The organism is Arsukibacterium ikkense, assembly GCF_000987775.1.
In the GTDB taxonomy this organism is placed as follows: Bacteria; Pseudomonadota; Gammaproteobacteria; order Enterobacterales; family Alteromonadaceae; genus Alishewanella; species Alishewanella ikkense.
Map to the genome: position 1 here is coordinate 288,358 of NZ_LAHO01000003.1, position 57,671 is coordinate 346,028.

The following is a 57,671-nucleotide window of genomic DNA, read 5'->3' on the forward strand; positions in this document are numbered from 1 at the left end:
CGTGACAGCCAGGTGCTAAGGCGGGTAAATAGCTACCCACCGCATAATTGCCACCCCAGTAATATTCGCTGTCGGTATTAACAATAACCTCATATTCTCCGGCTTGCTCTACTCCAAGCATAAAATTATCACGCGGTACGGGGGTAAAATTAGCGACCACATAAATCGCATTACCCTTGCTGTCGCGTCGTACAAAACTCAGGGTACTGTGTTCAGAATCGTTGTGATCCAGCCAGCTAAAGCCCTCATGCTGGTAGTCCAGCTCGTGCAATGGTTTGCAGCGCTGATAGCTGTGGTTTAAATCGCGATACAACTGCTGAATTCCCTGATGCTTCGGATAAGCCAGTAGATGCCAGTCCAAGCTTTGAGTATGGCTCCACTCGCGGCTTTGCCCTAACTCGTTACCCATAAAATTCAGTTTTTTGCCTGGGTGGCCAAACATAAAGGCAATATAGGCGCGTAAATTAGCTGCCTGTTGCCATTCATCTCCCGGCATTTTATTAATTAAGCTGCCTTTACCATGCACCACTTCATCGTGCGATAACGGCAAAATAAAGTTTTCGTTGTAGGCATACACCATGGAAAAGGTTAAATCGCTATGGTGATACTTGCGATAAGACGGGTCTTTACTCATATAACGCAGGCTGTCATTCATCCAGCCCATATTCCATTTAAAGCCAAAGCCCAGGCCACCACTGTCGACCGGACGGGACACCTGCGAAAATGAGGTAGACTCTTCGGCAATGGTCATTGCCTGCGGAAATTTGCCATACACTTCACGGTTCAGCCATTTAAACAGGCTGATCGCTTCATAATTATGGTTGCCGCCATCAATATTTGGCACCCACTCGCCTTCGTTGCGCGAGTAATCCCAGTACAGCATCGAGGCCACAGCATCTACCCGGATACCATCAATATGAAAATGCTCCAGCCAATACAAGGCACTGGCCACCAAAAACTGCCGCACATAGTCTTTACCGTAATCGTAAATGCAGGAATTCCAGTCAGGGTGCCAGCCGCGGCGCGGATCGGCATATTCATATAAATGGCTACCGTCAAACTTCGCTAAACCATGGCCGTCTTCTGGAAAATGCGCCGGCACCCAATCCAGGATCACTGCAATGCCGGCCTGATGGCAGGCATCAACAAAGGCTTTAAACTGATCCGGTGAGCCAAACCGTGAGGTGGGTGCAAATAAGCCCAGCGGCTGATAACCCCAGGAACCATCAAACGGGTGCTCCATCACCGGCAGTAGTTCCAGATGGCTGTAGCCCATCTCGGTTAAATAGGGAATAAGCTGCTCAGCCAGTTCCGCATAATTTAACGGCTGGTTATCGTCTTTGCGCCGCCAGCTGCCGATATGCAGCTCGTAAATACTCATTGCACTCTGATAGGGGTTAACTGCCGGCCGCTCGCGCCAGCTTTTATCCTGCCACTGATAACGGTTATGGTCATAAACCACAGAAGCATGCGACGGATACTGCTCAGCGTAAAACGCTATAGGGTCGGCTTTATGCGGCAGTACCTGGCCAACACTATCTTTAATTTCAAATTTATAGCGTACGCCACTGCCCACTTCTGGCAGCACCAATACCCAATGGCCGCAGTCAGTGCGTTCCATCGGGTGACAACGGCCATCCCAGCCATTCATATCGCCCACTAAACTGACGCTGCTGGCATTTGGGGCATACACTGCAAAGCGGGTAGCGGTTAACGGCTTACCCTCAGGCTCAAGACTAATCAGCTGAGCGCCTAACTGCCGGTATAAGTTCTCCGGCTGGCTATGCACATGGTGTACCGCATAAAACGCTTGTTCCCGAAACTGATAGGGGTCTATGCAGCGGTAGGTGCTGTGCGCATCGCTCACCTGCAAATAATAAGCACTGGCCGGGCGTTTGCGGGCCAGTACCAGTTCAAACACGCCGCTAAATTCCGGGTGCGGCGCTAACTTACCCAGGCTTTTATCCGTTTTTAACTCAAAGGCTTCCACCGTTAGCGCATGCGGCAAATAGGTTCGCAGCAGCATACCTGTGCCTTTGGCACTATAGCGGTTTGCTTGCCAGCCCAACACCTTAAAGGGATGGGCGCAGTTTGCCTGCTGTAATAGCGCTAATGTCATAGTGTTGTCCTTATAATAATTAAATGTCTCAGGAGTAAGCGGCAGTTAGGGTTAGCCGGCCCGCGCTGCATTCAGCTCAGCCAGCAGCTGCTGGATATGTGGCTCAGCGGTCCACTGCTCCAGCTCACGGCTTAATTTGCGCCGCCAGTTCGGGTATTCATCGCTGGTACCCGGCACATTAACCGGCTGAGTCATTTCCAGCCAGTCTTCCAGTTGCAGGCATAACAACTGGCTGCTGCCAGCGGCCAGATGGCGCTGCATGGCATAATTCAGGGTGCGATCCATACCCAGGCTGTCTACACTGCGTGGATAATCAGCCGGCAACACACCATGGCCGTGCAACGAGTCCAGAATTTGCTGCTTATTGGCATGGCGCTGCTGATACAAGCCCTGCAGCTGTTGCTCGTCTTTATATAAGCCCAGCTGCTGGCCCAGTTTCAAATCTTCACAATGCCAGAAACCAATTAAGGTCGGTAAGTCGTGAGTACTTAGCGTCGCCATCGCCTGCTCTGGATAATGCGCTGGCGAAATATAGCCGCCATCCGCTGCGGTTTCAAAAAAGAATACCCGGTATGAATAAATACCATACTCAGCTAACAGCTCGCGAATACCCTCTGGCACCGTGCCTAAGTCTTCGCCAATAATGACCGCCTGCTGGCGCTGACTTTCCAACGCCAGAATGCCCAGTAAATCCATGATCGGATAATAAACATAAGCACCGCCACCGGCATTATCAGCAGTCTTCGGTACCCACCATAACCGCAGCAAAGCCATCACATGGTCAATTCTCAGCGCGCCGGCGTCCTGCATATTACTGCGAAATAAGTCAGTCATCGGCTGGTAAGCCTGGCTGAATAACTGATATGGCTGCATTGGCGGCAAGCCCCAGTTTTGTCCGGCCGGGCCTAATGGATCTGGCGGCGCGCCAACACTGGCCTGGCGACAATATAAATCGCTGTTGCCCCAAATCTCCGTTGAAGCGTCACTTACCCCTACGGCTAAATCACGGTACAGGCCTAATAACATACCGGCCGTTTTGGCTTGCTGCTGCGCAGCTTTTAATTGTTGCTGGGCAATAAATTGCAGGTAGCAGTAAAAATCCAGTTGTTGCTGATGATCCTTGGCAAACTGCTGCACGGCCTCACTTTGTGGGTCGCGGTATTGTTCCGGCCAGTTTGGCCAGCCCCAGTGCTGGCTGTCTTGCTTAATTAAAACGGCATGCAGCGCGTCGTATAACGCCAGTTGCTGCAGGCTATCGCCGCCCTGTGCTTTAAATTCGGCAAACTCAGCCGCTAAATGCGCTTCTTTGCCGCAGTGCTGCACAAACCACTGATACAGGCTGTGCATTACCGGCAGCTTCAACTGCAACACACCGCTGTAATCGACCCAATCACGCGCCCGCTGCGCTGCCAGCGTCGCATTAAAATCAGGCGCTGTGACCAGACTTTGGGTTTTGCTGCACTCCCCAAAGCCCGGCATGGCCGTAACATCGATGTAAATAATATTCAGCCAGCGGCGCGACGACGGGCTGTACGGACTGGCATTTTCCGGCATGGCCGGATACAGCGCATGAATGGGGTTTAACCCTACAAAGTCAGCGCCTTGCGCCGCCAAATAAGCCACCAGAGTGCTTAAGTCACTGAAATCACCAATACCCCAGTTACGTGCTGAGCGCAGGCCATATAACTGCACCGACACGCCCCACTGTTTTTGCTGGTTAAACTGCGGCGGCTGATAACACTTACCCGGGCTGATAATTAAACGCTGTGCGAAACTAAAGCCGGTGTCGCTGCAGGTTAATGTCAGGGTGTGATAGCCCGGCTCAAACTGAAAATCAAGCACATGCTGATACTGCTGATATTCTTCATCACCAAGCATTGCAACCTGCACCAATTCGCCGGCAACCGGCTCGGTGCTGAACTGATGGCTGTCGCCCTGCTCAGTTTGTAGCGTGAAATCAAAGCGATTATTGGCCAGAACCAATGGCACCTGCAGTTCAAAGCTAACTGGCTCGCCCAGTAATTGCACCGATACTGGCGAGAGAATTTGCTGCCAGAAATCCAGTTGTCGCTCAGTCAGTTCAGCCCGGGCGGCAGCATCATCTGCTATATTAAAGCCTTGGGCAGCCAGCAGCGCTAATTGATCAGCAACAGCCACCTCAGTGGGGTTACCCCAGGCATCATTAAATTCGGTTTCAATCCCGGAAAAAGCAACCAGTTCGGCCAGAAGCGCGGCGTCCATTTTTATTCCTTATTAAAAACAGTTAGTTGACATTGCTTTACCGTTGATGGCAACAACAACGCCCAATCAATTTACGTTATTAAATTACAAAAAACCAATTTAATGCTGTTTTAAACTTGAAAAATGCCAGCATTAATGTAATTTTACTACACAATATTGGATGAATACGATTGGCTGCATACGTTTTCACCCTGAACACTTTCAACTTTAACTCTGGAGTCACTATGTCTATTCGGGTTGCAATTAATGGCTTTGGCCGCATTGGCCGCAACGTGTTACGTGCTTTATATGAAAGCAGCAAAAATTACGATATTAAAATTGTTGCCATTAACGATTTAGGCGACGCTGCCATAAATGCTCATTTGCTGAAGTATGACACAGCGCATGGTATTTTCGCTGCCAGCGTATCACATGACGACAGCGCTATTTATGTCAACGATGACCAGATTAAAACCTTAAGCGTGCGTAACCCGGCTGACTTACCCTGGGCCGAGCTGCAGGTCGATGTTGTATTAGAGTGTACCGGCTTATTTACTGATCGCAAAACCGCCGGCGCCCATTTAACCGCAGGCGCTAAAAAAGTGATTATTTCCGCACCCGGTAAAGATGTTGATGCGACGATAGTATACGGCGTTAACCATCAGGTTATTACCCCACAAATGACCATTATCTCCAATGCGTCCTGCACCACTAACTGTCTGGCGCCGATTGCCAAGCCGTTATCAGATGCACTGGGGATTGAGTCAGGCTTAATGACCACTATTCATGCTTATACCAATGACCAGCGTTTAAGTGATGTGTATCACACCGATGTGCGCCGCGCCCGTGCCGCAGCCATGTCGATGATCCCCACCAAAACCGGCGCTGCTGCGGCAGTAGGTTTGGTAGTACCTGAACTTAAAGGCAAGTTTGACGGTTTAGCCGTACGGGTACCAACCCTGAATGTATCGCTGGTTGATTTAACCTTTATCGCCGGACGGAATACCAGCATTGACGAAGTCAACGATATTATCCGCGCGGCGGCAGCGCAAAGCCCGATGAACCAGGTGTTGGCAGTTAACGATTTACCACTGGTGTCGGTTGATTTTAACCACAACCCGATGTCGTCTATCTTTGATGCCACCGAAACCCGGGTTAATGGCCGGCTGGTAAAAGTGATGTCGTGGTATGACAATGAATGGGGTTTTAGTAACCGCATGTTAGATAATGTGGTTGAGCTGATGAAATAGTCTTGCAGGCTTGTTGACAATGCAGACAGAAATTACCACCCAGACTGGTTTTGCCCAGCTTAGCGACTTACCTTGCCTTAAACTGCAATTTGCTGAAGCCAGTGCGGTGGTATCGTTATATGGCGGCCAGGTTCTGTCTTATCAGCCCGTACCTGGTCAGGAGTTGCTTTGGGTATCCAGCAAAGCACAGTGGCATAACGCTACGGCTATTCGCGGCGGGGTGCCGGTTTGCTGGCCCTGGTTTGGCCCGGCCAATAGTACAATTAACCCAGAGCAGCGGTCGCTGCCCAATCACGGCCTGGTGCGCAACCGGCTGTGGCAGTTACAGCACAGCTCTGCCACCAGCGAGGCGACAAGCGTCACCCTGTTTATCACGATTGACGATATACCAGCCACGCTATGGCCATCAGCCACAGCAGAACAACAGGCAGTCAGCCTCACCTTAACGCTTACCCTTAGTGCCTCTGGCATAGACATCCAATTAGACTGCGATACACCATTGTACCAACAGGCCGCACTGCACAGTTATTTGCGGGTGGGTAGCATCACTGATAGCGCGGTTAGCGGCTTAAGCCCGCATTATTTTGATAAAGTCAGTAACACTGAGCAATCCACTGCCAGCGGTGATACCCGCTTTGCAGCTGAAACTGATCGGATTTATTTTCACACTGGCGGCCAATTGCAGCTTACAGACAATAAGCGGCAAATAACTATTGGCCAGCAAGGCCAGGATGCCAGTATTATCTGGAACCCCTGGCAACAAAAAAGCCGCGACCTGCCCGATATGGCAGATCACGGCTTTACCGAGTTTGTTTGTGTTGAGAGCGCCAGCCTGGATGTAACCACCTGGCGCAAATTGCACCTTATGCAAAGCCTGCAGCTTAACTAATTTAGTGTGTTAGCTGCTACGGTTCACGCTACAGCTGACCTTGCAAAAACTGCTTTAAATCCTGCTGCTGGTAACCTAACTGATCCAACAGTTCCGGCAATTCATCCTGCGGCATAAAAACGCTTTCAAAATGCTCTACAATTCCATATAAATCAGCGCCTTGATCTCTAAGCTGCTGGGCGGTTGCTAAATGTATATTGCGGACAAATTCACTGGTCATAACTATTAACCTCTGAGTGGTAAAAGCGTTAGCCGCTGTCTGTTTCGCCTGCTTATACTGAACAAATTTTAGCCAGCTGACAAGCTTTAAAATCACCTTTTTACCAACTTGAACTAAACCTTTCATTTAAGATGAGTTTTGTACCATCTGCGAACTGTAGCGTCACGTTCAGTTGCCATAACATTGCCGGATCGCTGCAGGCGCCCAACAAAAACTCGGCTTGCCATTGCTCTGCCTCATCGCCCTTTTGCGTAGTAAGCTTCTGAAAACGAAGAGGGATCCGGCCCATAAACATATTAACGCCAGCTACGTCGGCGCTAATCGCTTCAATAGCCAAGCCACTGCTGATACGAAGTATTAACGGCGTTTCAACAGGCGCACTGGCCGGCGACAAGCTAAGTAGTATTGTGTCTCGCTGAAATAACAAGTGGCTGCTGTGATCTACCGGCGCTGGCTGACAAGCCGTCAACAACAAAAAACCACAGCAAAGGCTTACCCAATTTGGCATGATGGCTAATATGGTTAAAGAAAAACGCCATTGTAACGGCTTTTCAGCGAAAGCGCTAAATAGCGGCTACAATTGACTATTTATTAAGCAGCGACTTTGTTCTACGTCATAAAATGAGTGAGTTGTCCTATCTTTTAAAAGGCAAAACTCGTATTATTGCGACCGAAATCCTGTGGCTGCAGCGGCAATCTAAATGTATTGTCAGCTGCCCACTTTATAATAAAAGGGCCACCTTAAGGTGGATTTTAGTAACCAGCAAAAGCAGCAACGGAACTCAACATGAGCCAGACAAAACCGTTAAATGTTGAATACAACTATAGCGTGGTCCGCCTCTTTGCCATCACTACCGTTTTTTGGGGTATTATTGGCATGGTGGTGGGTTTATTAATCGCGGCACAGTTATACTGGCCAGCGTTAAACTTTGACACTCCCTGGCTGACTTACAGCCGACTGCGCCCATTGCACACCAATGCGGTTATATTTGCCTTTGCTACCAGCGCATTGTTCGCGACCTGTTATTTTATCGTGCAACGAACTTGTCAGGTCAGGCTGTTTGCTGAAAAGCTGGCAATGTTTACTTTTTGGGGTTGGCAGACCGTTATTGTGCTGGCCGTCATCACGTTACCGCTGGGCATGAGCCAAAGCAAAGAGTATGCCGAGCTGGAATGGCCCATCGATATTCTGATCACCATCGTCTGGGTGTCCTTTGCCATTGTGTTTTTTGGCACTCTGGTAAAACGTAAAACCAGCCACATATATGTGGCTAACTGGTTCTATGGCGGCTTTATTATCACTGTTGCAGCCCTGCATATTGTTAACAGCATGGTGGTGCCGCTGAATCTGTTTAAATCCTATTCAATATACGCCGGTGCTGTAGATGCCATGGTGCAGTGGTGGTATGGCCATAATGCAGTAGGTTTCCTGTTAACGGCCGGTTTCCTGGGTATGATGTACTATTTTGTACCTAAGCAAGCCGGACGGCCGGTGTATTCTTACCGCTTATCTATTGTCCACTTCTGGGCGCTGATTGCGCTGTACATCTGGGCTGGCCCGCATCACTTGCACTACACTGCCCTGCCTGACTGGACGCAATCGTTAGGTATGGTAATGTCAATTATCCTGTTTGTACCAAGCTGGGGCGGCATGATCAACGGTATCATGACCTTATCCGGCGCCTGGCATAAACTGAAAACTGACCCGATATTACGCTTCCTGATTGTGTCGTTGTCGTTCTACGGTATGTCAACCTTTGAAGGGCCAATGATGGCCATCAAATCGGTGAATGCGCTGTCGCACTATACTGACTGGACCGTTGGCCATGTGCATTCTGGTGCTCTGGGCTGGGTAGCGATGATTTCGATTGGTGCCATGTATCACCTGATACCAGTAGTCTATTTCAAGGCAGGTATGTACAGTACTAAGCTGATCAATACTCACTTCTGGTTGCACACTATTGGCGTGGTGTTGTACATCGTCGCCATGTGGATCTCCGGCATTATGCAGGGCATGATGTGGCGCGCAGTGAACACTGACGGCACCCTTACCTACAGTTTTGTGCAAAGCCTTGAAGCGTCTATGCCTTTCTATCTGATGCGCTTTATTGGTGGGGTATTCGTAGTAGCCGGTATGTTGATTATGGCATACAACGTATACAAAACCGTCCGTAGTAAAGATGAAGTGGCACAAGCTGTGCCTGCAGCGGCATAAGGGGGCGTCATGTCGAAGAATCATCACGAAAAAATTGAGAAGAGTGTTGGCTTGTTGGGCATTTTCACCGTAATTGCCATCAGTTTCGGTACTCTGGTACAGATTACGCCACTGATGTTTATGGAAGAAACCAAACAGCCGATAGACGGTTTAACCCCCTACACTGCTTTGCAAATGGAAGGTCGGGATATTTTCATCCGCGAAGGCTGTACCAATTGCCATAGTCAGATGATCCGCCCGTTCCGGGCAGAGGTTGAACGCTATGGCCACTATTCAGTGGCAGGCGAAAGCGTCTGGGAACACCCATTTTTATGGGGTTCAAAACGCACCGGGCCAGATTTAGCCCGGGTGGGAGAGCGTTATAGCGATGATTGGCATTATGCCCATTTAATGGACCCGCGTTCAGTGGTACCGCAGTCGAATATGCCGGGGTATCCCTGGTTAGACCGCAACCTCCTGGATGGCAAATACACAGCCCGCAAACTTGAAATCTTCCGTGGTTTTGGCGTGCCTTATACAGATGAGGACATTGCCGGCGCCGCGGATGCAGTTAAGGGTAAAACTGAAATGGAAGCCCTGATTGCTTACTTGCAATCTCTCGGCACGGCGTTGAAGTAACCATTATGGAATTTGCAACAGTTCATAGCATTTTAACCGTGATTTTGTTTGTCGGCTTTGTGGCTTTCGTTATCTGGGCTTACAGTAAGAAACGTAAGAAAGATTTTGACGAAGCCGCTAACCTGGTATTTGACGACGAACCAAAATCAAAAGAACAAGAAACCAAACGGGAGTCAGATCATGAGTAGCTTTTGGAGTGCTTGGATCATCGTTTTAACTTTACCGGTGCTGATTGGCTGCTTTGTTTTACTGCGCTGGAATTTAACCAACTACGTTGGCGTGCCGGAAGACGAAACTACCGGCCATGAAGTTGATGGCCTGGAAGAGGTCAACAACCCGCTGCCAAAGTGGTGGACTTACATGTTTTATGCCACCCTGATCTGGTCAGTGTTTTATCTGGCGGCCTATCCGGGCCTGGGTAACTGGCCAGGTTTTCTAAACTGGACCAGCTCTAACCAGGGCATTAAAAGTCTGGCCGAATCACGGGCCGCAGTGGAACAGGCGAAAGCAGATGGTCGTTATGTGCAACTGGACGCTGAAAACGCCACGGCAGATGCCGTATATGGGCCGGTATTCCAACAATTTGCTAAACGTGACGTGCTGGACCTGGCCTATGATGCCGACGCCTTGAAAATTGGCCAACGTTTGTTCTTACAAAATTGCGCCTTGTGTCATGGTTCAGATGCCCGCGGTCAGCGCGGCTATCCAAACCTGACAGACAACGACTGGCTGTATGGTGGCTCGCCGGATAAAATTAAAGAAACCCTGCTCTATGGTCGCAGAGCGGCCATGCCAGGTTGGCAAGCCGCCCTGGGTGATCAAGGCATTAAAGAAATGACGGCCTACGTACTTAGCTTATCTGGCCGGGCGGTAAACGATCAGCTAGCCAGTGCCGGTCAAGCCAAATTCGGTTTATGTGCTGCTTGCCACGGTGCTGATGGCAAAGGTAGTGTGGCGCATAACCTGCCATTTGGGGCGCCTAACCTGACCAACAACATCTGGCTGTACGGCGGTTCAGCATCAGCCATTGAAGAAAGCCTGATCCATGGCCGTTTTGGCGTGATGCCTGCGTTTAAAGATACTTTAGGTGAAGATAAAGTTCATATCTTAACCGCTTATGTTTACCGGTTATCCAACCCGGAAGATAAACGGTAACTAGCGCTGGCTGAAAATCAGGCAAAATGACACTAAGCCCCGTAAAGGGGCTTAGTATTATCAAGCAAGAGGTAACTATGCAGCTGGATACAAAACCCTGGTATAAGCAAGTCTGGCCCTGGATCCTGATTGCCATTCCAGTGGTCACCGCATTGCGGGCGATTTACGCCGTTGTGCTGATGCAACAAAATCCGCCGAGTATGGTTGTTGATGATTACTATCAGGCGGGGAAAAATATCAATTTACAGTTATCCAAATACCGTGAAGCGGCGCTGCGCAATCTAAATGCTACTGTACTGATCGCTGGTAACCGGGCGGTTGTGCGTTTTGCCGAAAATGCCGTATTAGACGACAGCATTCATCTGGATTTTTATCACCCAACCCTGGCAGAGCAGGATTTTGCTGTCGACGCCAAGCGCAGTGGCGAGCTGTTGTATGTAGCAACCTTACCGCTTACCCCTACCGGCAGATGGCGGATCAACGTTACTGATGACAGCAAACAATGGAAACTGCGGGTGACAACCACCCTGCCCGCTGAGCAAGAAATTAAGCTCGGCTATTAGCCGGCATTTTAGCAAAGCTAAGCAGAGGCCGCCTTGGCTATATCTCGTTGTTATCATTGCCATGAACCCGTCCTGACCGGCGAGCGCTTTCAGTTGCAAATTGATGCAGAGCAAGCGCTATTCTGTTGTGCCGGTTGCCAGGCGGTGGCCGAAACCATTATTGACAGCGGCCTGGCTGATTACTACAAATTTCGCACCGAGGCGGCGGTTAAGGCCGAACTGGTGCCCGCTGAATTGCAAAACAAGCTGCAACAATATGACAGCGCCGATGTACTGGCTGACATCAGTTACCAACAGCAGGACATGACAGAAATTGAACTGTCGATCAGCGGTATGAGTTGCGCGGCCTGCGCCTGGCTAATTGAAAAACAGTTAAAGAAACAACCCGCCGTAAGCAAAGTCAGTATTAATTCGTCAACTCAGCGAGCTCTGCTCAGCTGGCATCCTGAACAATTGCCGCTAAGTCAGATTATGCTGCTGATTAACCAGTTGGGTTATCAGGCCAGCCCCTTTATTGCTGATGAGCAAGAGCAGCAGTTTAAGCAGGAATTAAACCGCTACCTGAAGCGACTGGCGGTATCCGGCATTATGACTATGCAGGTTATGATGCTGGCCTTTGCCTTGTATTTTGGCGAATACAGCGGTATAGAGCCATCACATGAGGGCTATTTACGCTGGATTAGTATGCTATTAACGTTGCCCGTGGTGTTGTATGCCGCCCTGCCTTTTGTCAGTAGCGCCTGGCGCAGTATTAAAGCACGGCAAATGAATATGGATGTGCCGGTTAGCCTGGCGTTGTATTACACATTTTTTGCGTCGGCCTGGGCCACGGTATTTCAAACGGGTGAGGTCTATTTTGAGTCGGTTTGTATGTTTACCTTTTTACTGCAACTGGGTAAATTTTTTGAGTTCAGGGCCCGCGCCCGCGCCAGGGATTCAACCAGTAATCTATTAAAAATCATGCCGGTGACCGCCACTTTGTTACAGGATGAAACGCTAAGCAGCTGTTCAGCCCGCCGCTTGCAAGCCGGTGATATTATTCTGGTTAAAGCCGGCGAAACCCTGGCAGCGGATGGCAAAGTGCTGACAGGCCACAGTTCGGTAGATGAGTCGATGCTTAGCGGTGAATATTTGCCGGTACCCAAGCAGCCCGGTGACGAGGTGCTGGCGGGCAGCGTGAACCACGATGGCGTATTAACGGTGCAAGTGCAGCAGCCATTGCAACGCTCCAGGCTTGGCCAGATAATTCAGTTGCAGCAACAGGCACTGCATCAAAAACCGAAGCTGGTTGAAAAAACCGATCAGCTGGCGAAGTATTTTGTCGAGCGCCTGCTGCTTATTGCCCTAGCTACCTTTTTGCTGTGGTATTTCTGGCTCGACAGCAGCCGGGCATTCTGGGTAACCCTGTCAGTACTGGTTGCTACCTGCCCCTGCGCCTTAAGCCTGGCAACACCAACAGCCATCACCTGTGCATTAGCCCAGTTAAATAAACGCGGCATTATGATTAAAAATAGTCAGGCACTGGAGATGCTGCCGCAAATCAGCCATATCGTGCTGGATAAAACCGGCACCCTGACTGCCGGCCATTTTTCCGTCACCCACTGTCAGCTGTTAACAACAGCCTATAGCAAGCCAGAAGTACTTAACCTGATTGCAAACCTGGAACAATACTCCGAGCACCCTATTGCTGCAGCCTTTAGCCGCTACTTAACAGAAATCCTGCCACTGTCTGACATTAGCATTCACATCGGCCAGGGCATCAGTGCTAACTGGCAAGGACAGCAACTTAAAGTCGGCAGCGCGGCCTTTTGCCAGCAAACAGCCCTAAACAATGCCATGGTGTATCTCAGTCTGGACAATCAGCCACTGGCCGCCATAAGTCTGGCGGATGAACTACGCGCTGAAGTGGCGACACTGGTAACAAACCTGCAGCAACAAGGTTTAAAGGTTGGCATGCTGACAGGCGACAGCTCAAACCAGCCCGAGCAACTTAGCGCTTTATTACAGCTGGATTTTTGCTACAAAGGCTGTAATCCGGAGCAAAAAGTAGCACATATTCAACATTTGGTGGCGCAATCACATAAGGTGCTGATGCTGGGTGATGGTATCAACGACAGCCCCGCTTTTAACGCCGCACATATTTCCGTCGCCGTGCATTCCGGTAGTGATTTATCAAAAAGTCAGGCAGATGTGTTATTGTTGCAACCGCAGCTGAATTTAGTTCAGCAGTTACTGCAGGGTGGCAGGCAAACCAGCCGGATTATCAAGCAGAACCTCGCCTGGTCGGTTGGCTACAACCTGATTATTATTCCATTGGCAGTAGCAGGTTTTGTGTCGCCCTACATAGCGGTATTAGGCATGTCATTCAGCTCTTTGCTGGTGGTGTCTAACTCGCTCAGGCTTCTGAAAAAATGAGTCGCTGAAAAATGAGTATTATTTACGTCTTAATTCCTATCGCCATTTTATTTGTAATGCTCGGCCTGGCTATTTTTTTCTGGGCAGTGCGCAGTAAACAGTTTGAAGATCTCGACAAGGAAGGCTTTAGTATCTTGTTTGACGAAGACCAGCAGGAAAAGCAGCCCAGGCAGGATAACCGCGATAAATGAGTGCCGATTTGCTTGCTGCATTACTGATTGGTTTACTCGGTAGCAGCCATTGTATCGTGATGTGTGGCGGCATAGTGGCCGCATTACAATTAGCTATTCCCCAGCGTAGCTTTGGCTGGAAACTGAGTATGCAGTTGCTGCTAAGCCTGGGGCGGTTAACCACCTACACCCTGCTGGGTGGCCTGGTAGGCTACTTTGGAGTACAGGCGATGGCGCTGGCCGGTGCCTCTTTGCTGTGGTTACGCTTAGTCGCCGGCATCCTGTTATTGCTAATGGCACTGTACATTGCCAGGCTATGGTTTGGTTTAACCCTGCTGGAACGCGGCGGCCAGCATCTGTGGGCCTGGGTTAAACCGCTGAGTCAGAAGTTGATGCCACTTAACAGCCTGCCGAGGGCCTACGGCTATGGTTTATGTTGGGGCTGGCTACCTTGCGGTCTGGTTTATTCTACCCTGGGCTGGAGCCTGGCCAGTGGCAGTGCCAGCCAGGGAGCACTAATTATGTTGTGTTTTGGTATTGGCACCTTGCCGGCCCTATTGAGTTTTGGCAGCCTGGCCAGCAACCTGAGCAAATTTAAAAACCGGCCAGAAGTTCGTTATACTGCTGCCGGCATATTAGCTATTTATGGTATTTATACGATATACCTTGCTTTAAAAAGGCTGGTTTTTTAAGCTGTGACAATAAATTTCAGGAACAATCAGGGATCGCCATCATGCAACGTTCAGCCATAAATTGTCAGGATTGCGGTTTTAGTCAGTTATGCTTACCGTTTTCGCTGAGCGAACAAGAACTTAACCGACTGGATGACATTATTCAACGCAAAAAGCCGCTGCATAAAGGCGACATGCTGTTTGAAAGTAACACGCCATTAAAAGCCTTATACGCTATTCGCTCTGGCTCCTTTAAGACCTTTACCTTAACTGAGCAGGGTGAGCAACAAATCACCGGTTTTCATTTACCTGGCGATGTCATAGGTTTTGATGCCATTAATACCGAGCAACATAACAGTTACGCAGAAGCACTGGAAACCGGCATGGTATGCGAAATACCCTACCCTAATCTGGAGACTTTATTAGATCAATTACCCAAGTTGCGTCAGCAGTTAATGCGGCTAATGAGTCAGGATATTCAGGCTGATCAGCAAATGCTGTTGCTGTTAAACCGCAAAACAGCCGAACAGAAACTGGCCACCTTTTTAAATCATCTGGCGCAGCGCTTTGGCAGTCGTGGTTTTTCTGACAAAGCCTTCCGTTTATCAATGACCCGCAGTGACATTGGTAACTATCTGGGTTTAACCGTAGAAACCATCAGCCGTTTGCTGAGTAAATTACACAAAGAAACCATAATTAACGTCGATGGCAAGCTAATCACCATTGTTAACCCGACAGCAATGCAACAACTGGCGGGAAATTGTTAGTTTTTTTGATGTAGCACAAACTGAACTTACCCCTAAGACGATTTTATTGACTACACTTGCTGTTAATTATGGCTGACCAAATACAATTAGCAGGGAGTGTGTAATGAGTGTTTTCAGTAATGTGTTAGTGGTGCTTGACCCGACTGACGATCAGCAAAAGGCTCTGAATCGGGCTTTAGAGTTTGCCCGCAAACAACCTTGTAAGCTAACTGCATTCTTGTCGGTATATGACTTTTCCTATGAAATGACCACTATGCTATCAGGAGATGAGCGGGAGTCGATGCGCCAGGCGGTGATCCATGACCGCGAGCTTTGGGTTAGCGAACTGATCAGTGATGCCAGAAATCAGGGCATTGCGATTGAGTTAAAGGTGGTGTGGCATAACCGGCCTTTTGAAGCCATCGTCCATCAGGTGCTGGAGCAACAATTTGATTTGGTTATCAAAGGCACCCACAACCACGATATTTTAAAATCAATGATCTTTACTCCCACCGACTGGCATGTTTTGCGTAAATGCCCTTGCGCCGTACTGCTGGTAAAAGAACATGAATGGCCTGAAAATGGCAATATTATAGCGGCTGTCAATGCCGGCAGTGAGCAAGAGCACCATCAATCACTGAATCAGCGGGTGATCAGCAACGCCAAAGCCATGGCAGAGGTGCTGCAAGGCCAGGTGCATCTGGTCAATGCGTTTCCCGGTACCCCAGTCAATATCGCAATAGAGATCCCTGAGTTTAATCCACAGCAATACAACAGTGCCATGCGCCGCCATCACGAAAATGCTGTCGCTGAGTTGGCAAAACAATATGATATAGCTGAACACTATACCCACGTGCTGGAGGGCATGCCCGAAGATATTATTCCGCAGCAGGCCACTGAACTCGATGCGGAAATGGTGGTGATTGGCACTATTGGCCGCACCGGGCTGTCTGCTGCCATTATCGGCAATACTGCCGAGCATTTAATAGACCAGCTGGATTGTGATGTATTAGCGCTAAAACCAGCAAACTTTGTCAGCCCCCTCGATAAACATTAAAATCCGCTCTATGGTAATGGCGCACTCTTGGTTATAATGTGCGCCATTTTTCTGTAGGGTTTTGGTAGTTATGTCTCATGCAGCGCAAGCAAAAGCACAGTACAATTTAAATAAACTGCACAAGCGGCTGCGCCGTGGCGTTGGTCAGGCCATCAGTGATTTTGGTATGATAAGCGACGGTGACAAAATTATGGTGTGCTTATCGGGGGGCAAAGACTCCTACACCATGCTGGATATTCTGCTGAACATGCAACAATCTGCGCCGATTAACTTCAGCATCATTGCCGTAAATCTCGACCAGAAGCAGCCCGGCTTCCCGGCAGAGGTGTTACCTAATTACCTGCAAGGTATTGGCGTCGATTACCAGATAGTAACAGAAGATACTTATGCCATTGTTAAAGATAAAATACCCGAAGGCAAAACTACCTGTTCTTTATGTTCCAGGCTACGCCGCGGTATTTTGTACCGTACGGCCAAAGAGTTGGGCGCAACGAAAATAGCGCTGGGGCACCATCGGGATGATATGCTGGAAACGCTGTTTTTAAACATGTTTTATGGCGGCAAGATGAAGTCAATGCCACCAAAACTGATCAGTGATAATGGCGAACATATCGTGATCCGGCCGCTGGCCTATTGCAAAGAAAAAGACATTGAAAAATATGCGCAGGCGCGCCAGTTTCCGATCATTCCCTGTAATTTATGTGGCTCGCAGGACGGCCTGCAACGCCAGGTAATAAAAGAAATGCTGCAAGACTGGGATAAACGTTTCCCCGGCCGGATTGAAACCATGTTTCAGGCGATGCAAAATGTGGTGCCATCACATTTAGCCGACAACAGCTTGTTTGATTTTGCCGCGCTAAGTAAAGGCCATACTCTGGCACTGGAAGGTGATACCGCTTTTGATCATATCAGCGTACCTGCCGTGCCAGTGGGCTTAGCTAAAGACGATGAGGACGAGCCCGAACAGCACAGTGTCAGCAGCGGCGTGCAAATCGTGCAGTTAAGCTAACTGCACAGGGTACCGACCAGTTGCTGTAGAAGCCAGCTGGCGGTTATTCTTCCAGAAAACGGCGGTTAAAGCGGATCATACTGCTTATTTCAGCAATATACTCTTCACCGCGCTCTGAATAGCGACCCAGCCCGGCGGCCAGTGCTTCACCGCGGATGGGTTTGCGCTCAGCCCTTAACTGCGCCCGGATGTCTCTAAGCTGTTCATAGGTATGAAAGGTATTTAAATTATAAAAATAACTACGGATACTTTGTTCCGGAGTCGAAAATTTAGCGACTTCATGGCTTTGATCCTCGCCGCGGCTCAGTGGTACCAGGCCACAGCCTTCACGAAAACACCACTGACCGAAAAAATTAAAACCTTCAACGGCAAAGCGGCTGGTACCCCAGGCCGATTCATTTGCTGCCTGCATTAATACTAAACTGGCCGGTAGAATATCCACCCGCTTTAACAATTCGCCCAGCATTTGTGGATCTGACTCAGCGACATTCATCCGGAACTCATCATACAAACTATACAAAAAAGCATATTCCTCAACTGTTAGCCGTTGGTTTTTATGCTTTTTCTCTGCAAGTTCCAGCAGTTGCTGACGTAAGTAACGTAGCCGGTTGTTCTCGCGTTGCACATGCGGTCGCAAATAGTTAAAAAACGCCCTTTTCTTAGCATTGGTATCGTTAATGGCATCAAAGTCCGGCAAGGGCATAAAGGCTATTGCCGGCTCGGTATAAGCTAAACGCTCCAGCACTTTTTTCTGATCTGCCTGGCTTAGCGCGGCAATTCTGCCTGGCTTTTGCCACTCGTCCAGCGAGTCTTGCTGCGGCACAGGTTGCAACCCAACAAAGGGACTTAACGCCGCAAACCCCACCATTAGCCAGCCCACTACTATTACGCTTTTTTTAATCAACACATCACCACTTGATTTTGCAGTTTTAAGCCTGCCTCTACTGGCAAATTCATTAACTGTCTGTCGTTATCCTGGCGTATTTTAGCCTTTGCTTGCGTCAGATTGAACTAAAAAAAACTTTAAGCACTATTTCAGATAATTTTATGCCCTGTCGCATTGCAAATTGGCCGCGGTTATGTGACAACTACACTTTGAATTTTAGCTATCTGGATGGATATAACTTTAGGGGGCAACACTGTTCTTGCTATGAAACCAATAGAGCGCTCAACCAAACTCGATGGAGTCTGTTACGACATTCGTGGCCCTGTGGCACGGGAAGCTAAACGGATGGAAGAAGAAGGCCACCGTATTTTAAAGCTGAATATTGGCAATCCGGCGCCTTTTGGCTTTGAAGCACCGGACGAAATACTCAAGCATGTGATCCATAATCTGCCAACCGCACAAGGCTATTCTGACTCGCAAGGCATTTACCCGGCACGGGTCGCCGTGGCACAGTATTATCAGCAGCGCGGTATTCTGGGTGCTGACGCAGACGATGTCTATATTGGTAATGGTGTGTCAGAGCTTATTCTAATGTCATTACAGGCGCTGTTAAATAACGGCGATGAAGTACTTATCCCCTCCCCCGACTATCCGCTATGGACCGCCGCTGTTAACCTGGCTGGCGGCAAAGCGGTGCATTATCGCTGCGACGAACAACAAGACTGGTATCCGGATCTGGCTGATGTAAAAGCTAACATCAGTAAGAAAACCAAAGCTATTGTGCTGATTAACCCGAATAACCCCACCGGCGCGGTTTATGATAAAGCCTTTTTACTGGAACTATTGAAAATTGCCCGCGAGCACCGGCTGGTAGTACTAAGCGATGAAATTTACGACAAAGTACTGTTTGATGGCACTGAGCATATCAGTACTGCCTCACTGGCCGATGATTTAGTTATGTTAACCTTTGGCGGCTTATCAAAAAACTACCGGATTGCCGGTTTTCGGGTTGGCTGGTTGTTTATATCCGGCGCAAAAAAAATGGCGCAGCATTACATTGAAGGTTTAAATGTACTGGCCTCAATGCGGCTGTGTGCCAATGTCCCCTGCCAGCATGCAGTGCAAACTGCATTAGGTGGCTATCAGAGCATTAATGAGCTGGTGGTGCCAGGTGGCCGCTTATATGAACAAATGGACTTAGCCCATAAGCTGGTGACTGAGATCGACGGTTTAAGCTGCTTCCGGCCCAAAGGCGCCATGTACTTATTTCCCAAAATAGACCGCAAAAAAATCCGGATTAAAGACGATGAGTTATTTGTGCTGGATTTTTTGCGCCAACATAAGGTATTGCTAGTTCATGGCCGGGCTTTTAACTGGCCAGAGCCTGACCATTTCAGGGTAGTCTTTCTACCTCATAAAGAGCAACTGCAAGCTGCACTGGCTAAGCTGGCGCAATTTTTACCTGGCTATAGCCAATAATGGTGGGGTTTTCATTCCAACAGGCGTTTGAAAGCCTGACCTCAAAGCTGGCGGCTGTGGTTTTTTATGCTTTTGAGATTAATGGCGTAGCCATACCCATGGTGTTGCTTTGGCTGATCAGTGGTGCCCTGGTTTTCACCTGCTACCTGGGGTTTATTAATGTCCGGGGTTTTGGCCATGCTGTCGGTTTACTGAAAAATAATAAGCGCAGCAGTGACAGCGGCGAAATTTCACCCTTTCAGGCGTTAACCACCGCGCTGTCGGGTACGGTTGGTACCGGCAATATTGCCGGCGTGGCGATTGCTATCAGCCTGGGCGGGCCCGGCGCCACGTTCTGGATGATAGTGGCGGGCTTGCTCGGCATGTCTACCAAGTTCGTTGAATGTACCCTGGCAGTAAAATACCGGCAAATAAACGCAGATGGCAGCGTGTCCGGTGGCCCGATGTACTACATTAAGGCCGCGCTGGATAAATTTAATTTGCCGCTAACCGGCACTATACTGGCCATGGCGTTTTCGGTATTTGTTATTTTCGGCTCGGCTGGTTTTGTGCATGTTAATCAGGGTTTTGTGCAGGTAAAAACGGTAACCGGTTTTGATAATGCCTGGTTGTTTGGCGCTATTTACGGCCTGTTAGTTGGCGCGGTAATTATTGGTGGCTTAAAAAGTATCGCCCGGGTAACCAGTAAACTGGTACCCCTGATGTGTGGTATTTATCTGGCTGCATCGCTGCTGGTGATGTTTACCCACGCCAGTGCTATTCCCTCAGCGCTGTGGTTAATTGTTCAAGGTGCTTTTACGCCAGAGGCAGGCTATGGCGGTTTTATTGGCGTGCTTATTCAGGGTTTTCGGCGCGCGGCCTACTCCAACGAAGCGGGTATTGGCTCATCGCCGATTGCCCATGCCGCCGCACAAACTAAAGATCCGGTAAGCCAGGGTTTTGTCGGCTTGCTGGAGCCATTTATTGATACCGTGGTAATTTGTACCATTACCGCTTTAGTGATCATTTTAACCGGCGCTTATCAAACCCCGGGCCTGGACGGCGTACAAATTACCTCGGGGGCTTTTGCCTCAGTAGTAAGCTGGTTCCCCTGGGTGTTAATGGTGGCGCTGCTGCTGTTTGGCTTTTCGACGGTGATCAGCTGGTCATATTATGGTTTAACCGGCTGGCGCTATCTGGTGGGCCAGGATAAACGTTTAACTAAGCTATATAAGGTACTATTTTGTTTGATAGTGTCTATCGGCGCGGTACCTAATGTGATGGCGGTATTCGATTTTATTGATTCAATGATTTTCTTAATGGCGGTGCCCAATATTCTGGCGTTGTATCTGCTACTGCCCGAGGTCAAGGCCGATTTAACCGCTTATTGGCAAAAGCTGCCACGTTAGCTTGCTAACGTGGCATGCCGTATGAACAGGCATTTGGCTTCAACAGCACAAATAATACGCAGCTTAAGCAGCTTGCTCAGTGGCCGGCTTTTTCTCAGCCTTTGCCGGCTCAGCTTTTAATTGAGTTTTGCTTTGCCCCACCGCGGGCTGTTCGGTGTTAACGACAGCTTTTGCCGGCTTTTTGGCGCCTAACGCAACCAATAAGGCGTCTTTGTGTTGTGCCAGATACAATGCCAGCGCCTCAGTTTGCGCTTCGTCAGCCAGTAAGGTGCTGGCGCTTAACATACCGGCTAACTCATCTGCGGTATCGAGCATTTTGTCATAGGCATCGGCCTCCGCTTTTGAGGTAAAGGTCATCTTTTCTACTCCGTTGCGCTCTACAATGTATTTAGTTACCACTGCCATTTCATTGCCCCTGATTAATTTTAACTGTTATTTTATACAGTATAAAAAGCAGCTTGTCGAGTGCTCGAAATAAAATCGATTGTCGCGTAGTATAGAGACTGTTAAGTGGACATTTTTTTCATGATTAAGGAAGGTTATGACAGCAAGGTGGTCAGCGCGCTATTCAGAGGGCAGCCATGACAGGCCCAACGATCAACGCTCGCCGTGGCAGCGCGACCGGGCCCGCATATTGCACTCGGCCGCGTTTCGGCGGCTGCAATCGAAAACCCAGATTTTAGGCATTGGCCAGAACGACTTTTACCGGACCCGGCTGACGCATTCGTTAGAGGCCGCGCAAATAGGTACCGGCTTAGTCAGCCAACTTGTTAAAAAATCTGCAGCGCAGATCCAGCCGATATTGCCGGACGCCAGCCTGATGGAAGCACTGTGCCTGGCGCACGATATTGGCCACCCGCCTTTTGGCCATGGTGGTGAAACCGCACTGAATTACAAAATGCTGGCTGCAGGCGGCTTTGAAGGCAATGGCCAGACCTTACGGATAGTGGCCAAGCTTGAGCCTTACACCCAACAGCATGGTATGGATTTGGCCAGACGCACCCTGTTGGGTTTATTAAAATACCCGGTATTGCAACCGCCGTTGCCGATACCTGCCGGCTCAGTAAACCCGTTAAACCTGAATAACTGGAAACCGGCCAAGGCTATTTTTCAGGCTGACGCCGATATTCTGGACTGGGTGCTGCAGCCACTTAGCGCAGCAGATCGTGATGCCTTTCAGCAGGTGGATACTCTGGAGCAGTCGCCTTTTATTAAATCACGGTATAAATCGCTGGATGCGTCCATCATGGAGCTGGCAGATGATATCGCCTATGGCGTGCACGATTTAGAGGATGCTATCGTACTGGGTAATGTCAGCTATGAGCAATGGCTGCACTACACCGGTGATGATATGCAGCAAATTGGCGTCAAACTGTTCAGTAACGAGCACCATATCCGCAAAGATGCCATCGGCTCTCTGGTTAACCGGCTGATTACCTCGGTTGAGGTGTATCAGGCGTTGCCGGAAGCCAGCGAACCACTTATCCGTTTTAATGCCCGGCTGCCCAGTGTGGAAACTGCAGTGTTACATAGCCTGAAACAGCTGGTATTTAATTGTGTGATTCGCCAGCCGTTAATTCAGCAGTCACGTTTTCGCTGCCAGAATATGTTATTGCAATTGTTTGATGCCTTTGCCTCTGATCCCAGCCGCTTGCTGCCATTAAATACCCAACAGCGCTGGCATAGTGCCAGCGGGCAAGATGAAGGCCTGCGGGTAATTTGCGATTATATATCCGGCATGACCGACGATTATGCCGAGCGTATGCATAAAACGTTGTTTGGCCCTCTTTAGCAACACATCAAGCACCCGACGCTGGCAGTTGCCGGCGCCATAGACATGGAGAAACCTGTCGTTTTGGATAAACTTCGTGTACTGGCTGGCCCTGGCGCGCTGGCCCACATTCAGAAATATGGCTTGCAAGCCGACGATATTAGCGTGCTGGTAGGTGCCAGTGGTGGCCCAAAATGGTTTAGCTTATTTGGTTTGGATCAATATTTGCTGGGTGATTTTTTTGCCGCGCGGACTAAGCCGCTGCATTTGCTGGGCAGCTCAGCCGGCGCCTGGCGCTTTGCCTGTTATGCTCAGGCCGATGCTGTGGCAGCATCAGCCCGCTTTGCCAAAGCGTACGCTACTATTTGCTACCCGAAAGGCGCTGATATTCACGAAGTGACCCGCATTTCAGCGGCAATAATTGATGAGGTATTTCCGACAGATCAGCATGTTGCAGAGATGCTGGCTAACCCGGTAATGAAACTGAACCTGATAGTCGCCAAAGCAAAAGGGGTCAGCCGTAGCCAGCGCAAACTGGTGCAGGCTGCCGGCTTAACCCTGGCGGCCGGTGCCAATTTATTAAACCGGCGTTATCTGCAACATTTTTACCAACGGGTACAGTTTTATCCTGAGCATAGCCCGGCGCCCTTTCATCACAATTCCGGCCTGTCTACTCAGCATGTGCCGCTAAGCCAGGCTAATTTACGCCAGGCGCTAATGGCCAGCGGTTCTATCCCGTTAGTGCTGTCACCGGTACGTGATATTGCCGGTGCCGGCCCCGGTTTGTATTTTGATGGCGGCATTACCGACTATCACTTTGATTTGCCCTTTAGTAACCACGGCCTGGTGCTGTATCCGCATTTTTATCCGCAGCTTATCCCCGGCTGGTTCGATAAAGCCTTAACATGGCGCCGGGCCAAGCCGGCCCACTTACACAATGTGGTATTGCTCTGCCCCAGCGCCAGCTGGATAGCCAGTTTACCCAACAGCAAAATACCCGACCGAAATGATTTTAAGCTTAGCGACCAGCAGCGTCTGGCTAACTGGCAAACCGTGCTGGAACGCTCACACGAACTGGCCGAAGCTTTTGCCCGCGGCCAGTATCAGTTAGAGGCGCTGTAACCTGCTATGCTTGAAGGCGCGGCTATTGCGCCTTAGCCGCGTTGCCGCTGTCGGGTAATTCCGCAGTTAGCGGGGTGATGCTAAATTCCGCCGGCACAATATTCAGCTGAACGCCAAAGGCACTGCCACTGTCCAGTAAGCCATCTAGGTATTGCCAGTAACCGGTAGTAAACTCGTCCTGGCTAAACTGCAGGATAAAACCACTCCCCGGGCCCTGGTGTAAATAACTGATCACCTCTTTACTGCCTTTATTATCAACTAAATCAAAAGTCAGCATATCTTTGAGCCGGCTATTACGGCTAAACACGCCAGACACCACAGGTTTGGCCAGGTTCAGATATTCATGCCCTACGGTCGCCGACTTTAACGGATTAGCGACAAATTGCTCAGTTTCAAAATGATACTGATCGCCGCCCTGCATCACACTAAGCCGCACATTCTCAATATGATAACCATGTGGGTTTTCAATGCGCCTGGCGTTCCTGACATCAATTGCGGTTACTGCGCCGGCACCAATCACCTGCGCACTGCTGTTATAGGCGGTATACACCAGCGCGGTATTTTCATCAATACCAAAGCCCATAGGAAAGCGCGTTTTATTAAGCTCAGTGGCCACAATTAAGCGGCCAAAGCGTGCCTTGCGATCAAAATGCTGGTCGATAATAGCATGCGGAAAAAAACCTAAGCCCTGAGCGAGCAGCAGCGGGCCATGTTCCTGATCCTGCATGCCGCTGTAGCTGTTGGTGGTGCCCTCAGTTAAAGCGCCCCAGGAATCACCGGCGGCTATCATCACCTCACTCATCATGGCTGCGCCGGCACTGGTGCCACCGACGACACCACCGCGTTGATACAAGGCCCAGATTGCCTCAAGCAGCACTGATTGCTTGCCATCAGGTGCCAGTGTGGCGGTGATATTCAGCTGATCGCCACCTAAAAACCAGACCGCCGTGTACTGGCTCAGCTGTTCGGCCAGCCTGCTGTCGGTGGCGCCGCTACGCCACTTGCTTTCGTCCACATCAGCAGTACTTTTGTCATCCTTTACCGCAACCGGAAATAAGGTCATTTGGTCAGCATCCAGGCCATAACGCACCATATCTGCCTGAAATTGCTTAAAATACTTAACAGGCTGGCCACTTGCTGCCGGTATTACTGCCACCCGCGCCTGTAAATCGCCACCGGCCAGCTGAATAAACCGCTGATACACTTCAGCATTCGACCCCGCCAGAGCACCACCCACCAGTACCAAGGATCCTTTTTTCAGCTCTGGCTTGGGTTCAGGGGTCACCGTTTCGTTGCAGCCAAGCAACAGGCCTAAACTTAAAACAGAAATAACAATATGCTTCACAGAATTTGCTCCATTCTTATTGCTTTATAGTAGGTATAACAGGCTGTTGTTATTATTAGCGCCCATCGCAAAGAGTACCAGATTACTGCTGGCAAGGTCACCTACTTAGCAGTAAGCTGTAGCTAACCTGTCAGCTATTAATCGTTCTGTGGAGTTACTGTCAATGCTAAGCTCACTGCTATTAACCTTGTTTATTGCCATGCTGCTGCCCTTTTTAGCCAAAGCGCCACTGGCCTTTGCCATGCAAAAAGCCGGCGGTTACGACAACCATAACCCCCGAGCGCAGCAAGCTGCCTTAACCGGCTTTGGCCAGCGCGCCAACGCCGCCCACTACAACAGCTTTGAAGCGCTGATTATTTACGGCTGTGCGGTACTTATCGCCGTCGCGGCAGGCTCAGGTACCGTCGATAACACCACCGTAATGCTGGGCTGGGTATTTATCGCCAGCCGCGTTGCCTATTTACTGTGTTACTGGTTCGATTACGCCACGCCCCGCTCTGCGGTGTGGCTGGTAGGAATTATAGCGGCCTTTAGCATGGCAGCTCGGGCAGTGCTGGGGTGAGCAAGACAGATCGGTTAAATATAGCTTTTACCGGTGGGTTTTTAGCATAAAACACAGACTGCTATCTGATTTGTCTGCTTGTTCTGCAAAGCCCAGTGTTGTGTAAAGGTTAAGCGCATAAGTATTAGCCCGGTAGACATTAAGGGTTATTGCACTGGCACCAGATGCCCAGGCATGATCAAGCAGGTACAGGCAAAATTGCCGAGCCAGCCCCTGTCCCCGATAGCTTGGATGGCTAATAATTCGGGCAAGGTGATACACTCCCGGCGCTTTCGGCATCAGTTGACCAAAAGCCAGTACGCCAATATCCGACAGGCCACAAAAAGCATTGGCAGGCTCAAAAGCAATGTCGGCTGCCAAACGTTGCCGCTCAAGCGGAAAAGTCACCAGAGGCCCAGCCCAACGGCAGCACTGCTCTGCGGTGCCTATCCATGTTATTACGGTATCAAGCTCAGTTACTGATGCGGGGGCAATCTTCATTTGGGGTACGTGCTCCTTGCAATGCAGAATAAACTGCAACTATCAAACCATCTCGTGATTTCTGGCATCCACTTCATAAGGTGCATCCAGGTAACCAAATTGCATAATTCCGCCAATGTAGCGGCTTAACTCCAGCAGATAGGCGTCCTTATCCACCAGAATGGCTTTGTAGCGGCCTTGAAACAAATGCCCTACTCGTTTGTGTTTTTGATTAAATGCCTGAGTGTAAGTGCCGTTAAGCTGCCGCATACCTTTACTAAGATTCGCATCAGGTGTTTCAACCAGCAAATGGTAGTGATTGGTCATCAGGCAATAGGCATAAACAACCCAGTTATATTGCTCGCATACCTTACCAAGCAGAATTAAAAACAGCTCAAAGTCACTATCGTCAAAATAAATAGCTTTGCGCTCATTGCCCCGGCTGGTGATATGGTAATGCGCCCCGGCAAATTCCAGCCTTAACGGTCTTGCCATCTCGATTGTTCCATCTGATGCCTTGTTACGCTAAATCTAGTGGATTTTCTGAAAAAGGCAAAAGGCAAGACCTGACCCTATGATTCACAAAACCTGACCCTATGATTCCACAGTGATTCCAGTGATTCCAGGGAGGAGTTTAAAATTGAACAATAATTTCTACCTAGCAAAGTTTTTCGTGATAATACTGCCTGTAGATCTATCAATTGAATAGGAAACTTGTCGGCCATACTTAGTCTTGCCACCAAGTGTATGTCCCTCCTCAGGGTGGAATTTAGGCACAAAGGTGACGGTTAAGATTTCCGAGGCACTAATAATTACCGTGAAGTTTGCTATTTCATAACCAAACTTTTTAAAATCCTCATATGCCGAATTAATACCAAGTATGACATCACCATCAAGTCGTGCGCTTGTTGTTAAGTCCATAAATTCCCCATCACCCGCTGCTAAAGCCACTTTAGCGTTATAACTAACTACAATTAGTAAAGCTAATAATATTTTAATCATCTTCATGCTTTGGTTTGTCTAGTACATAATGCTTTTTACTCTTCGCATCGTAACCCCGATAAATTTCTCCGGGCGTTCCAACATATCCTTTATACTCTGTCGAGACATTACCTCTCGCATTCGCGATATCTATATCTGGAACTGAAAAGTGGTCGCTATTAAAGTCATCCAATGCCGGGTCACCTGTCCTTACAATATTATCATTCTCGTCAAATACTGAATACTCTCCGTGTGTATGCCAATATCCCACCTCCACCGTATTTTCAGGGACGGCTGCAGAACCGTCAAAAGGATTTACACCATCTTCGTCACCTATTATTGGACCAGTAAATCCATACATACCATCAAGATCTTTAAATATTAACCCCCCATACTCTAGGTTGTGCCTTTTAGACAAAGGATTGGCAATTTTCATGATATGTAAGGCGGCCTCATCGCTGGTTTTAAACCTTTTACAAGCTTCCCCTTCCTTACAACTCAACCCCAACGGATCCACCCAATTGATATGATTGGGCGCGTATTGGTAATGGTTAATCCCGCCTAACAGGCCGATGGGGTCCTGGCTGATAAAGCGGCCGGTTTCGGGGTCGTAGTAGCGAAAGTGGTTGTAGTGTAACCCGGTTTCGCTATCAAAATACTGGCCCTGCAAGCGGATGGGGTTAGCAATTTCGTTGACCGTTACCGTCGCTTTACCAAACACCGAGTAGCTGGCTTGCCAGACGATGTTGTTGTTGCTGTCGGTTAACGATAACGGCGTGCCCAGCTGGTCCAGCTGATAGTAATACACCTTGCCATTCTTTAGTAACAGCAACGGCTTGTTAGTGCCGGGCTCGTATATATACCAGGTGTTCTGGCCCGCACAGCTTTCGCCGATGAGCTTATCGCCATCCCAGAAATAGTCAGTACGCTCGCCCTGGCTTACTTTGGCGCTGCGCCGGCCAAAGGCATCGTACTCGTAGCGGCTGATGGCACCGTTGCAGCTTACGCTGCTCAGCTGGTTAAAGCCGTTAAATTCGCGCTGCTGGGCAGTAGATTTATCCCCTGCCGTGGCGCTTTGCTGGTTGCCGCTATCGTCGTACTGGTATTGCCTGCCATGATACCGCAGCAGGCGGTCTTGCTTAACCTCTATGCCCTCACCGCTTGGGTTACCAAAGCTGTCCCACTGGTGGCTTTCGCTTTGCGCCGGGTCGGTGCTGTGCTGCTTACTAACCAGCTGGTCCAGTGCATTGTACTGATACTCGGTATCGCCCAGTTGGTTATCCGTTACTTTTTGCAACTGATGCAACACACTGTAACTATAGTGCCGCTGTTGGTGTTGCTCGCCGCGCTGCCAATGCTGGGCGGTTAACCGGTTAAACGCATCATACTGTTGCTGCAGCTGCAGGCCGCTCTGGTATTCACGCGCGGTTTCGCGCCCGGCACTGTCAAAGGTGCGCCATAATAGCGGTTCGTTGTTAACCGCCAGTTGCGCCAGCTGGCCTTCTTCGTTGTAACGATAATCCAGGGTGGTGCCGTCGGGCAGCGTGGTGCTGCTGCATTTACCCTGCTCGTTGTATTGATGGGCAATGCAGCTGTTATCCTGCCAGACTTCGGTAAGCTGGCCGTTTAAATGATAACCAAAACGCAGTTTGCGCTGGCCATTACTGGCCCGCAGTACCCGGCCTATTTTGTCATAGTAAAAATGGTTATTGGCCAGGCTCTGGCCATGCAAGGCGGTTTGTTCGGTAACGCGGCCGCGCTTATCGCGCTTTACCTTCAGCTGGCGTTTACTGCCATCGCGTACTGTCGCCACTTTGCCGTTAATATCGTACTGAAACTGCTGCTGGCGGCCATCAAAGCCTTGCAGCCGCACTGGCCGCTCCTGCGCATCATAGTCCAGCTGATAACGGGCACCGTCGCTGCGCATTATCGCGGTTAAGTTGCGCTCATTATCATATTCGTAGTTAAAGGCACTGCCATCGGCCTGCAGTATACTGACAGGCTGGCTTAAGCCGCCGTACTGGCGCTCGGTTTTGTCGCCATTAGCGTTGCTAGTGCTTAGCAAGCGGCCACTGCTGTCATAGCTGAAATGCTGTTCGTGCCGCTGGCTCGGGTTATCGGCCGGGTATTGGCTTTGCTGCAACAACTTACCGGCCAGATTGTACTGGTATTCAGTTACCAGGCCGCTGGCGTCCACCATGCCGTTTAGCCGGCCAAGGCTGTCGTAGCTGTAACGGGTTAGCGCATCATTGTGTTTTACCGCCAGCAGCTGGCTCTCGTCGCTCCACATTAAGCGCTGAATGCCACCGCCAGGCAGGAACACCTTTTCCAGCTGATTATTACTGTTGTATTGGTAACGGCTAGCCGTATTATCGGGCCCGGTTTCATTGAGCAGTAGGCCTGCGGCACTGTATTCGCGGCGCCACTGCCGCCCTTCGGCGTCAATAATCACGCTGCGTTGGCCCAGCTCATTGTATTGTAAATGGGTAATGGCGCCGTCGGCCTGCTCCAGCGTTACCAGCTGGCCATTGTCATTATAGTAAAAGCGGGTTTTACTGCCGTCCGGCAGGGTTTCGGTGGTTTTCTTCCCCTGCTTATTCCAGCTGTATTGCCAGGTAGCGCCATCCGGCGCCACTTTTTTCAGCAGCAGGTTACGCTCGTCGTGAAAATACTGCCAGCAATGGCCGTTACTATCGATACTGCTGGCGCTGCGATTGCTGTCATCATAGCTAAAGCGGTAGTCATAAATGCCATTGTCACCCCAGTTGCGCACGCAACGGGCAGCCGGGCCATTCCCCTGCCAGCTAAAGTAATGACAAAAGCCACTGGCCCGCTGCCGTACGGTGATCAAGTGCTGGCTATACTGATACTGCTCTGCTTCAGCACCGCTATTAGTGGCACTGACTAAATCTTGCTCATCGTTATACTGATAGTGCGCCAGCACCACTTCCGTTGCCTCAGCACCCCTGCCGCTTAAGGTGACAGCTTCAATCCGGCTCAGTAAGCCCGCGCTGTTGTAATGCAGCTCTACGCCTTTTTGGCGGGTGTAGTCGATACGGCTCAGCTGGTTTTGCCGGTTATAGTACAGCTGCAGATAACGGCCTAAACTGTCCATTACCTGATGCAACTGCCAGCTCGATTTATTACCTACTGTCGGTGCAAAGATCCAGTGGGTGTTATCGGGTTTTAACAGTACCAGGCTACCATCTGCCTCTGCGCGCAGCGCCAGCTCTTCAGCCAGCTGATAACTGGTTTGGCCGGCAGCGGGCCTGGCAAAATGCAGGTGGCGGCCTTCTTCGTTCACCAGCGTCAGCGAAACGGCGCCAGCGTCATCGGTAGTAATGTCGATAGATAAATGAAAGTTACTGCGCCAACCATAACCCAAGCCAATATTCTGATGGCTTTGGCTGGAGCGATAGGTCCGCAGCCACTGCATCGGTAAGGGGCCGGCCAGTTCAAAGTCGGTGAGCTCGAGAATTTCTTCACCGGTACACATAGAAACCGGATCGCCGCATGTCTCAACTTGATCAGTGCCAGGTGTTTGCTGGCCGGCAGCATTGGCACCGCTTTGCGCTGACACCACAGTGTCGTTGCCGGCTGCCGGGGTATCAGAGCTTTTACCGCCCCGTTCCAGCGCTTTGCTGCTAGGCGGCGGTGGCGTAACTGACTCTGGGGCGGTCAGCACTGCTTTGCGTTCTGCTTGTTGTAAAATATGCAGCTTGCCATCCAGCAAGGCACTGGCCAGGGCGCGGCATAGTTCCGCATCCCGCACTGCGCTCCAGGGCGCAGCGATATCAGTTACCTGGCTACAAAACCACTGATAAACATGACGAATGCTGTCGCTTTGGCTGGCGCTGCGATCAAACGACTGCCGCAGCCAACTGGTTGCTGCATCCCGGCTGGTAAACTGCATAGGGGTGCCGATTTGGCCGGTGTTTTCTGTACAAAACACATACATATTGCCAGAGCGGGATTTAAGGGTTAAAGAATGCGCAGCCATGCCAGTAATAGTCCTTAAATATCAGATAAAGTGCTGGCTTGCTGCCAGCTAAAAACCGCTACCGCCCGATATAACTTTTCAGAAATTTCGCACTGTAGCGTTAAACCGTTATACATTGCCTGGCTGTAACCAAGATACAAATGTAACAGCCGGTATACCCCGCCCGCGGCACCCAATTCACCGGTGTAATAAGCGGGCAGCATCAGTTCAGTTTCAATATTAATCACACCGGCCAGTCGCGGGTATTGCCCCTGCCAGCATGCAGTCAATGCCTCGCTGCCGTTATCCGCCAGATATAAACGGCGCAGGGGCTGTGCAACCTTACTGGCAACCGCCGTAAATAACTGCGCCAGCGCAGGCTCGTCAATTTGCTGGCTGACTGAGGCATCACTGGCCAGATACTGGCAATTCAAACCACTGTCACTGCGGGTTAAACACAGTGCCACTGCTCCCTCAGACCAAACTACAGGCTCAGTCGCTTGAGTATCAGCCTGCACCGGTTCTAGCGGGGTATCGGCCAGCATGGCTGCCACCGGGCTATCCAGGCCGACTAACCAAACTTGCTGCTCACCCGCAGCCAGTAACTGCCTGGCGGCGGCCAGTGCCATTAAGGCAGCACTGCGCCCATAGGGATACAACTGGCAGGCCGGATGGCTGAGCAGGGTTGGGAAGGCCTGCTGTAATGCAGTAAGGCAATCTTGCAGCGCGGCTTCGCCAGCCAGTTGCTCAGGTAGCACCAGTAATACAGGCGCCGCATCTGGCAGACGTGTTAACTGTTGCCACAATAGTTGCAGCAACAGTACCAGACGCTCAGCCAGTGGCAGATCATCAGCAATATCAGCAACACTATTAAATTGCGCCAGTTGCTTGTGCTGCATTGCCAGATTTGCGGCAACCGGCACGGCATCCAATTGTAATGCCCAATCAGTCAATGCCGTTTTGCCAAGCACTACGGCATAGTCACTTACCCTTAAGCAACCGGCCATAAACCACCCTGCCAGTTCATCGGCTCAGCTAACGGTAAGCCCGGCTGTTGCAATACTTGCAGCGCTGCTGCAGCAAAACGTTGATACTGGTTACCACTGGCCCATAATGCCGGCAATTTCAGCTGGTTTAGCACCTGGCCGGCAACTAATGTTTCCTGATGCTGCGTCTGCGCCGGCTCAGTTCGCTGTAACACATCGGCACTAAGCGCACCCAGCATAGTGATCAAGGCACTTTGCGCCGCGGCGCTGTGCGCCGGCTGGTGCGTCATCTCCAGCAAAAGTGGACAAAACTTCGTCAGCCCACTAAAACCCATGGCATTGATGGCCAGATGAATATCTGCCGAACACAATGCATTCACTATCCGCACTTTTTGTTCAGTTGTCGCGCCCAGCAGCAATAACTGCAACTGCCGGGACGTTAAACATTGCGCATCCAGCAATTGTACTATCAGCTCACTTTCATCGGTGCGCTGGCCCAACAAATATAAACTGTAAAGCAGTTCCGCGCGGCTGGCGGCACTAAGCTGATGATCAGTAGCTAGTTGCTGTAAGTCGCCAAGCTGCCCGGTTAAACCTTGCTGGCCTGCTAACTGCACGGCACTGCGTAAATCAAGGCGCTGCATAGCCGGGTACAGACTAGCCGCCAGTTGCGGGTCTGCCAACAGACAGAGAAGCGGGCTTTGCTCTGGCTGGCTGTATTGCTGCATATAGTGCGCGGCTGTTTTTTGCTGTAGCGCCAGCCACAGCTCTGCCAGTAAAGCCTGGGCAGACAACGCTAACGGTAAAGCCAGCAGCTTATTAAGTTCCGCCGCGCTATTGTCCAGTAAAGCTATTAACCATAAGGGTAAATCGGCTTCATCCTGTTTCAGGTAACGCTGGCATAAACCGACACTTTGCACCAGTTGTCTGTCGTGCTGCTGCAACTGGCTAAGGCTGATATAGTCGCTGCCAGCCAGGCTTAAGCGTTGCTGCCACAACACATTAGCGCGCTCTGCCAGATCGGTGAAGGTTTGCATCATGCGCTAGCCACCGATCAATACTGTCGGCACGCCCACCACTATTTTGCCACCATGGGCAGTGTCATCGCCCAGTCGGGCAGCATTTTTACCGTTAATAAACACCGTGGCCGAACCGCCGCTGATACTGTCTGGTGGCCCGACACAGAGTAACTTATCGCCTTTACGCGCCGCTGGCAGGCCAGCAATGCTAACATTAGGTGAACCTTGCAATACCGGCCCGCCGACATGTGGCACTTTGGCAGTGACTTTCGGGCAGACATGCATACATCCTATTACTGCTGCGGGCTTGCTCATATTTCACCTTTGCTGCGCAAAATGCGTTTATCTCTTTGTGCCAGACCTAGTTAATACTAACTTTGGCGCCATTAATCGTAATATTAACGCCCTTAATCGCGATAGAACCGTCGCTTTTCATGGCAATAGAGGCCGCCCCGGTTTTGATAGTAATGGCATCGCCCGCATCAATGGTTAACGATTTACCAATTTTCTGGCTTTGTGCGCCATCCACTTTAACCGTGCTATCTTTATTAACGGTGAGCTTTTCATGGCCTTTGATAACCGTAGTACTGTCATTATCAATATCTATTTGCTGGTCATTTTCGACGTGCAACTGAAAGTTTTTCTCAGCATGCAGATACAGTAACTCATCGCCTTTTTTATCTTCAAAGCGGATCTCGTTAAAATTGGCGCTGCCACCGCCTTCGCTGGAGCGGGTTTTCACGCCACTCTGCGTTTTATCAACCGGTAAATCGTAAGGCGGCATATGATCTGAGTTGTACACTGAGCCAATGATCACGGGCTGATCAGGGTCACCATTTAAAAACTCTACCAACACTTCCTGATCACGGCGCGGATAAAAGAACATGCCCCACTTTTTGCCGGCCCAGTTCTGACTAACCCGAATTGGGCATGAGCTCTCATGATCGGTAATATCACTACGATCCCAGTGGAACTTCACCGTTACCCGGCCCAGTTCATCAACTGATATTTCTTCGCCACCTTTGCAGGTTACCGTAGCCGTTTGCACGCCGGTAACCATCGGTTTACTGGTTTGCAGTAACGGCCGGTAAGCGACATCTTTTGGCACACAGCGAAAGCTGTTGCTGATCACTCTGCCGGCACTTTGGTTAGCACCGGCCTGGTTAACAATGGCCGCATCTAACCGCAAGTCGGTGATCACATACTGCTTGCCTTCTTCTGCTTTATCTTCGTGCTCAGTAATAGTAAAAGTGCGGCCTGCAGTAAAGCTGCGACAACTGCTGGCGCCCTGCTGCATCGCCATATCGCGTTGCAAGGCTTCCAGCCGGATGGTAGCAATGGCTTTTGAGCGATTGTGGATATCGGCCTCGGCACTATAGTTAAATATTTCATAGTCAGCATGTTTACTGACTAAGCTGCCTTTACCATAAGTACCAGTAGGTAAGGCTTTAGGTTTTTCCAGATTATAGCCACGCTGCACAAACTTCCCAGGCACCATCCTTAATGCTCTGTGCCACTGATTAATATGCGGCTCTGCCAGGGTACCGGTATGAAATTTAACGCTTTTTTCAAGACAAGGCTCATAGGCGGTGGCTTTATCAGCCAGAATTAACTTATGCTGGCCTTTGCTATGCTCAAAGAAATAGAAGATGCCCTCTTGTTCCAGCAAGCGGCTGATAAAACTAAAATCAGCTTCCTCGTACTGCACTTTGTATTCATAGTCAGGGTAGCTGCCACTGATTTTTGAACTGGCATCAATTTTAATGCCATGCTCAGACGCCAGTGTTTCAACAATTTTCAGCACATTCTGCGCTTTGAAAATGCGGCTATTTACCTTGTGCTGCATATACCAGGCAGCCGGCACAATACTAAGCTGATAGTCGCGAAATTTGTTACCTTCAGCGTCCTTATTAACCCGTAGCCCCAGCGCGCTTAGTTCGGCCACGACACCATGTATATAGCGCTGAGTCTTGTTGCCAAGTTCAAGGGTTACGCAAACCTCTTTACCAATCAGATCGTTAGCAGAAATTTCCTGACCGTTAGTATACACCGTAGCCGACAGCGTGAATAACCGGGATATCCCCTCATCTAACACAAAACGAGTCAGATAAAGTGCATCTTTACCCAGTGGGGTGTCTATTCTGATGCTGTTTTCATCCTGGGTTGCTTTTTGCATCCGTTCGCCTCAACAAAGAAAGGATTGGTAAAAAAATCTGGAGTATTACAGCTGATACTGCAAGCAGTACCAGCTGTCGATGTTGCTTACAGCTTAGCGCCTTTAACGCCGCTGTAACCGTATACCAATGGAGCAGTAACGTTGTTTTTGTCGTCTGTTGGGGTAACAGTCATCATCAGCTCGGTGTAGCTGATAACGATAGTTTCAACAGGACGGTCACCTGATACCGACATCTGATAGCTGCTGATCATCGCATCAGTCAGTTCGATTTTCATGATTTCTTCAATTTTATCGCCTTGCTTGGTGATATGGAAAACAGCCTTCTGGCCTTTGCCAATAGTGGCTTCCTTGAATAGATCTGGTGATGATTTATCTTGCAGTTTGGTAATAACAATGTCGTTTAACCGGGTAGAACTGGCTTCACGGTCCATCGCTGTACCAGTGTATGAAGTTAACTCGCGGTGAGAACCCCAATCCATTGATAACACGGTGATCATGTCTTTAAACTCATCGGCAGTTGATTCGCCTTTGATTGCGCCATACTTCAGGTAGGTATTTGCTTGCATGCTATGCTCCTTTTGCATATTTAGAAATAATGTCCACTCAGGACAAATTTAAACCCGGGCAATACTTACCCCGGTTAAACGCCAAAAAAACACTTCCGACAACCACTATGAATACCACAAACATATTTAACAATGTTTAAACATTAAAGCTGGATTAATCGGTAAAGCACTTTTTTAAACTGAATAAATTATACCTTTAAAGAAACTATGATCAACTTTTAATTAACCATTTAGATCTATTTTTAACGTTACGGGCTGTGAAAGCAATATATAATTGTCCACAGCCTCAAATGTACACAAAAAGTAAAATTTTATTCGATTAGATAGTCGAAATTTTCAGCAATAAAGTTCAGCTGCACCCGGCTTACCGGCTGGCGCTCAGCACTGCGCTGCAAAATTAATACTGACAACTCTGGTAACAAACTGTTTTGCAGAATGTTATGAATGGTCCGGGCGCCTGAACCCGCATCCTGGCAACGGCTGACAATGGCATCAACCACCGCTTGCTCATAATTAAAGCTAGCGCCGTAATGCTGCTGTAACCGTTTTTCAATCCGCTGTAATTGTAATCGGGTAATCATAGCTAACTTGTCATCAGCCAGTGGCAGATAAGGAATCACATTCAAACGGCCCAAAAATGCCGGCTTGAATATCTGCAACAGATCATCCTTCAATGCCTTGGTTAAACCGGCGACAGAAGGTGCCGTTTCCGGATCTTCATATAAACGCATTGTGGTATCGGTGCCGACATTTGACGTCATAATGATAATGGTATTTTTAAAGTCGATATCGCGGCCTTCGCCATCTTTAATGGTGCCTTTATCAAATACCTGATAGAAAATATCCTGCACGCCGGGATGGGCCTTTTCCATTTCGTCCAGCAATACCACACTATAAGGTTTACGGCGCACCGCTTCGGTAAGAATGCCGCCCTCACCATAACCGACATAGCCCGGTGGCGAACCTAACAATAACGATACTTTATGTTCTTCTTTAAACTCTGACATATTAATCACTGTCAGATTATCTTCGCTGCCGTAGACCTGTTCAGCCAGCGCCAACGCCGTTTCCGTTTTGCCGACACCACTGGGACCGGTTAACAGAAAAATACCGTTAGGTTTATTTTCATCGGCCAGCTGCGCCCGGGACGTTTGCACCGTGCGGGCAATCAGCGCCAACGCATGCTGCTGGCCCACCACTCTGCTGGCAAGGTGTTGCTCCAGTGCCAGCACATTATGTATTTCATCGGCCTGCATTTTACCCAGCGGAATACCGGTCCAGTCAGCCACCACTTCGGCGATCAACTGCTCGGTTACCTGCCAGTGCACCATCGGCGTGGTCAGCTCCGCTAAGCAAGCTCGCAGCTCGCTCAGTTGCTGGATTTGCTGTTGTTGCACAGCAAGCTGCTCCGGTGTTGGTGCAGTGTTGTCTGCTACCAGCTGCCGCGCCGCTTGCTGCAGTTGCGTCGCCAGCTCCCTGGCCTGGCTTACCCACTCCCGCTGAGTGTGCCACTGCTGTTGCAGCTCGCTCAGCAAGGTGTTGGCATCAGCCAGCTGTTGCTGCAATGTCTCTACCTGGCTGGTATGCACTACGCCCAGACATTGCTCGCGCTGCAGCACAGAAATTTCGCTGCTTAACTGGTCTACCTTGCGCTGCTGATCTTCCACCGGGCCAGGCACCGCATCCTGACTCATCGCTACCCGGGCACAAGCGGTATCAAGCAGACCAACCGCCTTATCGGGCAGCTGGCGACCATTGATATAACGATCAGACAAATAAGCGGCCGCCTGCAGAGCTTTATCAGTAATGCTTACTCCGTGATGCTGCTCCATAACACCCAGTAAGCCGCGCATCATCAGTACCGCCTGCGCCGGGCTTGGCTCCTCTACTTTAACCACCTGAAAACGACGGGTTAATGCGGCATCTTTTTCAAAATACTTTTTATACTCTGCCCAGGTGGTGGCAGCTATGGTTCTTAACTCGCCGCGGGCTAATGCCGGCTTTAACAAGTTGGCGGCATCGTTCTGCCCGGCCTGGCCACCACTGCCAATCATAGTATGAGCTTCATCAATAAACAGGATGATCGGTGTCGGGCTTTGTTTGACTTCATTAATCACATTTTTCAGGCGGTTTTCAAACTCACCCTTCATGCCGGCGCCCGCCTGCAGCAAGGCTAAATCTAATACCCGCAGCGCCACCGTTTTCAGTTTCTCCGGTACATCAGCCGCTGCAATGCGCAGCGCCAGGCCTTCGACTACCGCCGTTTTACCAACGCCGGCCTCACCGGTTAAAATTGGGTTGTTCTGCCGGCGCCGGGTTAGAATGTCGATCATCTGGCGGATTTCAAAATCACGGCCCACTATCGGGTCTATTTTACCTGAGCGTGCCTGCGCGGTTAAATCAATGGTAAACTGATCCAGTGCCGGAGTTTTACCCGGTTTGGCAGTCGCAGCTGCCGGCGAAGCATCTTGCTCGGCAGACTGCGATGCCAGACTTGGCCAGACCCGCAACAGCTCTGCTGGGTTAATTTTGTCCAGCTCCGGAATTCTGCGCAGCACCAGGCCAGCCAGACTGTCGTCCTGTAGCAAGGTATATAACAGGTAGGCACTGCGAATGTGGCGGTCGCCAAATTCAATCGTAGTATTAAGCCAGGTGGCCTTTAACCAGTTAATCAGCTGCACTGAAATACCGGGTAACGAGTTATTGCCGGTTTTCAGCTGCTCTAAGGCCTGTTGCAATTGCGCTCGTACCTTGTCGCTATCCAGACCGAAGCTGCGAAACAGTAAATTAAAATCGGCATTATCTTGTTGTAATAAGGCGTCCAGCCAATGCTCAATTTCTACCGTATAATGGCTGCGCGACTGGCAGCGAGCCGTAGCTGCCTCTAGTGCTTGTCTGCAATCGCTGTTAAGTTTTTCTACCAGACTTTTTAAAGAACTCGTCGACATAAATGCTTCCTGTGCATTGATTAAAGCCGGCCCAATTGAAAACCAACCTGGGCGGGTTGCTGCGAAATTGCAGCGCGAATACTTAACCGGCTACCACGCCCCAGCGCAGTTTGCCGATCAGCTAAGCGGGTACAGGCAAAGTCCTGTTGTTTACCCTTGATCACAAGCCGAACCTGCAGATGCGGATCGAGATACCGGCTGACAATTTTTTGCACCACCCGGTAGCTGCTGCCACCAGGCAGCAAGTTCTGTAACTTGCTGGCGCCTGCGTCTACTTCAATAATCACAGCGGAGCTGACATCCCAGACCCGCTGGCCCAGCATGCTGGTCTGGCCCAGCGCAGCATTCCGGCCCTCGGGCAAGGTCCGGCTGCTCAGGCAGCTTTGCTCAGCTGCGTCCAGTGTCAGCCAGCGCCCGGATAACGCCACTATCCGGGTGGTGGCACCCAGTAAGTCCGTCAGAATTTGCTGCAAAAACTGGCCTGAGCGATTACGTTTGCTAAAAGCACCGGCGTAATACAAGCCCAGTGCATCATTGCTGCCACTGAGCTGTTGCAATAATTTACTGAAAGGATCGTTCAAACCATCGGCAATTTCGTACTGGCAGGCAAAACGGTATTTTTCCCAGGCCCGGTAGTACAGGGAAATCAGCCGGTGATTAAACATGTCGAAAAAATCCCGCATCGCGCCGTCACGCTGCTTCAGCCGTTGCAATAACATCTCGGTGTAGTGCTGTGGTAATACCCCACTGGGGCCGGTTAAACCCAGGAAGCTGACATACAACTCCAGCGCCGTTTGATCTTTATCGTTCTGGCGCGAGGTTGCTTTATTAATAGGCTGGCCGGCAAAGCCCAGATGCTGCTCTGCCTTAAACCTGACTAACTCAGCGCCCGGGAATGCATCACGGCCAACACCATGCCATTGCTTGTGCTCAGCACTAAGCTGGCGTTCAATGCAGTAAACCGCCTGATAAAAGTCAAAGTCGCCAGGGCTGGCCAGCAATGCAGTTAAACTCATACTGTCGCACTCATAACAATACCCTGCTGCCCACTCTGGCCGGCCAGCGATGGTAAATTTGCTCATGCTCTTTGAGCTTCACCGTTAAGCGGGTAAAACTGTTGATACTGGCGTACTGGGCAAAGAACGCATCAAGAATATTGGCAAAGAAATACACGTTACTGCCGGCATAAGCAGACTGACTAAACTCAACCAGAATTTCAGTACCACTGCATACGGCAATCCGCCCTTGCTGATTAACCCGGGCCGAGCCGCTACGCAAGTTCAGGCCGACTATGCCATCAATCAGCGCCTTAGACTCTGGCGTACAACGAAAATCGTACAGTTTCAGGGTTTCCTGCAATACCGTTAATGCCTGCTCGCCGCTGAAATGATTCAGGGTTAAATGATTAACCAGTTGCCAGCGGCTGCTTTCCGCCAGGGCGGGTCTGATGCTCATGGTAGGGGCTACCAGACAGCGCACTGATTTAATCACATCGGCATGTTTGCTGATGGCAAACTCCGGCTCACCGCCGCCGAAGGGCAAATAAGCCGGCTGGTTACGGTTGCTGCATAATGCATTCACCTGGATAACCCAGTTTTGCTGCTCATCGTCACGGCTTACCCCTTTAAACTGGCGGTCGATAATCGATAAATACACTTCCGTGCCCGCTTCGGCATAACCACCAGCCCAGTCGACAAACTCGCGCCGGGTGTGCCAGAACAATTGTTGCTGTTGCAGATAATCAGGGTGGCCCTGGCTGTAATAAGGGTTCAGGGTTAACTCGTTACCTTGTGGGTCAAACGCCTGTACCTGCTGCACCTGCACCACTTCACAAACATCAGCATCAAGATAACGTGGCGCTAACCGATACTCATACTGCGCCGCCTCTAACTTCACGGGCTCCAGTTTTTGTTTAAATAAGTTAATCACCGGCGTACAGCCCAGCAAAATGCTGTCTGCGGTAACATGCCGCTCCAGCTCATCAGCACCTTCGGCCAGATAAAAATACAAATCAAACTTATCGGCAATACCCGGCCAGCTCGGATCCAGGTCAGTCAGGGCAAAAAACAGAAACTTCTCGGGGCATAAAAACTGTTCAATCAACAATCGGTAGCCACTGAAGCTGCGCTGACTATAAGGCACCACCTGCTCATCATCGGCAAAACCAACGGCCTGAATATGGCGCGGCTGGATAAAACGCATGGGCTCAGTATCACCGGCCGGCACTATGCCAATGCTGATGACATGGCGCATGATCAGTTCAAATAACTTATAGACATGATGGCGCTGGCCATTCAGGTAAAAACGCAGTTTACCCACAGCCAGCTCATGCATGGCAGTATTGTCGAACTCACAGGCGACACTCAGCTTTAGCAACGCTTTAGCGGTTTGAGCCGCGGGTGGCTTAGGGGCATTAAAAGGGGCATTTTTAAACTCGGCCTGCACTACTTCCAGCGGCCAGATTTCAGTATCGTAACAACTTTGAAACGTACAGGGCTTCAGGCCCTCAGCCCGGGTTTCAAACTCGGTACCGCGTTTGACACAAATACCCGAGGTCGACAAGTTCTGACTAACCAGTTTTAATACCGATATCGACGGGATCGGTGCCTGATAATCGGGGTACATCTGACCAAGCAAGGCGTCGGTTAGCTCGGGGAAACTGTCATCCAGCTTCTGACGGATTTGGGCACTGAGTAGCGCAAAGGCCTCAATTAAGCGTGAGACATGCGGGTCTTCCACCGTTTCTTCGCTGATCCGCAACCGACCAGCTATCTTCGGGTATTTTTCAGCGTACTCAGCCCCCATCCGCCGGATAAAGGTCAGTTCACGATTGTAATACTTTAATAACTCATCATTCATTACTGATAATCTCTGATGGTCAGGCCCAGATGTACCGGCTCAACTTCGGAATCAAACATAATGTGTTCAGGCTCAGGGTCGGCATAAAGTAAAGCCTGGATCCGCAGCCGCAATACCCGCTCGATACTTTGCGTTTCATCCGGCAGCGACACGTCAACCTCAACAAAACGTGGCTCAAAGCGACGAATACATTGCTCAACCGCCCGGCACAGCTGCTGGCGGCCTTCAATAGAATCAACCACCATTACTGAAAAATCAGGCAGGCCATAATTGAGCAGGCTTTGTGGCAGCTCGGAATAGCTCTCTGGCCAGACATGCCACTGCACCCGGGTATTAAGCAGGTTTTCCAAATCCCGCCGCACGCTTTGCCGTAACGCTTTTAAATCGAAACCGCGGCGTTGCCGGCCTGAATCTTTCTGGCCTGGTGCATCGTCAATCAGCCGGTCAAGCAGCGACATTTGTAACGCTTGTTTCTGATGCACTTTCATCTTAATTACTCAGCCAGGGCTGCACTGGGCTGATGCTCACGTTCAGCAACGGCGCTAAGCTGCTGCACATCACCCAGCGCCACAGCCTGCTCGCCCAGCAGAATCATCTTCTGGCCACGGCCGGTAATAAGCGTTGCATCATGCTCGTGCCAGTCGGTCGCGCGGCCTAACTGCGTATCCGCATCGTTACTGCCAACATAAATTAGCGGTAAAAAGGCTTCGCCCTGCGGCCCGTCTACAATACTGATATCCACCCGCCGCCAGATAGTGTCCAGCAAGCTTTTCGGTGGATGCAGTTTTAAACTGGCGATTTGATCAAAGCTGGCCAGATAATATTTACCATCAGTACCGAACAGCTCCAGATAGCCGCCCAGACTGTCATCCAGATCGCGGATATCAGCATGCTCTGTGCTCTGCTGGGTAATGGCCACGGCCGGGCGTAATTGTTCCATTTCTGTAGCAGCTTGCACCGCAGCCCTCACATCCTGCTCGTGCAATGCCAGACGCAACTTTAATAAAGCACTGAACATCGGTGCCGGCTCGCCAAATAAGGTGGCCGTCATGCCACCCTGATAAAAATCACGGCGGGCAGTGTCTGCCCGGATCAGCTGGCGCACATTCACCGCGCCCAGTAAAAAATCCGGATGCTGACGCACAATCATATCCAGCTGGTTATCTGCCTTTTCCAGTTCACCGGCAATGCAAAGCAGTTCAACATAGGCTGCACGCATTGGCGCATTCAGCGGGTCGTCCCGTAATACTGTCAGAGCATGTTCTAATGCGTCCTGTAACTGGCCGCTACTGATAAGTAAGTTAAGTTGTTTCATAAAAATCCTCAGGCTGTTGCCTTTTGCTTGGGAGAGAGCTCCGCGACTAATTTGACGGATGTCACCATGTGATCCAGCTGGAAATGGGGCTGTAACTGGATCACCGAATAATAGCGGCCAGGTTCACCCCTTTTCTCTTTAACCTTAATCCGAGCTTCACGCAGCGGGCGGCGGGCACGTACTTCATAAGACGCATCTTCGGAGGCCGTGGTATAGTTATGCAACCAGCGCTGCAAATCCTGTTCACACTCTTCAGCTGACACATAACCCCCTACTTTGTCACGACCAATAACTTTAATGTAATGGGCAAAACGGGCCACGCATAAAATGTATTGCAACATCGCCGACAGCCGGGCGTTCACAGTCGACAGGGTTTTATCGTAAGATTTGGCCTCCTGTACCGAGGCGTTGTTGTAAAAGGCATAGAAATCGCTGTAAGGTACCGCTGACAAAGGTACAAAACCGCTGTCCGACAACGCCGCTTCAAAGCGATGTCCCACCAGTAAATTTACTGATGGCTTGTTAAAAGCCTGGTATTTCTCGGTCTCGTACTGGCTGACCGGCAAATGGGTCACCAGGCCAAAATTATAGTGGCCGGCCTTCATGCCGCGAATTTGACCAAACCAACCCGACTCACTGTACGCCCTGACCAATACCCCGGCAAAAGCCCAGGCGGCATTACCCCACAGGTAATCCTGTTGCGGTCGGCTAAATTGTTCTTTAAAAACAAAACCCTCACTGCGACTACCATCATCTTTATAGGGTGGCCGCATTAACACCTGCGGCAGCACCAACCCCAGAAAACGCGCGTCCTCCATATTTCGCAGTGAGCGCCATTTCACATATTCCGGTTGTTTAAACTGGCTGGCAATATCGGCTACCTGCCCCAGCTCCGAGAAATGATCAACGCCAAACAATGACGGATGGGCAGCCGTAATAAAGGGGGCAAAAGCAGCTGCGGCTGTGCGGGCCACTTCTTTTAAGGTATCCAGATCATTAATACTCTGGCCACGGCGAATTTTATGGCTTATTTGATAATCGCCAATCAGCACGCCGAATGGCTCACCACCGGCCATATCAAATTCATTGTCGTAAATCAGTTTAAAAAAATCGCTCTGATCAAAATCGATAGCCCGGTTGATATCTTTACTCAGTTCAGGCCAGGATAAGGAGATTAATTTCACTTTAACTTTTTGTTCACGGTCATAACGCTCGGCTTGCTCGGTTAAATACAATAAACCACGCCAGCTGGCTTCCAGCTCCTGCAGCACCGGGTGATGCAAAATACCGTTAATTTGCTTGTTAATCAGGCTGTCAATTTCGGCGATAGCGCGCCCGAGAATGGGGGTAACAAAGGCGGCACTGACACAAGGGCGGCTTTCAATATGTTGCAGCCAATACAAAATGGCTTTCAGCGGATCCGCTTCACGTAAAAAGCGGCTTAGTAAGCCTTTATTGGCAAAACTGGCATAAGATGGACAAGGCCTGTTGTCCTCATCAGTATCAAAAACTGTGTCCGCAACAAAATTAACTGCGTCAACCATGACCTGTCCGTCCCTGCTTTAATGTACTGCTTAAGCACCGGCGTTGTGGCCTGCAGCACTGCTGCAGGCCGGGCCGTTAGCTACCCATTTCCGGAATTTTGGCTACTAAACGTAATGAAGTAGACAGTTCTTCCAATTGTAACCAGGGTCTCAACCAGGCAACCGCATTGTAAGAACCCGGGCGCCCCGGGATCTCGCGCACCTGCACTTTGGCATCGGCCAGTGGGTAACGGGCACGTACTTCCTGACCACTGCCTTCTGAGGCGTTAACGTAAGTCAGGATCCAGCGGTTTAACCATACTTCAACGTCTTCCGCTTCCATAAAGCTACCAATTTTGTCGCGCGCCAGAACTTTTAAGTAATGGGCAAAACGTGACGTCGCCATTAAATAGGGTAAGCGGGCAGAGATAGCGGCATTAGCAGTCGCTTCCGGGCTGTCATATTTCTTCGGCTTCTGGGCAGTCTGAGCACCAAAAAACACGGCATAGTCAGTATTTTTGTAGTGACATAACGGTAAAAAGCCCATTTTACCCAGTTCAGCCTCGCGCCGATCGGTAATGCCAATTTCAGTCGGGCATTTCAGATCCGGGTCACCATCATCACTCATAAAAATATGCGACGGTAAGCCTTCCACTTTACCACCACCTTCCGCGCCACGAATGGCGGTACAGAAACCATACTGTGCAAAAGCATTGGTTAGCCGGCTACCCAATACATAAGCGGCATTCATCCAGCAGTAGTGATTGTGGTTGGTGTTTTTAGCAACCGCTTTCTGGCCATCAAGCTCAAACTCTTCATAACCGAACTCTTCCACCGGACTGGTAGCATTACCGTAAGGTAAACGCGCTAATACCCGCGGCATGGTCAGGGTAACAAAGCGCGAGTCATCACTGTCACGGAATGAGCGCCATTTGGTGTATTCCAGTGATTCAAATATTTTCTCTAAATCGCGAGGTTTTGACAGTTCGGTCCACTCATCGAAGCCAAACAGTGCGGGTGACGCACTGGATAAAAACGGGCAAAAACCAGCGGCAGATACATTCGACATGTAGGTCAGGGTTTCGATATCTTCCGGGTGATTGGTAAACTCGTAGTCACCAATAATCGCGCCATATGGCTCGCCACCCGGGGTACCAAATTCTGTCTCATACACCTTTTTAAAGGTTTGGCTCTGGTCAAACTCAACCGCTTTACTTAAATCTTTGTAAAGCTCCTTTTTACTCATACTGATCATCCGGATCTTCAGCGAACCACTGGTTTCAGAGTTGGTTACCAGATGATTAAGCCCGCGCCAGCTACCTTCTAACTTCTGAAAGTCTTCAGCGTGCATAATGGCCGCTAACTGATCAGAAATCAGAGTATCAAGCCGGTCAATAGCCTCGTTAAAGGTTACCGTCAGGTTTTTATTCCAGCTTACCGTACCGCTCATCGCTTCTTCAGTTAAGGTGCGAATTAACTCTTCAGCGCGCGAAGCATCCGTTTGTTTGGTGGCACCAATGGCCTGATCCAGTAATGAGCCCAGCTCAGTGCTGCTGCTGTCGTGGCTTTGTACTAAGGCTTCCGTACTCATGTTATTTGTCCTCTAAATTCAGTTCCTGCGCCAGCTGTTGCAGGTCAGCATCACTGTTAAGTACCCGTTCCAGGATGTTTTCCAGATCTTCAGAGCGGTCGATTTTAGTCATTAAATCGCGCAGCTTGTTGCGGGTCGCCATCAGTTTTTCCAGTGGCTCAACCTGGCGGACAATAGCGGCAGGTTCAAAGTCCTGCATCGATTTAAATTCAAGCTCGACGGCAAATTCACTGCCATCAGCGGCCAGCTTGTTCTCGACTTTGAAGTTTAACTTCGGGTTCATCCGCTTCAATACTTCATCAAAATTATCGCGATCAATCTGAACAAAACGGCGATCTTTCAACGGCTTTAACGCCTGAGTGTTGTGGCCGGCGAAATCACCCATCACACCAACAACAAAAGGCAGTTCCTTCTTAACTGCGCTACCTTCGGTCTCGACATCATAAGTAATGTGAACTCTTGGTTTGCGCACCCGTGACAACTTACTGTGAATACTTTCCATTTACTCTCTCCTATCATTTGTCTGTCGTGGCCGCGCAGGCAACGCTGGCCGGTTGCACTACTACTTAGTCTGCGGTATCCCCGCCAGACGAAAATAACTGTTTCGGGTACTACTATCGTCAATCAACTCCTGCAACAGCTCCGGCAAAGTAAGATCACTCCAGCGGATCACCTGTTCAAGCGCGTATGACATTGGCGAATGGGGTTCGGTCTTGCGAAAAAAATCAACGGCATGTTGCAATGAACGAATAACCTGCTGGCGTGATTGCAGTTGTTCATCAACATTACTCGGGTTGAGGTTAACTGCGGCTCCCTCAACACTGTCTGTCGCGGGGATATCCACAGCCACTTTCAGCTTATCTGCCGCCAGATAATTAACCGCATCCAGGCATTTCTGCATCGCTTTACTGATCGCCGTTGTCGGCTGAGGTTCACCGGCCATAGCGGCATCCATGGCATCAGACAGTAATTTAAATTCAGCAATCGCCAGTTGAATATCATCGCGAAGCTGCAGATAAAAACTCGCCGGCGTTTCCAGTACCGCCTGCTGAATTTGCTCCAGGCTGGCAATACCCGCATCGGCCCGCTGCTTTTGTTTGTTTTCATCTTTACGGGATAAATCAGCTGCCCGCACATATTGCCAGCAGGCAAAACAGCCCACCGAGCTAATATCAGTCAGCGGTATGCTTAAGATCGGGGTAATTAAGGCACCGTCGCCTTCGTAGCCATTCAAGCCGATAAGGGGCGCGATGCGCGCATCCATACCTTCATCATCAGGCAAGGGATACAAGTGCTGCCAGAAATGCTCTATTAACAAACGGGTTGCTTTAAAACCGCATGCCAGACCCGAAAAACCCTCAGTGCGGCACCAGGTTTCTATCAGCCAGGCAGCAAATTCCAGATCTTTGCTCTGATTGGTCAGGATCTCCGGCAAAGCCTGCGCCAGTGGCCGCCAATCGAGCACCAGCGCCTGAAAATCATCATCTTCAAACAACATAGCCCTTTCATTAGCCCTGGCCTGACTGCGCACATCTTTGAGGGTGTAATACTGTGAAGTCGGTGAGATATCACTGCGAGGATCAATGCCTGCCGGTGTGTGATCTGACACGGGCTTTATTAACAACTCAAAATCTATTAATTCACTGCGATCCATCACAATTAACCATTAAATCTATTAACAGCAAAATATGTTACTTTATAGTTCACCAAATAACAACAATGCAAACTATATTTATACAATTTTTAGATTGAGCGGTATGGTTTTGTCATTTAAGTTAATGTTATTACTGTTATGTAACTTCACTAAAATGCTGGTGACATTGTCTTTGGCACCTGCCACCAGAGTGGAATGCAATAACGCTTTACTGGCGTCGGCGATATCATCATGTTGTAAATACTGATGAATTTCATGATCGGGCAGTTCTTTGGTTAAACCATCAGTACACAATAAAAATAAATCACCCGGCCGGCAGGCCGCAGACCTGATAGCAACCTCCAGCTCAGTATCAACGCCAACCGCCCGGGTAATCACATTGGCTAACTCATGAGTTTCGGCTTCACTGGCCGCCAGCAGCCCCTGAGCCACCATTTCATTTACCTGACTATGGTCATGGCTCAGCTGTATTAGCTGATTGTCTCGCAGTAAATAGCAACGGCTGTCCCCTGCCCAGAGTAAATGATAGTGTTGCTGCTGAATTAGCAACACTACCACCGTTGAACCGGCCAGGGTGCCCAGCAACTGCTGTTTGCTGTATTTCACCAGCGCCTGATTAGCGTCTTGCAATGCCTGCTGCAATAACGCCGGGCTTATGCGCTCGCCAGCGTTGTCGACCACTGTCTTTAACATGTCCATTACCATCTGACTGGCCACATCACCTGCCGCATGGCCACCCATACCGTCGGCTACCGCCCAAACACCGGCTTCTGGCATCGCCAGACAGGCGTCTTCATTAAGTTGTCGAACCAGGCCTTTATGGCTTTGTGCATGAAATGCAATATGCATATAGCAGATACGTCCAGATTAATAGTGAATTTGTTTTTGTTGCCAGTTCCAGCGCGACCAGTCGCCATCGAGCATAGCGGCATACTGGCTTACCTGAGGCAGGCCTGAGGTTACCAGTAAACAAGGCGCTACCTGCTCCGAGCCAGCAGTCCACCACAGGCAATAACGGGAAAATTGCTGCAAATAGCTCTGATGTAACAACGCCAGGCTGTCCAGCGGCTGGTTGGCACTGATGATCCAGGCCTGGCGTATCGCCTCGTTGTTACTTTGACTGACACTAAAACGCTTGGCTTGCGGCCAGTTAAGTTCGCTGCGGTTCAGCTGCGCTAACCAGGTTTGCAGGTTAAAGCCTTCATCCAGCGTCGCCAGCACCTGTTGCTCGGTGATATCGGTCCAGTCACTGTCTTGCCAGGCTTGTACCGGCGTAACGTTTAGCTCTGCTGCCAGGGTAAAGGGGTAATGACGCCCGACCTGATCGACAGATGGCATCAGAGTGCCAGCCATGGCGTTATCACTGCACACTCCTGGCGATAAGGCAAAATGCCAGATAGGGCTGGTTAAATAAGTGTCCAGCCACTTGCCACCTAACTGTTCGCGGCTTACCGCGAGCACTGCCTGCAACCATTCGTTCCAACTATCGACAAAGGCTACGTCCAGACCCTGAGCGAGAAAATCGCCCTGGCTGACCACCTTGCCACAAATTCCTAACTGCGCCGCAGCGCTTTTAACTACAGGCTGGCCGGACACGAAAACGCCTCCAATTCGTTACTCCAGAACGGAGTGTTAACGGTATCGGGCACCAGTTCCAAGCGGGCCTTATTACCCTGCACCGCTAAATGCAACACTTTGTCAGTGCGGGTTTGCGGGCGCTCGCGGGTCAGCTCGTCCAGCAGCCGGAACCATGACCATTCCCCCTCGTAACTGGCATTGGCTGATAAGCCGGCGTTGGCAGGGGTAAACACCAGCCGGGTCTGCAGCTTGTTACGATCGCCTGGCCAGTAGAACTGGCTGGAGCGGGTTGGCCCGTGCCGGTAAGACAGCTCCTGACCATCGATATCTAACATAAGATGGGTGATGTGCCGGTCCAGAAACAATGGCCTTAAACTAAAGCCTACTTTTAGCTTCTGGCTGCCTGGTTCAAAAAAGGTACTGCGGATCCGCTGCGCACTCTGAAACGTTCTAAGCACACTGGCATCCAGACCAATATCTTTTTTAAACGACCAGTTGGTGCGGCTGGTGTTAACAAAAGGGCTCAGATAGTCTTTGAAAAAGCTGTCCAGGGTGCCACCATAGCCAAAGAAGCGCTCAAAATCACGTAATTTGATATCTTCGCTGGAGCGGCGGTTCAATGGGTAACGCCCGGCAATAGCACCGCGATATTCTGCCAGCACTTTACCCTGCCAGGCTTCGTTAATATGCTGCCGGCTGCCACTGGCAAACAGCTGAGCGGTGTCGCTGGAAATACTCCCCAGCCAGTTACTGAAGGGTGCAGGCACTTCGCTGCGTAACCGGCGTAAGGCGATGTTCAGCTCGTTGCCTTCCTGAGAGTTCAACTGGTTAGCGTAAGCCTGTCTTGCCATGCCCCCCGGCACATACAGCCGCTCCAGATAATCATAATAACGCCGGGTAGTCTGGCCAATCTGTTCCAGCTGACTGGCGTCAACGGCCAGCAGGGCTGAAAATGACGCTTCCACCTCTTTGCCTGGTAAGCTGCGGCTCAGATCCGGCATTTCATCAGGTAACAAGCGGTTCAAACGCGCTGTCTGGCTGGAAAACTGGGTTTGTGCCACTTTACCCGCAACATTTAATGCCGCATCCATCTCCGCCGACTCTGGCAACTGGGTTAGCCGCAGATTTTTCTGAGCCGCTTTAATAATATTCTGAATAGGTTGCTCCGGCCCTGCCAGGATCCTGGTGTGAGCCAGGCCCTGCTCCACATTGGTAATGGGTTGCAGTTCAATATCATTTAGCAGCTCTTGCCATATATACACATAGTCACGTAAATAGCGCATGGTGACCTGCTCAGATAAGTCGGCGTTGCTCTGCTCAGTTGCGCCCTCTTCTGCATCACCATATACCCAGCTATCGGCCATCAGTTGGCGGATTATCCGTCGTTTTTCAATATTAAATACCCCGTGAAAGCCCTGGTAGGTATATAAACCCGGGATGCCCTGACGCAGCGGCTTACCACTGCGCCGGCTGAACAAGGTTACGCTGTCGGTCGCCAGCACATCTGACAAGCGAAAATCAGGGATATGGCTATCCATCAGTTCAGTGCGGATCCGCTGATAGGCACGCTCTGCCAGCGGCACCGTCATCAGCAAATCGCGGGCACTTGCCACCACGGTCTCATCATAGCGAGCGCCCTGAATACCCGCATCCAGCAACGCATCAAGATGGCTTTGTAATGACACGCGCAGTGGTTGATTGATCTCTGCCGGTAGCATCCGCTCGGTAAACTGGGCAAACCAGGCCTGAACTTGCTCAGCGTCAAACTGCGCCGGTTGAAAAATCATCAGATAGGTTTTCAGGGTTTCGTACAGATAATCCCGATGCTCAGCATGCTGCTGCATATCAGAGGTTAAAGTTTGCAATATAAACGGCACAAACTCGGCGTATAATGCCCGCTGATACGCTGTTTTCGCCGATTGTCCCAGTTTGTCGCCCTGATACAACCCCAGGTTTTTCGGGCCAGCTGCCGGCAATAAACCAGCATAACCGGCAGGCATATCGCGTAATACATTTAGTTGCTCATTTAATTGCAGCATAGACTGTTGGCTGCTTTGCTGTTCAATAGTCTGATAGTGCTTCAGCGATAATGCCACTTCATCCACCAGCTGTCGGTTCCAGTTATAACTCGACACCCAGGCGCTAAGCAGCCAAATAGATAACACCGCCGTTGCCGCCAGCGTGCCGTGCCGGATCCAGCGATGTTTATTTTTATGTTGTAAATTAACCGATGCCAGTTCACGTTCCGGAATAACAATCTGCTCAAAGAAACGCTTTAAGAAATAACTTTTGCCCTCGCCGGTATGGCGGCGTAGTGGTGGTTCAGCCAAACCAAAGTTGCCCCCCAGCTGTGCCATAATCCGGTCAATTGGCTGGCCCTGTTGTGTCGCGCTGGCAATATAAACTCCGCGCAGCATGGTGGCTTTTTCAAAAGGGTTAGGTGCAAAAATTTCTTTTAAAAAATCATCGGCCGCACTTTGCAATAACCGCAGCTGGCGTGGAAACTCATATATTGCCGCCCGGCTTTGCTGTTCGCGCTCTGTTTGCAACCGGCTAAACAGGCGCTGATGCAGGCGGTTTACCATGGCATGGAACTCTTTGTTAAACTGCGCCACCACGCCTTTTTCTTCGTTCTCCGGGTCCAAACCAAAAGTGGTACCCCACACCTGCTCCCGATCTTCCGGTGCTAAGTCATCAAAAAACTCTGAAAAACCAGCAATCAGATCAGCCTTGGTAAACATCACATAAACCGGGAAGGTCATTCCCAGCTGATTTTGTAATTCCTGCACCCGCTGTTTAATGGCCCGGGCATGTAAATTGCGTTCAGTGCGGGTTTGGCTGAGTAAATCAGCCAGGCTGACAAACACAATAACACCATTAATTGGCCGGCGTGGCCGGTGCTTACGTAACAAACCTAAAAAGCCCTGCCAGGCGGTTGCGTCCTGCTGTGCATGGCTGTCTTGTGTGGTATAACGACCTGCCGTATCAATCAGCACCGCCTGATTGGTAAACCACCAGTCACACTGGCGGGTACCGCCAATGCCTTCAATAGCATCAACACCCATCTGCTCTTTAAGCGGAAACTCCAGGCCAGATTGTTGTAAAGCCGTGGTTTTACCAGAACCCGGCGGCCCTATCAGCATGTACCAGGGAAGCTGGTAAATATCACGCGCTTTACTGAAACGGGCGTGTTTCAGAATGTCTAACGCCTTCTGCATCCGGTTTCGTAAAATATCAATATCCCGTTTAGCCATGGCATCCTGTTGCTGGTGCTCATCACCATTCAGTAAGGTATCCACCGCCTGTTTATTCGATTTGTTCTGCTGCATACCACGGATATAGTGACTGGCACCCCATACCAGCGCTATGGCTAACAAAGTAACGAGCCTGGCCGTACTACTGGCAAGCGGTTCAACCCCGGCAATAGCGATTAACGGGCCGCCAAACCAGATCAACAATGCCAGCGCGGTTAACCCCAACAAGGTGATAAACCAGCCGGTTGTGAAAATACGGCGCAATGAAAGAAAAAATCCTTTAAGTTTCATACTTCTGTTCCTTGCACTTCGCTATTGCGGTAGCAGATCAATTTCAACACGTCGGTTCAGCGCCCGATTTTCCGCGCTGTCGTTAGGCGCGACCGGATCGGCCTCGCCCCGTCCTTCCGGCCATAACCGGCCATGCAACTGGCCGCCCGCCGCCAGCGCATCGGCCATGGCATTGGCTCTGGCCAGAGACAAATGCCAGTTTGACGGATACTTACTGGTAAAAATGGGCAAATCATCAGTGTAACCACTCACCAGGATCCGGCCGTCACTGCCCTCCAGCGCCCGGGCAATTTTGGTTACCACCGGCTGAAAACTTTCGTTAATTGCCACTCCGCCGGGCGTAAACAGATGATGTAAGCCCACCCGGATCCGCACCCGGTCGGGCAACTCAATGATCTGCAACATATCGCGACGAATTTCAGTTTGCAGTAATTGTTGCAAACGGATGGCATCCTGATGCGGCTTGCCACTTTGTCCGGATACCGACGCCGGCTGCCAGTCGACCAAACTGTTTAACTGTCGGTGTACCTGGTCAGAATAGTTATTCACCTGGTAATTCAGGTACATGTATACGCCCAGCAATATGGCGGCCACCACCGAGCACAGCACCCACAGCGGCAGTCTGGATTCCAGGGCTCCAGATTGCACCACGTCACTGTGCCACTTGGGCGATAGCTCCCGCGCCGGCTCTCCGCGCTGGCTGCGAATTGCTTTAAATGCCTGGTCTTTCACCAGTTCCAGCTTTTCATAGCCGCGCTCTTCCACCCGCATTTTGCCGCTGAAACCAAACGCCAGGCACAAATACTGCAGCTCCAACAACATCAGATTTTGTGACGGATAATTGATAGCGTTATCCAGCAAGGTAAAAAAGTATTCACCGCCGAAGGTTTCATTATGAAATGTTGACAGTAAACTTTCCGTCGCCCAATCGCTGTTGCCACCCCAACTGGTATTCAGCACAATTTCATCAATAAAACAACACAGGGTGTACCGCGCCTGCTCAATCACCTCAGCCGCAACACCCTTGGCACGCAATTGCTGCTCATACTGATTTATCAAGGTAATACATTGTTTTTTAAGGCCATTAATATCATTATGGCTGGCGGTGCTACGAATAGGCGCCACCAGCGAAAACAGCACCGCGGCTTCGTCTACCAGTATATTGTCGCTGATTGATAACGTTTGTGGGCCCTGGCCAATAACACTGCTGCGGTTGCCGGTGGCAATGCGGGTTTTATCGTTGTTAACACTGGCCACATTGCCTGCACTTTGCGGCTGCGCCGCACTGGCTGGGGCAACCACTGGCCGGTTACTGCCGCGGCCACCGGGTCTTGGTTTCATAATGGTTTGATCAGACATAGCCTTCCATCCCTGTTAATCAGGCTTTTATTGCCCAGAGTTCAAGTTTCAACCCGGGATAATTTCCCGACAAATGCAATGCCAGCGCACCACTGTTGGCCAACCGTTGCCAGTAAATACTGGTTTTATCCAGTTGAAAGTAATGATAACCGGCATGATAAGGCACCTGCCGTGGCGCTACCGGTAAGCCGGTTACTGCTATTCCTGGCAGCTGGTTGTTTACCAGTTCGCGAATATGCTCTACCGGACCAATTTTTAATCTGGCCGGTAAATGTTTGCGGATCTCTTCTGCTGGTAAATCAGCACTGACTGCCAGTACAAACTGGGCGTACTCCAGCAGAGATTTATCGGTTAGTGGCGATACCAGAATACCGAACTTGGCTTGCTCTAATGGCAATGCCTGGGCAGTTTGCTCCAGTACCACACTCAGTGTCTGATTCATAATCACCGCTAAGTTGCCAAATACCGTGGTTAAATCGTCATGCAGATACGCTGGAAATTCCGGTGGTCTTTTATCTTTGCTGGTAAAAGTGGCCAGTTCCCCCAGCATCGCCACCAGCAGCTGATAACATGCCAGCGGGTGAGTGCCATCCAGTTGCTGCCAGTGCTTTAATAAGGGCTCATAGCGGTTAAGTACCTGCAACATCAGAAAATCAGCAATAGAGCTGCTGCTTCCCTGGCCTTTACCAATCCGGCCGCTTAGCGCCTGCGCCCGTTGATTAAGCATACCGAGCGTTTCGCTGATCAGCGCTTTTAACGGCAAATTGCGCTGCACATTAAGTAGCGGCGGAATAAATTTGTCATCCAGTTTCACTTCACCCTGATCGGTCACTTCGCGGATCCTGGCGACCGCAAAACCAACAAACCCGCTGCGGTCATCACTTTCCAGTTTTAACAGCACGCGAAGTCTGGCCAGCTGCAGCGTTTCGGTGGCAGGCTCGGCCAGGCTGGTATCAGTAAGGCTATGATCAGCGAACTGAAACCGGGTGATCTGGTTACTTTGTGACTCAGCGATATTCAAGCCGTTTGCTTTATCGACCGCCAGGCACAAAAATACCTGTTGATCACGACAGCCTTTGCCAATTGTTAAGGCTGCCGGTAGCGGTTCCGTATCAGGCAGCTCAACTAAGGTGCCATCGGCCAGAATACCGCGCAGCTGACTTAAACCAAATTGACTGAACTTTAAACATTGCTTGTCCAGTTGGTAGTCGTAAATCCCCCAGCTAAAGGGCATCAGCTGCGCCTGCCGGCTTTGCTGACTATAATGCAAATGACGGTCTTGCTGCTGAAAATGTTGCGGCCGTAAAAACATGCCTTCTGACCAGGCAATTTTACTAAATTCACTCATTGCGTTATTACTCCGGGCAAAATAGCGCTGTTAGCGTTGACGCCGCTCTAGATCATGTTCTCGGATATACACCGCTAACTTATCAACATAGATATAAAAGTTGTCATAACCGGTAGGCTTAACGTCAACCACGGCCCGCCAGCGCGCGCCTTCAATATCGCGATATGCCGCGATAACCGCTACCGCCTTGGTGGTCGGCAACAAGGACATTTTGTATTCACCGCGTTGCCCCGGTTCAAATACCAGCTCATCAATCCGTAATAAATCGGTGCGCAGGGTTTGCTGTGGATTGTCATACAACGCAAAAAAATCCTGGTTTTCAAATACTGTTTTGGAAGCCAGTTCATACACCCGGATAATCACCGGTGACGGCCGCTGATCAGCGTCAGGATTAATGTCTTCGGCCACCCGGAAATGCAGCGTGGTAGACGGAGGGAAGGTGGCATAAACAGCCTGACAGCCAGTTAACAAGCTCATTGACAACATGACTAACACGAGCAGGTAGATCCGTTTCATAAGTGACAACTCCATTGATCTGTCATTTTCGATTGGTTAAATAGTCTTCATAAGCGCGGATAAAATCATCATTTACCCCACCTTTTGCCGTGCGCGTTACTTCAGCCTGCAGTTCCTGGTGCAACGCCTGATACAAACTCCAGTAGCGGCTGTAACGCTGCGTCGGGTTAACTTTGTCAATAAAGCTGGCGCCAAAATCACGCTGCTCCAGCAATTGCGGTGCTAACTGCGCCAACATGCCCTGCATGGCGCCAGCGGCACCGGCGATAATAGCTGCTTCGTGCTGGCTGATATCAGCAAAGGCCGCCGTAATGGCCTGACGGGGCGCCATAAAGCTGCTGGCATTATTGTTAAATAAGTTGTGAAACGCCTCGCTGATAGTGGCAGAGAATTTTAGCGGATTGTTTTCACGCTGCTGAAAAGTGGTTTGATTTACCCGCAAATTGCTTTTCATTTCAGAGCGTGAGCGCATAACGTCAATGACACCCTGCAGTGACGCCTGCAAGGCCTCACCTAACTGGCTCCACCAGGCTGGATTTTGTAATTGTTGCTCTGCGGGCGCTGGCACATTCAGGGCGCTGAGAAAGGCCTGCAAACATTGCTGAGCATTTGTCTGGTCAATGATCACTGTGCGTGCAGCACTGCTATCAGCAGTGGATGCAATAGCCAGCTCCAGCGGCTCATCGGGCAAACTTTGTTGCTGCCATTGCGGTTGCCAGTCATCCGGGATCATACTTTGTGGCGGCGTAAAACTCTCGCTCAGCATATTGTCATTTGCCAGCACATCAGCGTTGTTGTAAAGCGCGGCGCTTGCTGCGTTTGCGGCCATGGCCGGATTGTGCGCAGAACTGTCGCCGCTGATCCCTGGCCGGCCTGACACGCTGCCGGGGCTGGCGGCCTGCTGCAACTGGTTGACAGCTAACCCCAAAGGCTGGGGAACGACGCCAATGTTTTCGTTGTTATTTGTCAGCTGTGCATAAGGTAGTTCAGCAGCCGATGTCAGCTGTGCATGGTTTTTAACATCATTACGTTGAGCTGGGCTGGCAGTAGCTGCTTGACTGGCGTTTACTATCGCCGCTTTGATTTCGTAATCACCTAGACACAATAAATCTTCATCGGCCAGGCGATGACGATTGCCCTGGCCTAGTGCAGTGACCGAACGATTAACAAACAGACCATTAGTGGAACAGTCCGTGATCCAAAAAGCGTTGTCAATGAAGCTTATCTGCGCGTGGATGCTGGAGACGACCCGTTCCGGATCGGGTAAATGCCAATCTGCATGTTCGGCTCGTCCCAATGTGCCGCCGTTGCTGTCGAAACGCTTTAGCGCAACCTGGCGTGGAGATAAACGATGATAACTTAGCACCGACAGCTCAAGTAACATATCCGTCTGACTCAC

Annotated in this window: 49 protein-coding genes and 1 pseudogene (1 of these 50 running past the window's edge); 18 read left to right on the forward strand and 32 right to left on the reverse strand. The window is 50.2% G+C overall.

Annotation, left to right across the window (positions count from 1 at the left end; genetic code table 11):
• Both glgB and malQ read right to left on the reverse strand, forming a co-directional pair.
• Positions 1-2,119: the 5' portion of a 1,4-alpha-glucan branching protein GlgB gene (gene glgB / locus WG68_RS05035; RefSeq protein WP_052748969.1), read on the reverse strand. Its footprint begins 74 nt before the window's first position; the window shows 2,119 of its 2,193 coding nt (coding positions 1-2,119); it begins with the start codon at positions 2,117-2,119; the stop codon falls past the left edge of the window.
• A gap of 51 nt (positions 2,120-2,170) precedes the next feature.
• Entirely contained in the window at positions 2,171-4,360 is a 2,190-nt protein-coding gene (gene malQ, locus WG68_RS05040; RefSeq protein WP_046556541.1) for a 4-alpha-glucanotransferase, read from the reverse strand.
• A gap of 224 nt (positions 4,361-4,584) precedes the next feature.
• On the opposite strand from malQ, the gene gap reads away from it, so the two are divergent.
• Both gap and WG68_RS05050 read left to right on the forward strand, forming a co-directional pair.
• A complete protein-coding gene (gene gap, locus WG68_RS05045) occupies positions 4,585-5,589 on the forward strand; it encodes a type I glyceraldehyde-3-phosphate dehydrogenase (protein ID WP_046556542.1) in 1,005 nt (334 codons plus the stop codon).
• A gap of 19 nt (positions 5,590-5,608) precedes the next feature.
• Positions 5,609-6,478 (forward strand): D-hexose-6-phosphate mutarotase, encoded by an 870-nt coding sequence (locus tag WG68_RS05050; RefSeq protein WP_046556543.1) that lies wholly within the window; start codon positions 5,609-5,611, stop codon positions 6,476-6,478.
• A gap of 28 nt (positions 6,479-6,506) precedes the next feature.
• On the opposite strand, the gene WG68_RS19800 is transcribed toward WG68_RS05050, so the two are convergent.
• The gene (locus WG68_RS19800; protein WP_235357673.1) at positions 6,507-6,824 is read right to left on the reverse strand and encodes a hypothetical protein; all 318 of its coding nucleotides are present in this window, start codon (positions 6,822-6,824) and stop codon (positions 6,507-6,509) included.
• Positions 6,799-7,206, reverse strand: a complete 408-nt coding sequence (locus tag WG68_RS05060; protein WP_046556544.1) for a hypothetical protein — start codon at positions 7,204-7,206, stop codon at positions 6,799-6,801. The genes WG68_RS19800 and WG68_RS05060 overlap by 26 nt, the downstream gene beginning before the upstream one ends.
• 279 nt (positions 7,207-7,485) lie before the next feature.
• Here WG68_RS05060 and ccoN point away from each other — a divergent pair, with 279 nt between their 5' ends.
• The 11 genes from ccoN to ttcA all read left to right on the forward strand — a co-directional run bounded on the left by ccoN (position 7,486) and on the right by ttcA (position 17,317).
• Entirely contained in the window at positions 7,486-8,913 is a 1,428-nt protein-coding gene (gene ccoN, locus WG68_RS05070) for a cytochrome-c oxidase, cbb3-type subunit I (RefSeq protein WP_046556546.1), read from the forward strand.
• Between the two features lie 9 nt (positions 8,914-8,922).
• Positions 8,923-9,531: a cytochrome-c oxidase, cbb3-type subunit II gene (gene ccoO / locus WG68_RS05075; RefSeq protein ID WP_046556547.1), complete on the forward strand. Its 609-nt coding sequence runs from the start codon at positions 8,923-8,925 to the stop codon at positions 9,529-9,531.
• Positions 9,532-9,536: 5 nt separating this feature from the next.
• Positions 9,537-9,719: a cbb3-type cytochrome oxidase subunit 3 gene (locus WG68_RS05080; RefSeq protein WP_046556548.1), complete on the forward strand. Its 183-nt coding sequence runs from the start codon at positions 9,537-9,539 to the stop codon at positions 9,717-9,719.
• Complete coding sequence (locus WG68_RS05085; RefSeq protein ID WP_046556549.1) at positions 9,712-10,686, forward strand: c-type cytochrome; 975 nt, start codon at positions 9,712-9,714, stop codon at positions 10,684-10,686. The genes WG68_RS05080 and WG68_RS05085 overlap by 8 nt, the downstream gene beginning before the upstream one ends.
• A 77-nt stretch (positions 10,687-10,763) precedes the next feature.
• Complete coding sequence (locus WG68_RS05090) at positions 10,764-11,249, forward strand: FixH family protein (protein WP_046556550.1); 486 nt, start codon at positions 10,764-10,766, stop codon at positions 11,247-11,249.
• A 33-nt stretch (positions 11,250-11,282) separates the two neighbouring features.
• A complete protein-coding gene (locus WG68_RS05095) occupies positions 11,283-13,664 on the forward strand; it encodes a heavy metal translocating P-type ATPase (RefSeq protein WP_046556551.1) in 2,382 nt (793 codons plus the stop codon).
• Positions 13,665-13,675: 11 nt separating this feature from the next.
• Complete coding sequence (gene ccoS, locus WG68_RS05100) at positions 13,676-13,855, forward strand: cbb3-type cytochrome oxidase assembly protein CcoS (protein WP_046556552.1); 180 nt, start codon at positions 13,676-13,678, stop codon at positions 13,853-13,855.
• Positions 13,852-14,526: a sulfite exporter TauE/SafE family protein gene (locus tag WG68_RS05105; RefSeq protein ID WP_046556553.1), complete on the forward strand. Its 675-nt coding sequence runs from the start codon at positions 13,852-13,854 to the stop codon at positions 14,524-14,526. The genes ccoS and WG68_RS05105 overlap by 4 nt, the downstream gene beginning before the upstream one ends.
• A 41-nt stretch (positions 14,527-14,567) precedes the next feature.
• Positions 14,568-15,272 (forward strand): fumarate/nitrate reduction transcriptional regulator Fnr, encoded by a 705-nt coding sequence (gene fnr, locus WG68_RS05110; RefSeq protein WP_046556554.1) that lies wholly within the window; start codon positions 14,568-14,570, stop codon positions 15,270-15,272.
• A gap of 103 nt (positions 15,273-15,375) precedes the next feature.
• On the forward strand, positions 15,376-16,308 hold the full coding sequence (gene uspE / locus WG68_RS05115; RefSeq protein WP_046556555.1) for a universal stress protein UspE: 933 nt from the start codon (positions 15,376-15,378) through the stop codon (positions 16,306-16,308).
• A gap of 70 nt (positions 16,309-16,378) precedes the next feature.
• Positions 16,379-17,317, forward strand: coding sequence for a tRNA 2-thiocytidine(32) synthetase TtcA (gene ttcA / locus WG68_RS05120; RefSeq protein ID WP_046556556.1), 939 nt, complete (start codon positions 16,379-16,381; stop codon positions 17,315-17,317).
• 43 nt (positions 17,318-17,360) lie between these two features.
• On the opposite strand, the gene WG68_RS05125 is transcribed toward ttcA, so the two are convergent.
• Positions 17,361-18,224 carry a glucosaminidase domain-containing protein gene (locus WG68_RS05125; RefSeq protein ID WP_235357674.1) on the reverse strand — a complete coding sequence of 288 codons (864 nt, stop codon included), beginning with the start codon at positions 18,222-18,224 and terminating at the stop codon, positions 17,361-17,363.
• Positions 18,225-18,467: 243 nt separating this feature from the next.
• Between WG68_RS05125 and WG68_RS05130 the strand changes: the two genes are divergently transcribed.
• Together WG68_RS05130 and WG68_RS05135 are read left to right on the forward strand one after the other, a co-directional pair.
• A complete protein-coding gene (locus WG68_RS05130) occupies positions 18,468-19,682 on the forward strand; it encodes a pyridoxal phosphate-dependent aminotransferase (protein ID WP_046556557.1) in 1,215 nt (404 codons plus the stop codon).
• Positions 19,682-21,070 carry an alanine/glycine:cation symporter family protein gene (locus WG68_RS05135; RefSeq protein WP_046556558.1) on the forward strand — a complete coding sequence of 463 codons (1,389 nt, stop codon included), beginning with the start codon at positions 19,682-19,684 and terminating at the stop codon, positions 21,068-21,070. Before WG68_RS05130 ends, WG68_RS05135 begins: the two co-directional genes overlap by 1 nt.
• A 63-nt stretch (positions 21,071-21,133) precedes the next feature.
• On the opposite strand, the gene WG68_RS05140 is transcribed toward WG68_RS05135, so the two are convergent.
• On the reverse strand, positions 21,134-21,475 hold the full coding sequence (locus WG68_RS05140) for a YebG family protein (RefSeq protein WP_046556559.1): 342 nt from the start codon (positions 21,473-21,475) through the stop codon (positions 21,134-21,136).
• 136 nt (positions 21,476-21,611) lie between these two features.
• Here WG68_RS05140 and WG68_RS05145 point away from each other — a divergent pair, with 136 nt between their 5' ends.
• Together WG68_RS05145 and WG68_RS05150 are read left to right on the forward strand one after the other, a co-directional pair.
• Positions 21,612-22,862: an anti-phage deoxyguanosine triphosphatase gene (locus WG68_RS05145; protein ID WP_046556560.1), complete on the forward strand. Its 1,251-nt coding sequence runs from the start codon at positions 21,612-21,614 to the stop codon at positions 22,860-22,862.
• Between the two features lie 63 nt (positions 22,863-22,925).
• A complete protein-coding gene (locus WG68_RS05150; RefSeq protein ID WP_235357675.1) occupies positions 22,926-23,963 on the forward strand; it encodes a patatin-like phospholipase family protein in 1,038 nt (345 codons plus the stop codon).
• 22 nt (positions 23,964-23,985) lie between these two features.
• On the opposite strand, the gene WG68_RS05155 is transcribed toward WG68_RS05150, so the two are convergent.
• A complete protein-coding gene (locus WG68_RS05155; RefSeq protein WP_046556562.1) occupies positions 23,986-25,308 on the reverse strand; it encodes a cyanophycinase in 1,323 nt (440 codons plus the stop codon).
• Between the two features lie 163 nt (positions 25,309-25,471).
• Here WG68_RS05155 and WG68_RS05160 point away from each other — a divergent pair, with 163 nt between their 5' ends.
• On the forward strand, positions 25,472-25,870 hold the full coding sequence (locus WG68_RS05160) for an MAPEG family protein (protein WP_046556563.1): 399 nt from the start codon (positions 25,472-25,474) through the stop codon (positions 25,868-25,870).
• A 27-nt stretch (positions 25,871-25,897) separates the two neighbouring features.
• On the opposite strand, the gene WG68_RS05165 is transcribed toward WG68_RS05160, so the two are convergent.
• From WG68_RS05165 to tagH, 25 genes and pseudogenes are all read right to left on the reverse strand, one after another.
• Positions 25,898-26,350 (reverse strand): GNAT family N-acetyltransferase, encoded by a 453-nt coding sequence (locus tag WG68_RS05165; RefSeq protein WP_046556564.1) that lies wholly within the window; start codon positions 26,348-26,350, stop codon positions 25,898-25,900.
• Positions 26,351-26,464: 114 nt separating this feature from the next.
• Positions 26,465-26,824 (reverse strand): annotated as a pseudogene (locus WG68_RS05170) (transposase); the annotation flags it as partial.
• A gap of 159 nt (positions 26,825-26,983) precedes the next feature.
• On the reverse strand, positions 26,984-27,331 hold the full coding sequence (locus WG68_RS05175; protein ID WP_152663032.1) for a hypothetical protein: 348 nt from the start codon (positions 27,329-27,331) through the stop codon (positions 26,984-26,986).
• Positions 27,324-31,310, reverse strand: coding sequence for an RHS repeat-associated core domain-containing protein (locus WG68_RS05180; RefSeq protein ID WP_052748971.1), 3,987 nt, complete (start codon positions 31,308-31,310; stop codon positions 27,324-27,326). The genes WG68_RS05175 and WG68_RS05180 overlap by 8 nt, the downstream gene beginning before the upstream one ends.
• A gap of 14 nt (positions 31,311-31,324) precedes the next feature.
• Positions 31,325-32,296, reverse strand: a complete 972-nt coding sequence (locus WG68_RS05185; protein WP_046556566.1) for a hypothetical protein — start codon at positions 32,294-32,296, stop codon at positions 31,325-31,327.
• Positions 32,281-33,315 carry a hypothetical protein gene (locus WG68_RS05190; protein ID WP_046556567.1) on the reverse strand — a complete coding sequence of 345 codons (1,035 nt, stop codon included), beginning with the start codon at positions 33,313-33,315 and terminating at the stop codon, positions 32,281-32,283. Before WG68_RS05190 ends, WG68_RS05185 begins: the two co-directional genes overlap by 16 nt.
• 3 nt (positions 33,316-33,318) lie before the next feature.
• A complete protein-coding gene (locus tag WG68_RS05195; RefSeq protein WP_046556568.1) occupies positions 33,319-33,609 on the reverse strand; it encodes a PAAR domain-containing protein in 291 nt (96 codons plus the stop codon).
• Between the two features lie 46 nt (positions 33,610-33,655).
• Positions 33,656-35,470 carry a type VI secretion system tip protein TssI/VgrG gene (gene tssI / locus WG68_RS05200; protein ID WP_046556569.1) on the reverse strand — a complete coding sequence of 605 codons (1,815 nt, stop codon included), beginning with the start codon at positions 35,468-35,470 and terminating at the stop codon, positions 33,656-33,658.
• An 86-nt stretch (positions 35,471-35,556) separates the two neighbouring features.
• Positions 35,557-36,036: an Hcp family type VI secretion system effector gene (locus WG68_RS05205; RefSeq protein ID WP_046556570.1), complete on the reverse strand. Its 480-nt coding sequence runs from the start codon at positions 36,034-36,036 to the stop codon at positions 35,557-35,559.
• Positions 36,037-36,347: 311 nt separating this feature from the next.
• Positions 36,348-38,984 carry a type VI secretion system ATPase TssH gene (gene tssH, locus WG68_RS05210; protein ID WP_046556571.1) on the reverse strand — a complete coding sequence of 879 codons (2,637 nt, stop codon included), beginning with the start codon at positions 38,982-38,984 and terminating at the stop codon, positions 36,348-36,350.
• Between the two features lie 20 nt (positions 38,985-39,004).
• On the reverse strand, positions 39,005-40,066 hold the full coding sequence (gene tssG, locus WG68_RS05215) for a type VI secretion system baseplate subunit TssG (RefSeq protein WP_200897540.1): 1,062 nt from the start codon (positions 40,064-40,066) through the stop codon (positions 39,005-39,007).
• The gene (gene tssF, locus WG68_RS05220) at positions 40,011-41,843 is read right to left on the reverse strand and encodes a type VI secretion system baseplate subunit TssF (RefSeq protein ID WP_046556573.1); all 1,833 of its coding nucleotides are present in this window, start codon (positions 41,841-41,843) and stop codon (positions 40,011-40,013) included. The genes tssG and tssF overlap by 56 nt, the downstream gene beginning before the upstream one ends.
• A complete protein-coding gene (gene tssE, locus WG68_RS05225) occupies positions 41,843-42,331 on the reverse strand; it encodes a type VI secretion system baseplate subunit TssE (RefSeq protein ID WP_046556574.1) in 489 nt (162 codons plus the stop codon). Before tssE ends, tssF begins: the two co-directional genes overlap by 1 nt.
• A 5-nt stretch (positions 42,332-42,336) precedes the next feature.
• The gene (locus WG68_RS05230; protein ID WP_046556575.1) at positions 42,337-43,158 is read right to left on the reverse strand and encodes a type VI secretion system accessory protein TagJ; all 822 of its coding nucleotides are present in this window, start codon (positions 43,156-43,158) and stop codon (positions 42,337-42,339) included.
• 8 nt (positions 43,159-43,166) lie between these two features.
• Positions 43,167-44,702, reverse strand: a complete 1,536-nt coding sequence (tssC, locus tag WG68_RS05235) for a type VI secretion system contractile sheath large subunit (RefSeq protein ID WP_046556576.1) — start codon at positions 44,700-44,702, stop codon at positions 43,167-43,169.
• Positions 44,703-44,778: 76 nt separating this feature from the next.
• On the reverse strand, positions 44,779-46,272 hold the full coding sequence (gene tssC / locus WG68_RS05240; protein WP_046556577.1) for a type VI secretion system contractile sheath large subunit: 1,494 nt from the start codon (positions 46,270-46,272) through the stop codon (positions 44,779-44,781).
• A gap of 1 nt (position 46,273) precedes the next feature.
• A complete protein-coding gene (gene tssB / locus WG68_RS05245) occupies positions 46,274-46,774 on the reverse strand; it encodes a type VI secretion system contractile sheath small subunit (RefSeq protein ID WP_046556578.1) in 501 nt (166 codons plus the stop codon).
• A gap of 60 nt (positions 46,775-46,834) precedes the next feature.
• A complete protein-coding gene (tssA, locus tag WG68_RS05250) occupies positions 46,835-47,926 on the reverse strand; it encodes a type VI secretion system protein TssA (protein WP_046556579.1) in 1,092 nt (363 codons plus the stop codon).
• A gap of 78 nt (positions 47,927-48,004) precedes the next feature.
• Positions 48,005-48,775 (reverse strand): PP2C family protein-serine/threonine phosphatase, encoded by a 771-nt coding sequence (locus WG68_RS05255; protein WP_046556580.1) that lies wholly within the window; start codon positions 48,773-48,775, stop codon positions 48,005-48,007.
• Between the two features lie 18 nt (positions 48,776-48,793).
• The gene (gene tagF / locus WG68_RS05260; RefSeq protein ID WP_046556581.1) at positions 48,794-49,522 is read right to left on the reverse strand and encodes a type VI secretion system-associated protein TagF; all 729 of its coding nucleotides are present in this window, start codon (positions 49,520-49,522) and stop codon (positions 48,794-48,796) included.
• A complete protein-coding gene (gene tssM, locus WG68_RS05265) occupies positions 49,504-53,049 on the reverse strand; it encodes a type VI secretion system membrane subunit TssM (protein ID WP_046556582.1) in 3,546 nt (1,181 codons plus the stop codon). The genes tagF and tssM overlap by 19 nt, the downstream gene beginning before the upstream one ends.
• Positions 53,050-53,070: 21 nt before the next feature.
• The gene (gene tssL / locus WG68_RS05270) at positions 53,071-54,408 is read right to left on the reverse strand and encodes a type VI secretion system protein TssL, long form (protein ID WP_046556583.1); all 1,338 of its coding nucleotides are present in this window, start codon (positions 54,406-54,408) and stop codon (positions 53,071-53,073) included.
• A gap of 19 nt (positions 54,409-54,427) precedes the next feature.
• Entirely contained in the window at positions 54,428-55,756 is a 1,329-nt protein-coding gene (tssK, locus tag WG68_RS05275; protein WP_046556584.1) for a type VI secretion system baseplate subunit TssK, read from the reverse strand.
• A 30-nt stretch (positions 55,757-55,786) separates the two neighbouring features.
• Complete coding sequence (gene tssJ / locus WG68_RS05280) at positions 55,787-56,272, reverse strand: type VI secretion system lipoprotein TssJ (protein WP_046556585.1); 486 nt, start codon at positions 56,270-56,272, stop codon at positions 55,787-55,789.
• Between the two features lie 22 nt (positions 56,273-56,294).
• On the reverse strand, positions 56,295-57,671 hold the full coding sequence (gene tagH / locus WG68_RS05285; RefSeq protein WP_046556586.1) for a type VI secretion system-associated FHA domain protein TagH: 1,377 nt from the start codon (positions 57,669-57,671) through the stop codon (positions 56,295-56,297).

Bases quoted from the DNA above. Each gene is read 5' to 3' on its own strand.
- malQ (WP_046556541.1), bottom strand. From the start codon at position 4,360: ATGGACGCCGCGCTTCTGGCCGAACTGGTTGCTTTTTCCGGGATTGAA.
- gap (WP_046556542.1), top strand. From the start codon at position 4,585: ATGTCTATTCGGGTTGCAATTAATGGCTTTGGCCGCATTGGCCGCAAC.
- WG68_RS05050 (WP_046556543.1), top strand. From the start codon at position 5,609: ATGCAGACAGAAATTACCACCCAGACTGGTTTTGCCCAGCTTAGCGAC.
- WG68_RS19800 (WP_235357673.1), bottom strand. From the start codon at position 6,824: ATGAAAGGTTTAGTTCAAGTTGGTAAAAAGGTGATTTTAAAGCTTGTC.
- WG68_RS05060 (WP_046556544.1), bottom strand. From the start codon at position 7,206: ATGCCAAATTGGGTAAGCCTTTGCTGTGGTTTTTTGTTGTTGACGGCT.
- ccoN (WP_046556546.1), top strand. From the start codon at position 7,486: ATGAGCCAGACAAAACCGTTAAATGTTGAATACAACTATAGCGTGGTC.
- ccoO (WP_046556547.1), top strand. From the start codon at position 8,923: ATGTCGAAGAATCATCACGAAAAAATTGAGAAGAGTGTTGGCTTGTTG.
- WG68_RS05080 (WP_046556548.1), top strand. From the start codon at position 9,537: ATGGAATTTGCAACAGTTCATAGCATTTTAACCGTGATTTTGTTTGTC.
- WG68_RS05085 (WP_046556549.1), top strand. From the start codon at position 9,712: ATGAGTAGCTTTTGGAGTGCTTGGATCATCGTTTTAACTTTACCGGTG.
- WG68_RS05090 (WP_046556550.1), top strand. From the start codon at position 10,764: ATGCAGCTGGATACAAAACCCTGGTATAAGCAAGTCTGGCCCTGGATC.
- ccoS (WP_046556552.1), top strand. From the start codon at position 13,676: ATGAGTATTATTTACGTCTTAATTCCTATCGCCATTTTATTTGTAATG.
- WG68_RS05105 (WP_046556553.1), top strand. From the start codon at position 13,852: ATGAGTGCCGATTTGCTTGCTGCATTACTGATTGGTTTACTCGGTAGC.
- fnr (WP_046556554.1), top strand. From the start codon at position 14,568: ATGCAACGTTCAGCCATAAATTGTCAGGATTGCGGTTTTAGTCAGTTA.
- uspE (WP_046556555.1), top strand. From the start codon at position 15,376: ATGAGTGTTTTCAGTAATGTGTTAGTGGTGCTTGACCCGACTGACGAT.
- ttcA (WP_046556556.1), top strand. From the start codon at position 16,379: ATGTCTCATGCAGCGCAAGCAAAAGCACAGTACAATTTAAATAAACTG.
- WG68_RS05130 (WP_046556557.1), top strand. From the start codon at position 18,468: ATGAAACCAATAGAGCGCTCAACCAAACTCGATGGAGTCTGTTACGAC.
- WG68_RS05135 (WP_046556558.1), top strand. From the start codon at position 19,682: ATGGTGGGGTTTTCATTCCAACAGGCGTTTGAAAGCCTGACCTCAAAG.
- WG68_RS05140 (WP_046556559.1), bottom strand. From the start codon at position 21,475: ATGGCAGTGGTAACTAAATACATTGTAGAGCGCAACGGAGTAGAAAAG.
- WG68_RS05145 (WP_046556560.1), top strand. From the start codon at position 21,612: ATGACAGCAAGGTGGTCAGCGCGCTATTCAGAGGGCAGCCATGACAGG.
- WG68_RS05160 (WP_046556563.1), top strand. From the start codon at position 25,472: ATGCTAAGCTCACTGCTATTAACCTTGTTTATTGCCATGCTGCTGCCC.
- WG68_RS05165 (WP_046556564.1), bottom strand. From the start codon at position 26,350: ATGAAGATTGCCCCCGCATCAGTAACTGAGCTTGATACCGTAATAACA.
- WG68_RS05175 (WP_152663032.1), bottom strand. From the start codon at position 27,331: ATGATTAAAATATTATTAGCTTTACTAATTGTAGTTAGTTATAACGCT.
- WG68_RS05180 (WP_052748971.1), bottom strand. From the start codon at position 31,310: ATGGCTGCGCATTCTTTAACCCTTAAATCCCGCTCTGGCAATATGTAT.
- WG68_RS05185 (WP_046556566.1), bottom strand. From the start codon at position 32,296: ATGGCCGGTTGCTTAAGGGTAAGTGACTATGCCGTAGTGCTTGGCAAA.
- WG68_RS05190 (WP_046556567.1), bottom strand. From the start codon at position 33,315: ATGATGCAAACCTTCACCGATCTGGCAGAGCGCGCTAATGTGTTGTGG.
- WG68_RS05195 (WP_046556568.1), bottom strand. From the start codon at position 33,609: ATGAGCAAGCCCGCAGCAGTAATAGGATGTATGCATGTCTGCCCGAAA.
- tssI (WP_046556569.1), bottom strand. From the start codon at position 35,470: ATGCAAAAAGCAACCCAGGATGAAAACAGCATCAGAATAGACACCCCA.
- WG68_RS05205 (WP_046556570.1), bottom strand. From the start codon at position 36,036: ATGCAAGCAAATACCTACCTGAAGTATGGCGCAATCAAAGGCGAATCA.
- tssH (WP_046556571.1), bottom strand. From the start codon at position 38,984: ATGTCGACGAGTTCTTTAAAAAGTCTGGTAGAAAAACTTAACAGCGAT.
- tssG (WP_200897540.1), bottom strand. From the start codon at position 40,066: ATGAGCAAATTTACCATCGCTGGCCGGCCAGAGTGGGCAGCAGGGTAT.
- tssF (WP_046556573.1), bottom strand. From the start codon at position 41,843: ATGAATGATGAGTTATTAAAGTATTACAATCGTGAACTGACCTTTATC.
- tssE (WP_046556574.1), bottom strand. From the start codon at position 42,331: ATGAAAGTGCATCAGAAACAAGCGTTACAAATGTCGCTGCTTGACCGG.
- WG68_RS05230 (WP_046556575.1), bottom strand. From the start codon at position 43,158: ATGAAACAACTTAACTTACTTATCAGTAGCGGCCAGTTACAGGACGCA.
- tssC (WP_046556576.1), bottom strand. From the start codon at position 44,702: ATGGTTGACGCAGTTAATTTTGTTGCGGACACAGTTTTTGATACTGAT.
- tssC (WP_046556577.1), bottom strand. From the start codon at position 46,272: ATGAGTACGGAAGCCTTAGTACAAAGCCACGACAGCAGCAGCACTGAG.
- tssB (WP_046556578.1), bottom strand. From the start codon at position 46,774: ATGGAAAGTATTCACAGTAAGTTGTCACGGGTGCGCAAACCAAGAGTT.
- tssA (WP_046556579.1), bottom strand. From the start codon at position 47,926: ATGGATCGCAGTGAATTAATAGATTTTGAGTTGTTAATAAAGCCCGTG.
- WG68_RS05255 (WP_046556580.1), bottom strand. From the start codon at position 48,775: ATGCATATTGCATTTCATGCACAAAGCCATAAAGGCCTGGTTCGACAA.
- tssM (WP_046556582.1), bottom strand. From the start codon at position 53,049: ATGAAACTTAAAGGATTTTTTCTTTCATTGCGCCGTATTTTCACAACC.
- tssL (WP_046556583.1), bottom strand. From the start codon at position 54,408: ATGTCTGATCAAACCATTATGAAACCAAGACCCGGTGGCCGCGGCAGT.
- tssK (WP_046556584.1), bottom strand. From the start codon at position 55,756: ATGAGTGAATTTAGTAAAATTGCCTGGTCAGAAGGCATGTTTTTACGG.
- tssJ (WP_046556585.1), bottom strand. From the start codon at position 56,272: ATGAAACGGATCTACCTGCTCGTGTTAGTCATGTTGTCAATGAGCTTG.